Annotated in this window: 41 protein-coding genes, 2 tRNA genes and 2 pseudogenes; 10 read left to right on the plus strand and 35 right to left on the minus strand. The window is 71.4% G+C overall.

Annotated elements, in window-relative coordinates:
* From N869_RS00910 to leuC, 5 genes are all read right to left on the minus strand, one after another.
* The coding region (locus N869_RS00910; protein WP_332248742.1) for a HEAT repeat domain-containing protein at window positions 1–571 on the minus strand (571 nt) is incomplete at its 3' end.
* Entirely contained in the window at window positions 568–933 is a 366-nt protein-coding gene (locus N869_RS00915; RefSeq protein ID WP_232229539.1) for a response regulator transcription factor, read from the minus strand. The genes N869_RS00910 and N869_RS00915, both read right to left, overlap by 4 nt.
* A 79-nt stretch (window positions 934–1012) precedes the next feature.
* Window positions 1013–2329 carry a UDP-N-acetylglucosamine 1-carboxyvinyltransferase gene (gene murA / locus N869_RS00920; RefSeq protein WP_035056559.1) on the minus strand — a complete coding sequence of 439 codons (1317 nt, stop codon included), beginning with the start codon at window positions 2327–2329 and terminating at the stop codon, window positions 1013–1015.
* 165 nt (window positions 2330–2494) lie between these two features.
* Window positions 2495–3157 (minus strand): 3-isopropylmalate dehydratase small subunit, encoded by a 663-nt coding sequence (gene leuD, locus N869_RS00925; protein WP_035056562.1) that lies wholly within the window; start codon window positions 3155–3157, stop codon window positions 2495–2497.
* A gap of 24 nt (window positions 3158–3181) precedes the next feature.
* Window positions 3182–4645: a 3-isopropylmalate dehydratase large subunit gene (gene leuC, locus N869_RS00930; RefSeq protein ID WP_035056565.1), complete on the minus strand. Its 1464-nt coding sequence runs from the start codon at window positions 4643–4645 to the stop codon at window positions 3182–3184.
* Window positions 4646–4740: 95 nt separating this feature from the next.
* Between leuC and N869_RS00935 the strand changes: the two genes are divergently transcribed.
* Entirely contained in the window at window positions 4741–5460 is a 720-nt protein-coding gene (locus N869_RS00935; RefSeq protein ID WP_035056568.1) for an IclR family transcriptional regulator, read from the plus strand.
* Window positions 5461–5595: 135 nt separating this feature from the next.
* On the opposite strand, the gene N869_RS00940 is transcribed toward N869_RS00935, so the two are convergent.
* The 5 genes from N869_RS00940 to N869_RS00960 all read right to left on the minus strand — a co-directional run bounded on the left by N869_RS00940 (window position 5596) and on the right by N869_RS00960 (window position 9030).
* Window positions 5596–5668 (minus strand) — tRNA-Glu (locus N869_RS00940).
* Between the two features lie 104 nt (window positions 5669–5772).
* Window positions 5773–5844 (minus strand) — tRNA-Gln (locus N869_RS00945).
* Window positions 5845–5914: 70 nt separating this feature from the next.
* Window positions 5915–6676 carry an HAD family hydrolase gene (locus N869_RS00950; protein WP_035056572.1) on the minus strand — a complete coding sequence of 254 codons (762 nt, stop codon included), beginning with the start codon at window positions 6674–6676 and terminating at the stop codon, window positions 5915–5917.
* Complete coding sequence (gene gltX, locus N869_RS00955) at window positions 6673–8208, minus strand: glutamate--tRNA ligase (RefSeq protein ID WP_035056575.1); 1536 nt, start codon at window positions 8206–8208, stop codon at window positions 6673–6675. The genes N869_RS00950 and gltX overlap by 4 nt, the downstream gene beginning before the upstream one ends.
* A 39-nt stretch (window positions 8209–8247) precedes the next feature.
* Window positions 8248–9030: a fumarylacetoacetate hydrolase family protein gene (locus N869_RS00960; RefSeq protein WP_035056578.1), complete on the minus strand. Its 783-nt coding sequence runs from the start codon at window positions 9028–9030 to the stop codon at window positions 8248–8250.
* Window positions 9031–9102: 72 nt separating this feature from the next.
* Here N869_RS00960 and N869_RS18345 point away from each other — a divergent pair.
* Window positions 9103–9633: pseudogene (locus tag N869_RS18345) on the plus strand (heparan-alpha-glucosaminide N-acetyltransferase domain-containing protein); the annotation flags it as partial.
* A 516-nt stretch (window positions 9634–10149) separates the two neighbouring features.
* Here N869_RS18345 and N869_RS00970 read toward each other — a convergent pair.
* Both N869_RS00970 and rnhA read right to left on the minus strand, forming a co-directional pair.
* Window positions 10150–10950, minus strand: coding sequence for a class I SAM-dependent methyltransferase (locus N869_RS00970; protein ID WP_035056580.1), 801 nt, complete (start codon window positions 10948–10950; stop codon window positions 10150–10152).
* A gap of 73 nt (window positions 10951–11023) precedes the next feature.
* Complete coding sequence (gene rnhA, locus N869_RS00975) at window positions 11024–11452, minus strand: ribonuclease HI (protein ID WP_052104818.1); 429 nt, start codon at window positions 11450–11452, stop codon at window positions 11024–11026.
* Between the two features lie 123 nt (window positions 11453–11575).
* On the opposite strand from rnhA, the gene N869_RS00980 reads away from it, so the two are divergent.
* The 4 genes from N869_RS00980 to ybaK all read left to right on the plus strand — a co-directional run bounded on the left by N869_RS00980 (window position 11576) and on the right by ybaK (window position 16708).
* Window positions 11576–12499 (plus strand): hypothetical protein, encoded by a 924-nt coding sequence (locus N869_RS00980; protein ID WP_052104815.1) that lies wholly within the window; start codon window positions 11576–11578, stop codon window positions 12497–12499.
* Window positions 12496–13524, plus strand: coding sequence for a S66 family peptidase (locus tag N869_RS00985; RefSeq protein ID WP_035056586.1), 1029 nt, complete (start codon window positions 12496–12498; stop codon window positions 13522–13524). The genes N869_RS00980 and N869_RS00985 overlap by 4 nt, the downstream gene beginning before the upstream one ends.
* A gap of 72 nt (window positions 13525–13596) precedes the next feature.
* Window positions 13597–16212, plus strand: coding sequence for a DEAD/DEAH box helicase (locus tag N869_RS00990; RefSeq protein ID WP_035056589.1), 2616 nt, complete (start codon window positions 13597–13599; stop codon window positions 16210–16212).
* 1 nt (window position 16213) lies between these two features.
* Window positions 16214–16708, plus strand: a complete 495-nt coding sequence (gene ybaK / locus N869_RS00995) for a Cys-tRNA(Pro) deacylase (RefSeq protein ID WP_035056592.1) — start codon at window positions 16214–16216, stop codon at window positions 16706–16708.
* Window positions 16709–16714: 6 nt separating this feature from the next.
* Here ybaK and N869_RS01000 read toward each other — a convergent pair whose 3' ends face one another.
* Entirely contained in the window at window positions 16715–17113 is a 399-nt protein-coding gene (locus N869_RS01000; protein WP_035056595.1) for a YccF domain-containing protein, read from the minus strand.
* A 41-nt stretch (window positions 17114–17154) separates the two neighbouring features.
* On the opposite strand from N869_RS01000, the gene N869_RS01005 reads away from it, so the two are divergent.
* Window positions 17155–17871 (plus strand): YggS family pyridoxal phosphate-dependent enzyme, encoded by a 717-nt coding sequence (locus N869_RS01005; protein ID WP_035056598.1) that lies wholly within the window; start codon window positions 17155–17157, stop codon window positions 17869–17871.
* A gap of 212 nt (window positions 17872–18083) precedes the next feature.
* A complete protein-coding gene (locus N869_RS01010; protein WP_035056601.1) occupies window positions 18084–19154 on the plus strand; it encodes a glutathione S-transferase family protein in 1071 nt (356 codons plus the stop codon).
* A gap of 48 nt (window positions 19155–19202) precedes the next feature.
* On the opposite strand, the gene cimA is transcribed toward N869_RS01010, so the two are convergent.
* The 12 genes from cimA to N869_RS01070 all read right to left on the minus strand — a co-directional run bounded on the left by cimA (window position 19203) and on the right by N869_RS01070 (window position 35380).
* On the minus strand, window positions 19203–20801 hold the full coding sequence (gene cimA / locus N869_RS01015; RefSeq protein WP_408606333.1) for a citramalate synthase: 1599 nt from the start codon (window positions 20799–20801) through the stop codon (window positions 19203–19205).
* A gap of 321 nt (window positions 20802–21122) precedes the next feature.
* Entirely contained in the window at window positions 21123–22241 is a 1119-nt protein-coding gene (locus N869_RS01020) for a branched-chain amino acid aminotransferase (protein ID WP_035056606.1), read from the minus strand.
* Window positions 22242–22327: 86 nt separating this feature from the next.
* Entirely contained in the window at window positions 22328–23371 is a 1044-nt protein-coding gene (locus N869_RS01025; RefSeq protein WP_035056609.1) for a 3-isopropylmalate dehydrogenase, read from the minus strand.
* Between the two features lie 85 nt (window positions 23372–23456).
* Complete coding sequence (locus N869_RS01030; protein ID WP_035056612.1) at window positions 23457–23978, minus strand: ASCH domain-containing protein; 522 nt, start codon at window positions 23976–23978, stop codon at window positions 23457–23459.
* Window positions 23979–24121: 143 nt separating this feature from the next.
* Window positions 24122–25150, minus strand: coding sequence for a ketol-acid reductoisomerase (ilvC, locus tag N869_RS01035; protein ID WP_035056615.1), 1029 nt, complete (start codon window positions 25148–25150; stop codon window positions 24122–24124).
* 60 nt (window positions 25151–25210) lie between these two features.
* Window positions 25211–25735 carry an acetolactate synthase small subunit gene (ilvN, locus tag N869_RS01040; RefSeq protein WP_035056618.1) on the minus strand — a complete coding sequence of 175 codons (525 nt, stop codon included), beginning with the start codon at window positions 25733–25735 and terminating at the stop codon, window positions 25211–25213.
* Window positions 25736–25799: 64 nt separating this feature from the next.
* A complete protein-coding gene (locus tag N869_RS01045) occupies window positions 25800–27680 on the minus strand; it encodes an acetolactate synthase large subunit (RefSeq protein WP_035056621.1) in 1881 nt (626 codons plus the stop codon).
* A gap of 268 nt (window positions 27681–27948) precedes the next feature.
* Window positions 27949–29670, minus strand: a complete 1722-nt coding sequence (gene ilvD / locus N869_RS01050; protein ID WP_035056624.1) for a dihydroxy-acid dehydratase — start codon at window positions 29668–29670, stop codon at window positions 27949–27951.
* A 147-nt stretch (window positions 29671–29817) separates the two neighbouring features.
* Entirely contained in the window at window positions 29818–32073 is a 2256-nt protein-coding gene (locus N869_RS01055; RefSeq protein ID WP_035056627.1) for a beta-xylosidase/alpha-l-arabinosidase, read from the minus strand.
* Between the two features lie 108 nt (window positions 32074–32181).
* Window positions 32182–33030 carry a carbohydrate ABC transporter permease gene (locus tag N869_RS01060; RefSeq protein ID WP_035056630.1) on the minus strand — a complete coding sequence of 283 codons (849 nt, stop codon included), beginning with the start codon at window positions 33028–33030 and terminating at the stop codon, window positions 32182–32184.
* Between the two features lie 2 nt (window positions 33031–33032).
* On the minus strand, window positions 33033–33923 hold the full coding sequence (locus N869_RS01065; protein WP_232229544.1) for a carbohydrate ABC transporter permease: 891 nt from the start codon (window positions 33921–33923) through the stop codon (window positions 33033–33035).
* 143 nt (window positions 33924–34066) lie between these two features.
* Complete coding sequence (locus N869_RS01070; protein ID WP_084136310.1) at window positions 34067–35380, minus strand: ABC transporter substrate-binding protein; 1314 nt, start codon at window positions 35378–35380, stop codon at window positions 34067–34069.
* 112 nt (window positions 35381–35492) lie between these two features.
* Between N869_RS01070 and N869_RS01075 the strand changes: the two genes are divergently transcribed.
* Window positions 35493–36500, plus strand: a complete 1008-nt coding sequence (locus tag N869_RS01075; RefSeq protein ID WP_035056636.1) for a LacI family DNA-binding transcriptional regulator — start codon at window positions 35493–35495, stop codon at window positions 36498–36500.
* A 21-nt stretch (window positions 36501–36521) separates the two neighbouring features.
* Here N869_RS01075 and N869_RS01080 read toward each other — a convergent pair whose 3' ends face one another.
* The 5 genes from N869_RS01080 to N869_RS01100 are packed head-to-tail and all read right to left on the minus strand — an operon-like array spanning window position 36522 to window position 41533.
* Window positions 36522–37082, minus strand: a complete 561-nt coding sequence (locus tag N869_RS01080; RefSeq protein ID WP_035056639.1) for a GNAT family N-acetyltransferase — start codon at window positions 37080–37082, stop codon at window positions 36522–36524.
* 13 nt (window positions 37083–37095) lie between these two features.
* Window positions 37096–38607 carry an Asp-tRNA(Asn)/Glu-tRNA(Gln) amidotransferase subunit GatB gene (gene gatB, locus N869_RS01085; RefSeq protein WP_035056642.1) on the minus strand — a complete coding sequence of 504 codons (1512 nt, stop codon included), beginning with the start codon at window positions 38605–38607 and terminating at the stop codon, window positions 37096–37098.
* Window positions 38604–40133 (minus strand): Asp-tRNA(Asn)/Glu-tRNA(Gln) amidotransferase subunit GatA, encoded by a 1530-nt coding sequence (gatA, locus tag N869_RS01090; protein WP_035056645.1) that lies wholly within the window; start codon window positions 40131–40133, stop codon window positions 38604–38606. Before gatA ends, gatB begins: the two co-directional genes overlap by 4 nt.
* Window positions 40133–40429 carry an Asp-tRNA(Asn)/Glu-tRNA(Gln) amidotransferase subunit GatC gene (gene gatC / locus N869_RS01095; RefSeq protein ID WP_035056648.1) on the minus strand — a complete coding sequence of 99 codons (297 nt, stop codon included), beginning with the start codon at window positions 40427–40429 and terminating at the stop codon, window positions 40133–40135. The genes gatA and gatC overlap by 1 nt, the downstream gene beginning before the upstream one ends.
* A gap of 42 nt (window positions 40430–40471) precedes the next feature.
* Window positions 40472–41533: a LacI family DNA-binding transcriptional regulator gene (locus N869_RS01100; protein ID WP_198025918.1), complete on the minus strand. Its 1062-nt coding sequence runs from the start codon at window positions 41531–41533 to the stop codon at window positions 40472–40474.
* 145 nt (window positions 41534–41678) lie between these two features.
* Between N869_RS01100 and manD the strand changes: the two genes are divergently transcribed.
* A complete protein-coding gene (gene manD / locus N869_RS01105; RefSeq protein ID WP_269545853.1) occupies window positions 41679–42920 on the plus strand; it encodes a D-mannonate dehydratase ManD in 1242 nt (413 codons plus the stop codon).
* A 19-nt stretch (window positions 42921–42939) separates the two neighbouring features.
* Here the strand turns inward: manD and N869_RS01110 are convergent, their stop codons facing one another.
* The 5 genes and pseudogenes from N869_RS01110 to N869_RS17610 form a co-directional block, all read right to left on the minus strand.
* A complete protein-coding gene (locus N869_RS01110; RefSeq protein ID WP_084136311.1) occupies window positions 42940–44997 on the minus strand; it encodes an alpha-glucuronidase in 2058 nt (685 codons plus the stop codon).
* Window positions 44998–45102: 105 nt separating this feature from the next.
* Window positions 45103–45564 (minus strand): hypothetical protein, encoded by a 462-nt coding sequence (locus N869_RS01115; RefSeq protein WP_035056651.1) that lies wholly within the window; start codon window positions 45562–45564, stop codon window positions 45103–45105.
* A 45-nt stretch (window positions 45565–45609) separates the two neighbouring features.
* Complete coding sequence (locus N869_RS01120; RefSeq protein ID WP_052104817.1) at window positions 45610–46092, minus strand: GNAT family N-acetyltransferase; 483 nt, start codon at window positions 46090–46092, stop codon at window positions 45610–45612.
* A complete protein-coding gene (ligA, locus tag N869_RS01125; RefSeq protein ID WP_035056654.1) occupies window positions 46089–48386 on the minus strand; it encodes an NAD-dependent DNA ligase LigA in 2298 nt (765 codons plus the stop codon). The genes N869_RS01120 and ligA overlap by 4 nt, the downstream gene beginning before the upstream one ends.
* A 93-nt stretch (window positions 48387–48479) precedes the next feature.
* Window positions 48480–48747 (minus strand): annotated as a pseudogene (locus N869_RS17610) (hypothetical protein); the annotation flags it as partial.

Consider the following 48747-nt stretch of genomic DNA (forward strand, 5'->3'; position numbering starts at 1 on the left):
CCAGCAGGGCGCCGGTCGCGGTGCGGGTCAGCACGCCGCCGGCATCGTGGACCGCCGCCAGCACCGCGTCTGCGGCCGAGGCGTCACCGATCCTGCCCAGTGCACGAGCCGCGACCTGACGGACGTCATGGTCACGGTCGCGCAGGAGCGGGACCAGGGACGCGCCGTCCTCGCGGCGACGTGCGGCCCCGAGCAGGTCGGCACCCCGCGCACGGCGTACGGCGCTGCGCGACCCGCAGTCGCGGGCGGCACGCTTCAGCGTCCCCCGCCGCTGGAGCAGACCCACGAGGTTGCCGTGGGCCTCACCGGAGACCTTGCCCAGGAGCCCTGCGGCGACCGGCTCGACGGCAGACCAGTGGCGCGCGTCCAGGCCCGCGAGCCAGGCGAGATCGCGGTCGTCACCCTCACCCGCCACGACCCTCATGAGGACCGGTCGTGCGGGCGCCGCGAGCCGGCGCCGGCTGCGTTCACGGACGGCGCGCACCCCGCGACCGAGCCCGGCGACCAGCGCGAGCACGAGGATCACTGCGAGGAGGACCGCAAGGACAGCACCTGCCGCCCCCAGCGTCACGTCGAGGCCCTGGCCAGGACCGCCTGGACGCGGTTGACGAGCTCGCGGGGGCTGAACGGCTTGGTGACGTAGTCGTCGACCCCCGTGCGGAAGCCGGCGTCGACGTCGGACTCCTGGGACCGTGCGGTCAGCATGATCACGGGGACCTGCGCGGTGGCAGGGTGGCGCCGCAGCTCGCGGGTGACGTCCAGGCCCGACAGGCCCGGCATCATCACGTCCACCAGTGCGAGGTCCGGCGGCTCGGCCAGGGCGAGCGCGAGGGCCTCACTGCCGTCCCCCACGGCCACGACGGTGAACCCCGCCTGCTCGAGCTTGAAGACCACCAGGTCACGCACGTCCGGGTCGTCCTCTGCGACCAGCACTCGTCGACCACTCACCGCGCCCCCCGCTACGACTCCCCCGCCGCCGACGGCGCCGGGTCTGCACCTGCCCTGCCGGGACCTAGTCCCGGGAGAACTCCGCCCCGAGGGCCCCGAGCTTGTCCATGAAGTGCTCGTACCCACGGTCGATCAGCCTGATCCCCCGCACCTGGGAGGTCCCCTTCGCCGTGAGCGCGGCGATCAGGTGGCTGAACCCGCCGCGCAGGTCCGGTACCTCGATCTCTGCAGCGTAGAGGGGTGTGGGGCCGGACACGACAGCGGAGTGGTAGAAGTTGCGCTGCCCGAACCGGCAGGGGTGCCCGCCCAGGCACTCCCGGTACACCTGGATGGTGGCACCCATACCCCGCAGCGCCTCGGTGAAGCCGAACCGGTTCTCGTAGACGGTCTCGTGGACGATCGACAGGCCTGTGGCCTGGGTGAGCGCGACGACCAGGGGCTGCTGCCAGTCGGTCATGAAACCCGGGTGGACGTCGGTCTCGAGCACGATCGAGCGGAGGTCGGCGCCCGGGTGGTAGAAGCGGATGCCGTCGTCGAGGACCTCGAACGCCCCGCCGACCTTGCGGAACGTGTTCAGGAACGTGGTCATCTCGGGCTGGGTGGCGCCCTTGACGGTGATGTCCCCGCCGGTCGCGAGCGCGGCGGAGGCCCAGGAGGCGGCCTCGATGCGGTCCGAGAGGGCGGTGTGCCGGTACCCCTCCAGCCGCGGGACGCCCTCGATGCGGATGACGCGGTCGGTGTCGACCGAGATGATCGCGCCCATCTTCTGCAGCACGTTGATCAGGTCGAGGATCTCGGGCTCGATCGCGGCGTTGGACAGCTCGGTCAGGCCCTCGGCCCGCACGGCGGTCAGCAGCAGCTGCTCGGTGGCACCCACGCTCGGGTACGGGAGCGCGACCTTGGTGCCCCGCAGCCCTCGAGGGGCGCGGATGTGGATGCCCTGCTCACGCTTGTCGACCTCGGCGCCGAACTGGCGAAGGATGTCCAGGTGGTAGTTGATGGGTCGGTCACCGATGTGGCACCCGCCCAGGTCGGGGATGAACGCCTCGCCCAGGCGGTGCAGCAGGGGCCCGCAGAACAGGATCGGGATCCGGCTCGCCCCGGCGTGGGCGTCGATGTCGGCGACGTGGGCGACCTCGACGTTGCGGGGGTCCATGTGCAGGACCCCCGTGGCGGGGTCGGCGGTCACGATGACCCCGTGCAGCTCCAGCAGGCCGGTGACCACACCGACGTCGCGGATCACCGGGACGTTGCGCAGCTCGCTGGGTGTATCACCCAGCAGGGCCGCGACCATGGCCTTGGAGACGAAGTTCTTGGCACCGCGCACGGTGATCTCACCGTTGAGGGGGTTGCCACCGTTGACGTAGAGGACGTCGTGCATCCGCCTATGGTCGCTCACTGCGTCGCTCCAGTCATGTCCGTGCCCCAGACCCGTGGACAACGGGGGATGGGCCTGAGGCGCCCAGGATCTCACGTACGTCCGCGGACGCGGCACGGCCCCGGCGCGGCGTGAGCCGCGGCGGGGCCGTGCCGGACCGGGGTGGTCTCAGCCGAGGGCGTCGTCGCCGTGCAGCGCCACGGGCCGGGCCGGGCGGACCTCGACCGGCGGCAGGTGCTTGGCGGGCAGCGTCGTGGGACGCCAGCTGTCGCGGGTGGACTCGAACGCGGTGATGTCGGTCTCGTGCTGCAGGGTGAGCCCGATGTCGTCCAGGCCCTCCATGAGCCGCCACCGGGTGTAGTCGTCGACCTGGAACGAGGCCACGACGTCCCCGCAGGTCACCTGGCGGGCTTCGAGGTCGACGGTCACCTCGGTGCCCGGGTGCTCCTCGAGCACCTTGAGGATCATCTCGACGTCCTCCTGGGCGAGCTGGGCGGCGAGCAGACCCTGCTTACCGGAGTTGCCGCGGAAGATGTCGGCGAAGCGTGAGGACAGCACGGCCCGGAAGCCGTAGTCCTTGAGCGCCCACACCGCGTGCTCGCGGGAGGAGCCGGTGCCGAAGTCAGGGCCGGCGACCAGGACCGAGCCGGACCGGTAGGCGTCCTGGTTGAGGACGAACTCGGGGTCGCCCCGCCACGCGGCGAACAGCGCGTCCTCGAACCCCGTCCGCGTCACGCGCTTGAGGTAGACCGCCGGGATGATCTGGTCGGTGTCGACGTTGCTGCGGCGCAGCGGGACCCCGACACCGGTGTGCTGGGTGAACTTCTCCACGGTGTTGCTCCTTGGGTGACGAGGTCAGGCGGGCTGGGCGGCGGAGGTCACGTCGAGTGGGCTGCCGTCGGGAACCTCGACGTCGGGCCCGAGGTCCGCCACCGACGAGAGCGTGCCGCGGATCGCGGTGGCGGCCGCCACCAGCGGGGAGACCAGGTGGGTACGCCCGCCCTTGCCCTGGCGTCCCTCGAAGTTGCGGTTGGACGTCGAGGCGCTGCGCTCCCCCGGCTTGAGCTGGTCCGGGTTCATGCCCAGGCACATCGAGCAGCCGGCGTTACGCCACTCGGCGCCGAAGTCCAGGAAGATCTGGTCCAGGCCCTCGGCCTCGGCCTGCAGCCGCACCCGGGCGGAGGACGGCACGACCAGCACCCGCACGTCGTCGGCCTTGCTCCGGCCCTTGACGAGCTTGGCGACCGAACGGAGGTCCTCGATGCGCCCGTTGGTGCAGGACCCGATGAAGACGGTGTCGACCTTGATGTCGCGCAGCGGTGTTCCCGGGGTCAGGCCCATGTACTCGATGGCACGCTCAGCGGTGACCCGCTCGGTCTCGTCGGCGATCAGCTCCGGGACGGGCACGTCGGCCGACAGCGGCAGGCCCTGGCCGGGGTTGGTCCCCCAGGTCACGAACGGCTCGAGGTCGGCGGCCTCCAGGACGACCTCGGCGTCGAAGACGGCGTCGTCGTCGGTGCGCAGGGTCTTCCAGTACTCCACGGCGGCGTCCCAGTCGGCGCCCTCGGGGGCGTGCGGGCGGCCCTTGAGGTACTCGAACGTCGTCTCGTCCGGGGCGATCATCCCGGCGCGGGCGCCGGCCTCGATCGACATGTTGCACACGGTCATGCGGGCTTCCATGGACAGCGACCGGATCGCCTCGCCCCGGTACTCCAGGACGTAGCCCTGGCCGCCACCGGTGCCGATCTTGGCGATGATCGCCAGGATGATGTCCTTGGACGTGGTGCCCTTGGGCAGCTCCCCGTCGACCGTGATCGCCATGGTCTTGAACGGTGCGAGCGGCAGGGTCTGGGTCGCCAGGACGTGCTCGACCTCGCTGGTCCCGATGCCGAACGCCAGGGCACCGAACGCACCGTGGGTCGAGGTGTGGGAGTCCCCGCACACGACCGTCAGGCCGGGCATGGTCAGCCCGAGCTGGGGCCCGACCTGGTGCACGATGCCCTGGTCCGCGTCACCCAGGGAGTGCAGGCGCACACCGAACTCCGCGGCATTGTTGCGCAGGGTCTGGATCTGGGTGCGGGAGGTGAGGTCGGCGATCGGCCTGTCGATGTCGAGGGTGGGGGTGTTGTGGTCCTCGGTCGCGATCGTGAGGTCCGGGCGCCGCACGCCGCGGCCCGCCAGGCGCAGCCCCTCGAAGGCCTGCGGGCTGGTCACCTCGTGGATCAGGTGGAGGTCGATGTACAGGAGGTCCGGGGCGCCGTCGGTGCCGCGGCGCACGATGTGCGCGTCCCATACCTTCTCCGCCAGCGTCCTGGCCATGTGCTGCTCCCTCGATGCGTGTCAGACCCGGGTCTCGGGTACCAAATCCGGCCGAGGTACTTGCGTCTCAGCCCGCGAGACGCCAATATCGACCTATGGACAACTCTAGCGGAGTCGGCGTGCTGGACAAGGCCGCATCGGTCCTCAGTGCCCTCGAGGCAGGACCGGCGACCCTCGCGCAGCTCGTCGCAGCCACGCACCTCGCCCGTCCGACCGCGCACCGACTGGCGGTCGCACTCGAACATCATCGCCTGGTCGCACGGGACATGCAGGGGCGTTTCGTCCTGGGCCCGCGCCTGTCCGAGCTCAGCACCGCCGCCGGGGAGGACCGCCTCCTGGCAGCCGCCAACCCGGTGCTCACGGCTCTGCGTGACCACTGCGGTGAGAGCGCCCAGCTCTACCGCCGCCAGGGCGACCAGCGGATCTGCGTCGCCGCGGCCGAGCGGCCGATCGGCCTGCGCGACTCGATCCCCGTCGGTGCGACGCTCACCATGCAGGCCGGCTCGGCGGCCCAGATCCTGCTGGCCTGGGAGGAGCCCGACCGCCTCCACCGGGGCCTGCAGGGCGCGAAGTTCACGGCCACGATCCTGTCCGGCGTGCGACGCCGCGGCTGGGCCCAGTCGGTGTCCGAGCGCGAGGCGGGCGTGGCGTCGGTGTCGGCGCCGGTCCGGGGCCCCTCGGGACGCGTGGTGGCGGCGGTGTCCATCTCGGGCCCGGTCGAGCGGCTCAGCCGCCAGCCCGGCCGCCTGCACGCGGGTGCCGTGGTCGCGGCCGCGAACCGTCTCACCGAGGTCCTGCGCCGCACGAGCGACTGACTCGCACGTCCCTGGCGCCGGGGACCAGCACTCCCCCGGCGCCAGGGACCCAGGCTCTTCCACGTGCGCCGTGCGCATGGGCGGTGGCTGCACACGACGAAGGCCCGATCACCGTAGTGATCGGGCCTTCCGCTGTACCCCCAAGGGGATTCGAACCCCTGTTACCGCCGTGAGAGGGCGGCGTCCTAGGCCACTAGACGATGGGGGCCTGTCGTGCATTCATCCCTTTCGGGAGGAACGAGAGAACTCTACCTCATGCGGACCAGTGCTGGTAACCAGCCTCACCGACTGCTTACGTCGCGCTGACCTGCGCTGGGGTACCAGGACTCGAACCTAGACTAAGTGAACCAGAATCACTCGTGCTGCCAATTACACCATACCCCAAGGGGTATAACGCCCGTCCGACCGGAGCCTCAGCACCGTTCGAAACGACACGTCGTACCGCCGGAGGACTCTACCCGAGCCCGGCCGGTGCACCAAACCCGAGGACGAGGTCGGGGAGGCGGCCGAGGTCGGTCACCACCTCCACCCCCCTCTCCGTGGCGGCGCCGACCTCCCGCTGCTCGACACCGACCCGGCGCGGGCCAGGCCGGTCGAGCCACACCCCACGCAGGCCGGCGGCGACCGCCGCCACCGCGTCCACGTCGAGCTCGTCCCCCACGTAGACCGTCGCGGCAGGCTCCGTGCCCAGGCGGGCGCACGCCTCGGTGAAGACCCGCGGATGGGGCTTGCCCACCCCGAGCGTGTCCACGCCCACCAGCACGCCCAGCCAGCGGTCCAGCCCGGTGCGAGCCAGCTTGGCCTCCTGGTAGGCGGTTGCGGCGTTCGTGAGGGCTCCCAGCCGCAACCCTGCACGCGTCAGGGCCTCCAGGGCAGGAGCGGCGTCCGGGTGCGCCCGCCACGCGCCGCTGAACCGCTCCTCGAAGAGCTGGTCCCACTCCTGGTAGGCCTCCTCGTCCAGGGGCGGCCCCCCGAAGGTGGCGTGCAGCTCGTTGGCCCGCGCCATCCGCTGGGTGCGGTGGTCGACCTCCCCCCGGGTGTAGCTGCGGTAGTGCCCGGCCACGTCGGCCCGCCACGCCGCCAGGACCTCGGCCTCCCGACCGCGCGCTCCCGGCAGGTAGCGGTCCACGATGGCACCCAGGGCGGCCTCGAACGCGCCGCGGGTGTCGACCAGCGTGTCGTCGATGTCGAGCAGCACGCCCCGGACCGGGGTCACAGGGTGGCGCGCAGCGCGGCGAACCTGGCGAGGGTGGACTCCTTGCCGAGGATCTCCAGGGACTCGAACAGCGGTGGGGACACGCGCCGTCCGGAGACCGCGACCCGCAAGGGCGTGAACGCCAGCCTCGGCTTGATGCCCAGTCCCTCCACGAGCGCGTCGGTCAGGGCCACCTGGACGGCCTCGGCGGTGAACGCCGCCCCGTCCAGCGGTGCCAGTGCGGCTGTCGCGGCGTCCAGGACCTGCCCGGCCCCGTCCCGCAGCGCCTTGCGACCGTCCTCGGTGACCTCCAGGTCCGCGTCGTGGACCAGCAGGAAGCCGAGCATGCCCACGGCCTCGCCCAGGACGGTGATGCGCTCCTGGACCAGGGGGGCGCCGGCGTCCAGGACGGCGCGCTCGGCGGGGGCGAGGTCCTCGTAGCCCGCGGCCGACACGAGCCCAGCGGCGTGCAGGTACGGGACCACCCGTCCGCGGAAGTCCTCGGGGGCGAGCATCCGCACGTGCGTGGCGTTGATGGCCTCGGCCTTCTTGAGGTCGAACCGTGCCGGGTTCGGGTTCACGTCCGCGACGTCGAACGCCTCGACCATCTGCTCGACGGTGAAGACGTCGTTGTCGGGGGCGATGGACCACCCCAGCAGCGCGAGGTAGTTCAGCAGGCCCTCGGGGACGAACCCGCGGTCACGGTGCAGGAACAGGTTGGACTCCGGGTCGCGCTTGGAGAGCTTCCGGTTGCCCTCCCCCATGACGTACGGCATGTGCCCGTACACGGGCTCCACCGATGCCACGCCGAGCGCAGCCAGGGCCCGGAACAGCACGACCTGCCGGGGCGTGGAGGACAGCAGGTCCTCGCCGCGCAGGACGTGGGTGATGCCCATGAGCGCGTCGTCCACCGGGTTGGTGAGGGTGTACAGCGGCTGACCGTTGGCCCGGACGATGACGAAGTCCGGGACCGACCCGCCCTTGAACGACAGCTCACCGCGCACCAGGTCGGTGAAGACCACGTCGTCCTCGGGCATCCGGACCCGGAGCACGGGCTCGCGCCCCTCGGCACGGTAGGCCTGACGCTGGGCGTCGGTGAGGTCGCGGTCGTAGCCGTCGTACCCCAGCTTGGGGTCGCGCCCGGCGGCCCGGTGCCGGGCCTCGATCTCCTCGGGGGTGGAGAACGACTCGTAGGCGTACCCGGCCTCCACCAGGCGGCGCGCGACGTCGGCGTACACCTCCAGCCGCTGCGACTGCCGGTACGGGCCGTGCGGGCCCCCGACCTCCACGCCCTCGTCCCAGTCCAGGCCCAGCCACCGCATCGCGTCGAGCAGCTGGTCGTAGCTCTCCTGGCTGTCACGTGCGGCGTCGGTGTCCTCGATCCGGAACACGAACGTGCCGCCGGTGTGGCGCGCGTACGCCCAGTTGAACAGCGCGGTGCGGATCAGCCCCACGTGGGGGGTGCCGGTGGGCGAGGGGCAGAAGCGGACGCGGACCTGCCCCGGGGCGGGCGCGGCGGTCGGGGCGGTGGGCGTGGCGAGGTTCTCAGACATGGTGCGGTCAGCCTACTGTCGCACCGGCCGCGGACCAGGTCAGTCGCGGCGCAGCACCGGGTTGCGCAGCACCCCGATCTGCTCGACCTCGCACTCCACCACGTCCCGGTGGACCACCGGCCCGACGCCTGCGGGGGTCCCGGTGAGGATCACGTCACCGGGCAGCAGCGTGAAGGCCTCGGAGACGTAGGAGACCAGGTACGGGACGTCGAACACCAGGTCGCTGGTGCGCCCGTCCTGCCGGGTCCCGCCGTTGACGCGGGCACTGACCGCCAGGTCCTCCACGTCGAGCCCGGGCACGACCCACGGCCCCAGGGGGCACGCACCGTCGAACCCCTTGGCGCGCGACCACTGGTCCTCGGCACTCTGCACGTCCCGCGCCGTGACGTCGTTGGCGACGGTGAAGCCGAACACGTGGTCCAGGGCTCGCTCCGGTGAGACGTCCTTGGCGACCTTGCCGATCACCACGGCCAGCTCGGCCTCGTGGTGGACGTCCTGGGACCAGGACGGCAGCACGATGGGGTCGTCCGGGCCGATCACCGAGGTGTTGGGCTTGAGGAACAGCAACGGCGAGGTGGGCAGCTCGTTGCCCATCTCTGCCGCGTGGTCGGCGTAGTTGCGACCCACGCCGATGATCTTGGACCTGGGGATGACGGGCGCCAGGAGCCGCACGTCGTCGGTCAGGGGCACCTGCTCACCGGTGGGCTGGACCGGCATGTACAGCGGGTCGCCGCTCAGGACGACCAGCCGCTCGGCGCCGGGCTCGCCGTCGACGAGAGCGAAACGGGGGTCTCCACCGGTGCTGAACCTCGCGATGCGCATCTGCGCAGCGTAATCGGCCGCGCCGCCGCACCAGCACCCGGGGGTCGTAGGCTGCACGACGTGAAGCGCGTCGTGGGGGCGGACGTCGCCCGAGGCCTGGCGGTGCTGGGCATGTTCACCGCCCACCTGGGCGACGAGAGGTCCGTGACCTTCGCGTCGCTGAGGTGGATGGAGGTCGTGGACGGCCGGTCCGCGGCCCTGTTCGCGTTCCTGGCCGGGGTGTCGGCCGCGCTGCTCAGCGGCGGCCCACGCCCCGTCACGGGGGCGCGGCTGGGCCACGCGCGCGTGCGGGTGCTGGGGCGCGCGGTGCTCCTGTGGCCGTTGGGCGCCGTGCTGATCGCGCTCGCCACCCCGGTGATGGTGATCCTGCCCGGGTACGCGGTGATGTTCGGGTTGACGGCGCTGCTGCTGTCGGTGCGCACCCGCTGGGTGCTGGTGGGCGCGGCGGTGGTGGCGCTGGTGGGCCCGGTGGTCGTGAGCCTGGTCCGGGAGGCCACGCCGCTCACGCGGCTGCCCCAGCCGGTGGACGTGCTGGTGGGCGACCACTACCCGGCGGCCGTGTGGATGGCCTACCTGCTCGCGGGCCTCGCCGTCGGTCGCACCGACCTAGCCGGCACGCGGGCCCCGTGGCGGCTGCTCGCGTGGGCGGTGCCCCTCGCCACGGTGGGCTACGGGTCCGGGCTCCTGGCCCGTGAGGTGCTCCCCCCGGACGCGTGGCGCACCCGGGCGCTCATGGACGTGGCACCGCACGCGAACACCACCCCCGAGGTGGTGGGCAACGTGGGGGTCGCACTGGCCGTCCTGGGCGTGAGCCTGCTCGCCGCCCGCCACCTGCGGGGTCTGGTGGTCCCGCTCGCCGCGACCGGCGCCCTGGCGCTGACCGCCTACTCGGGGCACATCGTCGCGATCGCGGTCATGGGCAACGCCGTGGTCTGGCAGCCGTCCAACGCACGCCTGGGCGTCTTCATCCTGGTCACCGCAGTCGTGGCGACCCTGTGGCGGCGGTTCGTGGGCCGGGGGCCGCTCGAGGCCGGTCTGCACCTGGCGTCGACCGCCTTCGCCGACGCCCTCGTACCCGCCGGGCGTCGACGACCGGACCCGATCCCCGGGGTGATGGGCTCAGACGCGGACCAGCAGCCAGCCGTGGAGCACCGCGAACCACCCGTCGGGAGCCGCACCCCAGGTGCGCCACCCGTCGGCGACGACCTCGAGGGCGACGTCGTCGGCGAGGGCGTGGGTGAGGGCCTGGCGGGCGAACTCCGAGGACGTGACCCGCTCGGCCCACAGCCCTGACCACCAGGCTCGGTCCTCCGGGGTGGTGTAGCACCAGGTGTCCGCCCCGGCCTCGAGCCGTTCGGCGTCGAACCCGGCCTGCCGCGCCCAGGACAGAAGCCGTCGGCCCGCGTCGGCCTCGACCCCGTTGGCGGCCGTGACCTCGTGGTAGAGCTCGAGCCACTCCGTCATCCCCGGCGACGGCGGGTACCAGGTCATCGCGGCGTAGTCGGCGTCGCGGACGGCCACCAGGCCACCGGGGCGGGCGACCCTGCCCATCTCGCGCAGGGCCGCGACGGGGTCGGTCAGGTGCTGGAGCACCTGGTGGGCGTGGACCACGTCCATGGAGTCGTCCTCGAACGGCAGGGCCAGGGCGTCGCCCTGCTCGAAGCCCACGTTGGTGACCTCGGCGTCGGCGGCAGCCCCCCGTGCGACGTCCAGGACGGCCGCAGAGGCGTCGAGGCCGGTCACGTGCCGCACATGACGGGCCAGGTCCACGGTGACCGTCCCGGGCCCGCACCCCACGTCCAGCAGGGTGTGGTCGGGACGCAGGTGCGGCAGCAGGTAGCCGGCGGAGTTCGCAGCGGTCCGGCGCCGGTGGGCGCGCAGGACGCTCTCGTGGTGTCCGTGGACGTAGACGGTGGTCACGAGCCCAGTAAGGCGCACCTCGCCCCGCGTATCAAGACGCAAGACCGAACGTCTCACACTCCGACACCCGAGGTCAGGCGTCCTGACGCGCGACCTCCACACCCCTGTTGGCGAGCTGGTCGGCGCGCTCGTTGCCGACATCACCGGAGTGCCCCTTCACCCACACCCAGGTGACGGTGTGCCGCGCGACCTCGGCGTCCAACGCCTGCCACAGCTCCTTGTTCTTGACCGGCTTCTTGTCACCCGTACGCCACCCGTTGCGCTTCCAGCCCACGATCCACCGGCTCATGCCGTTCATCACGTACGTGGAGTCCACGTGCAACGTGACCGCGCACGGGCGGGTCAAGGCCCGCAGGCCCTCGATCACCGCCGTCAGCTCCATGCGGTTGTTCGTGGTGGCCGCCTCCCCGCCGAACAACTCGCGCTCGTGGCCGGCGGTGCGCATCCACACACCCCACCCGCCCGGCCCCGGGTTCCCCTTGCAGGCACCGTCGGTCCACATCTCCACGACGGTCAGGTCAGGTGCAAGGGGGTCGGTCACGGCCCACACCCTAGGGCCCCAGGCACCCCGAGGGTGCACGCGCCTGCGCACGACCCCGCGGCGCCCGACACCTAGCCTGGTCGGGTGCAGCCCCACACCGCCCCCACCCGCGACGCCGGCTCCGTCCTGCCCGTGGCCGTGTGGCGTGCACGCCAGGAGCAGCACGCCGCCCGCGCCGACGACCTCACGGCCGGGCACCGGGCACGCCGCGCCTCCGGCCGACGGCACCCGGTCGAGGACTTCCTGTACGACTACTACGGCACCACCCCGGCGACGGTCCGCCGCTGGCACCCCGGGGTCGGGGTGGGCCTGGAAGCGCCCACCGACGACACCACCGAGCACCTGGGGCGGCGGTGGTACACCCGCACCTCCCAGGTGGTCCACCTGGACACGCAGGCGTTCCTCGCCGACCGCGGCGACACGGTGCGCTACGTCCACCACCTGCTCACGGCGACCGCGTCCCGACCCGCCGCGACCGGGTGCTTCGGCCTGCACGAGTGGGCGATGGTCTACCGGCAACCGGCATCGGAACGGCGGCACGCACTCCCCCTGCGCCTGGGACCGGACGGCACCGACGCGGTGGTGGAGGAGCACCAGGTCCGGTGCACCCACTACGACGCGTTCCGGTTCTTCACCCCGCAGGCCACCGGCCGCAACCGGTGGCAACCCACCCGCCGCACGCAACCGGACCTGGAGCAGCCCGGGTGCCTGCACGCGAACATGGACCTGTGGAAGTGGGCGTCCAAGCTCGGCCCCGCGGTCCCGGGCGAGCTCGCGCTGGACTGCTTCGCGCTCGCGGCCGAGGTGCGCCGCCTGGACATGCAGGCCTCCCCGTACGACGTGTCCTCGCTCGGGGAGCCCGCGGTCGCGATCGAGACCCCGGAGGGCAAGGCCGAGTACGTGGCGCGGCAACGGGAGCTGGCCGAGCGCGCCTCGGTGCTCCGCGCAGGGCTGATCGAGGTGTGCGAGGCACTGCTGGACGGTTCCGTGCCACCATCGGCCCGGTGACCATCCGCTACCCGCGCCCCTTGAGCCCGGGCGACCTGATCGGTGTGACCGCGCCATCGGCAGGCGTCCCCGATGCCTTGCGCCCGCGCCTGGAGGTGGCGATCGGGCACCTGCGGTCCCACGGGTTCGACGTCCGGCTGGGCCGCTGCCTGGGGACGCCCGGCCCGACCAGCGCGCCGGCTGCCGAGCGCGCCGCCGAGCTCACCGACATGCTCACCGACCCCGAGGTCCGGGCCGTGGTGCCGCCGTGGGGCGGGGTGCTGGCCATGGACCTGCTGCGGCACCTGGACTGGGACCGGATCGCCGCGGCCGAGCCGACCTGGATGGTCGGCTACTCCGACGTCGCCATGCTCCTGACCGCCCTGACGGTCCGCACCGGGACCGCGACGTTGCACGGGCAGAACCTCATGGACACCCCCTACCGGGTGCCCGCGCCCCTGCTGCCCTGGCTCGACGTGGTCACGGCCCCGGCGGGCGCGGTCCTGACCCAGGGGCCCTCACGGATGCACCGTGGGGAAGGGTTCGACGACTGGGTCGCCGACCCGACGACCACGTCGTACACGCTGACCGGTTCCGGGACGTGGGGCCGCTTGGACGGCGAGGGCGACGTCCAGGCCACCGGGCGGCTGCTCGGTGGCTGCATCGAGGTGGTCGCGAACCTGGCCGGCACCCCGGAGGGCGACCTGGCCGGGTTCGTCGACCGCCACGCACCCGAAGGTCTCCTGGTGCACCTGGAGGCGGCCGAGGCGTCGGCGCTGGAGATCGGCCGCCGGTTGCACGGCCTGCGGCGCGCCGGGTGGTTCGACCACGCGAACGCGGTGCTCGTGGCACGCACCCACGCCCCGGACTCCCCCGGGTACTCCCAGCGCGACGCCGTCGCGGACGCCCTGGGCGACCTGGGGGTGCCGGTGCTGGTGGACGTCGACTGCGGGCACGTGCCCCCGCACCTGGCGCTGGTCAACGGCGCGCTGGCCACGGTGCGCTGGACCCCCGGGCAGAAGGCCCTGACCCAGACCCTCGTCTGAGGTGCGCGGGCAGGAGGTACGCGGCCGGGAGACGCTCGCCCGGCACGGCCCGCACCTGGGAGGATGACCGGGATGACGAGCACCGGTACGACCCTGACGTTGGCCGAACGCGTCCCGGCGGACCCGACGGACCCCGACGCCCTGTACGAGGCGTTCGTGGGATGGGCCGCGGACCAGGGCCTGGCCCTCTACCCCGCCCAGGACGAGGCGCTGCTGGAGCTGGTGACCGGGTCGCACGTGATCCTCTCCACACCCACGGGGTCAGGCAAGTCCCTGGTGGCCATGGCCGCCCACTTCGTCGCCCTGGCCCAGGGGCGACGCACCTACTACACCGCCCCCCTCAAGGCGCTGGTCAGCGAGAAGTTCTTCGACCTGGTGCGCGCGTTCGGCTCCCAGAACGTCGGGATGATGACGGGCGACTCGGCGGTCAACCCCACCGCACCGATCCTCTGCTGCACCGCCGAGATCCTCGCCAACGTCGCACTGCGCACCGGCGGCGGCGCGACCCACGAACCGGGCCGCCGTGACGACCCGGCCGTGCCCGGCGCGGACGCGGTGGGCCAGGTCGTCATGGACGAGTTCCACTTCTACGCCGACCCCCAGCGCGGGTGGGCGTGGCAGGTGCCGCTGCTCGAGCTGCCCCGCACCCAGTTCCTGCTGATGTCGGCCACGCTCGGCGAGGTCGACTTCTTCACCGAGGACCTGCGACGTCGCACCGGTCGTGAGGTCGCGGCCGTGACCAGCGCCGAACGACCTGTTCCGTTGACGTTCTCCTACGTGGTGGAGCCGCTGCACGAGGTGGTCGAGGAGCTCGTCCAGACCCGCAGGGCACCGGTCTACCTGGTGCACTTCACCCAGCGCGACGCCGTGGAACGCGCCCAGGCGCTGCTGTCCACGACCGTCGCGTCCCGGCAGCAGCGCGACGAGATCGCTGCCGAGCTGGGCTCCTTCGGCTTCGGCACCGGGTTCGGCAAGACCCTGTCCAAGCTCCTGCGCCACGGGGTGGGGGTGCACCACGCGGGGATGCTGCCCCGGTACCGCCGGCTGGTGGAACGCCTGACCCAGAAGGGCCTGCTGACCGTGGTGTGCGGGACGGACACCCTGGGTGTGGGCATCAACGTGCCGATCCGGACGGTGGTGATGACGTCCCTGGTCAAGTACGACGGGGTGCGCATGCGGCACCTGACGGCCCGGGAGTTCCACCAGATCGCCGGCCGCGCCGGACGCGCCGGGTACGACACCCTGGGCGAGGTGCTCGTGATGGCCCCGGACCACGTGATCGAGAACCGCAAGCTGCTCGCACGGGCGGGTGACGACCCCAAGAAGCTCAAGAAGATCGTCCGGAAGAAGGCCCCCTCGGGTGCCGTCAACTGGACCGACAAGACCTTCGAACGGTTGCGCGACGCCGCCCCCGAGCCGCTGACGTCGAGCTTCGCCGTCACGCACGCCATGGTGCTCAACGTCCTGGCCCGCCAGGACACGGACCCGGTCGCGGCCATGACCCGGTTGCTGACAGACAACCACGAGCCCGACGCCGCGCGCAGCCTGCACCTGAGGCAGGCGGTCCGCATCTACCGGTCGTTGCGCACCGCCGGGGTCGTGGAGCGGGTGCGCAGGCCGGACGGCGCGGGGTGGACGGTCCGCACCACCGTGGACGTCCCGCAGGACTTCGCGCTCAACCAGCCGCTCTCGCCGTTCGCGTACGCGGCCCTGGAGGTGCTGGACCGCGAGGCACCGTCCTACGCCCTGGACGTCGTCTCGGTGGTCGAGTCCACGCTCGACGACCCCCGCCAGGTGCTCGTGGCCCAGGAGAAGCGGGCACGCGGCGAGGCGATCGGGGCGATGAAGGCCGAGGGCTACGACTACGACGAACGCATGGCCGCGATCGAGGACATCACCTACCCGCGGCCGCTGGCCGAGCTGCTGGACGCCACGTTCACGATCTACCGCCGCGCGAACCCGTGGGTCGCCGACCACGTGCTCTCCCCCAAGTCCGTCGTACGGGACATGGTCGAGCACGCGATGACCTTCACCGAGTACGTGTCCACCTACGGCCTCGAGCGCACCGAGGGCTTGCTGCTGCGGTACCTGGCCGACGCCTACCGGTCGTTGCGCCAGACGGTCACGCCCGAGTGGCGCAACGAGGAGCTGGAGGACCTCCTGGAGTGGTTGGGCGAGCTGGTGCGCGGCACCGACTCCAGCCTGCTCGACGAGTGGGAACGCCTCTCGGACCCTGATGCGGTGGCCACCGCGAGCACCGGGGACGGGGACCTGGGCGAACGCCCTCCTGTCGCGATCACCGCCAACCGGCGCGCGTTCAAGGTCCTGGTCCGCAACGCGCTGTTCCGGCGGGTCGAGCTCGCCGCCCGGGAACGCTGGGGCGCGCTGGGCGCCCTGAAGGACGTGGACGCGGACGGCGCGGCGTGGGACACCGACCGGTGGCACGCCGCCCTGGACCCGTACTTCGACGAGCACGAGGAGATGGGCCTGGGGCCCGACGCACGCGGACCCGGCCTGCACCAGGTGACCGAACGGACCGGCCCCGCCGGGGAGGTCTGGGAGGTCCGGCAGGTCCTGGACGACCCCGCCGGGGACCGCGACTGGCGGATCGACGCGGTCGTGGACCTGACCGCGAGCGCCGAGCGCGGCGAGGTGGTGCTCCGGGTGACCGCAGCAGGGAGGTTGTGAGGTGGCCAGACGGTCGCGGACCGTCGGGACCCCGGCGCTGGTGGCCCTCGAGCGCGCCGGTGTCCCGCACACGGTGCACACCTACGCCCACGACGCCCGCAACGACGTGGGCTACGGCCTCGAGGCCGCGCAGGCGCTCGGCCTGCCGGCCGACCACGTCCTCAAGACGCTGATGGCCGTGGTCGACGGCGCCCTCGTGGTGGCCGTGGTGCCGGTGACGGCGACGGTCGACCTCAAGGCGCTCGCGGCGGCCGTGGGCGGTAAACGGGCGGCGATGGCCGACAAGGCCGTCGCGGAGCGGGCGACGGGGTACGTCGTGGGTGGGATCTCGCCCCTCGGGCAGAGGAACCCGCACCCCACGGTCATCGACGAGGGCGTGCGTGACGTGGACCCGGTGTACGTGTCCGGTGGACGACGGGGGCTGGACGTCGGGTTGTCCGCGGGAGACCTGGCTGCCTTGACGGGAGCGAGGTTCGGGCCCCTCGCCCGGAGGTGACTGGCGTCAGCGCCCGTACCCGGCGAAGGGCCGGTCGGTGCTGACGATCTGCTTGCCCAGGGGCAGCAGGGACACGGGGATCAGCTTGATGTTCGCGATCCCCATGGGGATCCCGATGATCGACACGAACAGCGGGATGGCGGTCACCACGTGGCCGATCGCGAGCCAGATGCCGGCGACGACCACCCAGATGATGTTCCCGATCGTGGACAGGGCGCCGGCGGTGGGGCGGTCCACGACGGTGCGCCCGAACGGCCACAGGACGTAGGCGGCGATCCTGAAGGACGCGATCCCGAACGGGATGGTGACGATCAGCACGAAGCACAGCAGCCCGGCGAGGGCGTAGCCGACGGCGAGCCAGAAGCCGGCGAACACGAGCCAGATGAGGTTCAGGAGGGTCTTCACGGCACCACTGTGCACCCTGCGGGCCCCCATAGGGTTGCCCTGTGCACGAGGAGCCCGGTAACCGCGCCCTGACCCGCCTGGCGGAGGTCCGTGCCCGTGTCGACGCCGCGGCGAGGGGCGCCGGACGCGACCCCGCTGAGGTGCGGGTGATGCTCGCGACGAAGACGCAGTCCGTTGCGGACGTGCAGCCGTTGGTGGCGGCGGGCGCGAGGTTGCTGGGTGAGAACCGGGTGCAGGAGCTGGTGGCCAAGGGCCCCGAGCTGACGGGCATGGGGGCTGAGGTGCACGTGATCGGGCACCTGCAGTCCAACAAGGTGAACGCCGCGCTGCGGTGGGCCGCGTGCGTGCAGAGCATCGACGCCCTGGACCTGGCGGAGCGGCTCTCGCGGCGCTGCGAGGCCGTGGGACGGGACCTGGACGTGATGGTCCAGGTGAACGTCTCCGGTGAGGCGAGCAAGTTCGGGGTGCCTCCTGCGGAGGCGGGCGGGCTGGCCGTCCGGGTGGCGGCCCTGCCGAGGCTCCGCCTGACGGGCTTCATGACGATCGGCGCGAGGTCCTCGGACCGTGCCGAGGTCCGCGCCGGGTTCGCCCGCCTGCGGGCCGTACGTGACGAGGTGCTCGGTGCCGGCGCTCCCGGGACCGCGGAGGCCCGAGAACTGTCGATGGGCATGAGCGGAGACCTCGAGGACGCCGTGGCGGAGGGGGCGACCATCGTGCGCGTCGGGACCGCGGTGTTCGGGGCGCGACCGGCTCCCTGAGCACAGCCCTGCGACACCATGCGGCGAGCGCGCTTGGCACGCCTGTCGGATGGCTGTCCCTTCCGCTGACCTTCGCCATCGCCCACGCCGTGCCGGCCATACGAGCGACGCACCGGGGTGCGGCCTGCTCGCGCTGGTGGCAGGTTCGAAGGTGCCCGGCCGACCCCACCGCGGTAGGATTGTTGAATGTTGAACCATCCCAGGAGGAACGCGTGAGCGAGCAGACCACAGACACCGGGCAGACCGACTCCGAGCACCCCGAGCACAGCGAGGGCGGGCGCTACACGAGCAAGGGCAAGGAGTTCACCCGGGACACCCGCTACATCAGCACCCGGATCACGCGGGACGGCCGTGACGGATTCGCCGTCGAGGCGGGCCGGTACCGTCTGGTCGCCGCCCGGGCGTGCCCGTGGGCCAACCGGACCCTGATCGTCCGCCGCCTGCTGGGCCTGGAGGACGCCCTGTCCGTCGGGATGCCCGGGCCCACGCACGACGCCCGCTCGTGGACGTTCGACCTGGACCCCGACGGCAAGGACCCCGTCCTGGGCATCGAGCGCCTCCAGGACGCCTACCTGGCCCGGGACCCGGAGTACCCGCGCGGGATCACCGTCCCGGCAATCGTGGACACCACGACCGGTGCGGTCGTCACCAACGACTACGCCCAGATCACCCTGGACATGTCGAGCGAGTGGGTGGACCACCACCGCGAGGGCGCACCCGACCTGTACCCCGAGCACCTGCGCGCCGAGATCGACGAGGTCAACGACCGCGTCTTCCGCGACGTCAACAACGGGGTCTACAAGTGCGGTTTCGCCGGGTCCCAGCGCGCCTACGACGCCTCGTACGCGCGCCTGTGGAACGCCCTGGACTGGCTCGAGGACCGCCTCGCCGGGCAGCGGTACCTGGTGGGCGACTCGATCACCGAGGCCGACGTCCGGCTCTTCACGACCCTCGCCCGGTTCGACGCCGTCTACCACGGCCACTTCAAGTGCAACCGCAACAAGCTCAGCGAGATGCCCGCGCTGTGGGGCTACGCCCGGGACCTGTTCCAGACCCCCGGGTTCGGCGACACGATCGACTTCGCGCAGATCAAGGAGCACTACTACGTGGTGCACACGGACATCAACCCCACGCAGATCATCCCCCAGGGGCCCGACCTGAGCGGGTGGCTGACGGCGCACGGTCGCGACCAGCTCGGGGGCCGCCCCTTCGGCGCCGGCACCGCGCCAGGCCCTGTCCGGGACGACGAGAAGGTCTCCGTCGGCCACTCTCCCCTCACCTGACCACCGGGTCGTGGTGCGGACCCCGGACTGCCCGGGTCCGCACCACGCTCACGACCGGTTCTCGACCCCCGCGTGCAGCAGGCCGTACACGATCGCGTCGACCAGCGCCTCCCACGAGGCCTCGACCACGTTCGGGCCCACGCCCACGGTGCTCCAGGTCGTCTCCGCCCCGGTGTCCATCGTCTCGACCAGAACCCGCGTGACCGCGTCCGTGCCGTGCTGGGTGTCGAGCAGCCGGACCTTGAAGTCGATCAGCTCGAACCGCTCGACCTCGGGGTACGTGGGCAGCAGCGCCTCACGCAGCGCGTGGTCCAGCGCGTTGACCGGGCCGTTGCCCTCACCGGTCGACAGCACCCGGCGACCGCCCACGTGGAGCTTGACGGTGCCCTCGGCACGCGCGTCCGTGGGGTCACCGGCGGCTGTCTCGACGATGACCCGCCAGCTCTCGGCGCGGAAGAACGCCAGACGCTCACCGTCGAGCTCCTCACGCAGCAGCAGCTCGAACGAGGCGTCGGCGGCGTCGTAGGTGTAGCCCTGCGCCTCGGCGTCCTTGACCCGGTTGGTCACCCTGGTCAGGAGCTCGCCCCGACCGGCGAGGTCGAACCCCAGCTCACGCCCCTTGAGCTCGATCGACGCCCGCCCGGCCATGTCCGAGACCAGCATCCGCATGTCGTTGCCCACGGCCCTGGGGTCGGTGTGCTGGTACAGGTCCGGGTCGACCTTGATGGCGCTGGCGTGCAGGCCTGCCTTGTGGGCGAAGGCGCTGGCACCGACGTACGGCTGGCGTGCGAACGGGGCGATGTTCGTGACCTCGCTGATCGCGTGGGCGATGCGGGTCACCTCCCGCAGACCGCTGTCGGCGAGCAGGCGCCGGCCTTCCTTGAGCTCGAGGTTCGCCACCACCGTGAGCAGGTCGGCGTTGCCGGTGCGCTCGCCGTAGCCGTTGACCGTGCCCTGGACGTGCACCGCACCCGCAGACACCGCCGCCAGGGTGTTGGCCACCGCGCACCCGGTGTCGTTGTGGGCGTGCATGCCCAGCCGGCCGTCGACACGGTCACCGACGGCGGTGACGATCTGGTGCACCCACTCGGGCAGCATGCCCCCGTTGGTGTCGCACAGGCACACGCACTCGGCCCCGGCCTCGAAGCCGGCGACCACGGCCCGCACCGCGTAGTCGGGGTCGTACCGGTACCCGTCGAAGAAGTGCTCGGCGTCCACGATGACGCGCCGACCCTCGCCCACGAGGAATGCGACGCTCTCGGCGATCATGGCGAGGTTCTCCTCACCGGTGGTGCGGAGCGCGCGCTCGACGTGCCGGATGTCGTGCTTGGCGACCAGGGTCACCACGGGAGCCTCGGAGTCGAGCAGGGCCCGCACCTGCACGTCGTCGTGGACCCGGCTGCCGGCCTTGCGGGTCGCCCCGAACGCGGCGAGCTGGGCGTGCTTGAGGTCGAGCTCCTTGCCGGCGCGCTTGAAGAACTCGGTGTCCTTGGGGATGGCGCCGGGCCAACCGCCCTCGATGAACCCGACACCCAGCTCGTCGAGCAGGGGCGCGATCGCGAGCTTGTCGGCGACCGACAGGTTCATGCCCTCCTGCTGGGCGCCGTCGCGCAGCGTCGTGTCGTAGACGTCGAATGTCGTGCTCACCACAGCGGGCTCTCTCCGTTCGCGCCGACGTGGGGTCGGCGGGCGCCGGCGCAGGCCGGCAGGGCAGTTCGCGTGACCAGAGTCCGGCGGGTGCGGGTGGCACCGCCCGTGCGTGCCGGTGGGGGCAGGGTCGCTGCTCCGACCAACAAAAAGACCCCCCGGGTTCGGGAGGTCTGCGCGTCCGGTCTGGCGTCCGGACGCGCTACACGATGATGAGGGTGAGTTCGGTCACACGGGTAGTGTGCCACACGGCCCGGGGCGTGAGAAGCGACCCGGGCCGTGCGGCCCCTGCGATGCGTGCGGTTCACCCGACGTCGTGGCTCACCTGGGCGGGAGCAGCCGGTGCATCCACCCGTGGTGGTCCTGGGCGCGCCCGTACTGGATGTCGGTCAGCTGGGCCCGCACCGCCGCGGTGACGGGCCCGGTGCCGCCGTCGCCGACAGGCAGGTCGAAGTCGTCGCTGGCGAGCCTGCCGATCGGGGTGACCACGGCCGCCGTCCCGCACGCGAACACCTCGGCCACCGCGCCCGAGACAAGTCCGTCACGGACCTCCGCGAGCGTGATGCCGCGCTCGGTGACCTCACGACCCGCCTCGCGCAGCAGCGTCAGGACGGAGTCGCGGGTGACGCCCTCCAGGATCGACCCGGTCAGGGCCGGGGTGCTGACCGAGCCGTCGGCTGCGACGACGAACACGTTCATGCCACCCAGCTCCTCGAGCTCGGTGCCGGTCGCCGCGTCCAGGAAGCACACCTGGTCGCAGCCGTGGGCCTGGGCCTGCTGCTGGGGCAGGAGGCTGGCGGCGTAGTTGCCCCCGCACTTGGCGTACCCGGTGCCACCCGGCCCGGCACGGTGGAAGTCACGCACCACCCAGATCGACACGGGCTTGACCCCGCCGGGGAAGTACGGGCCCACCGGTGACGCGATCAGCACGTACTCGGCCTCCCGGGTGGGTCGCACCCCCAGGAACGTCTCGGAGGCGAACATGAAGGGCCGCAGGTACAGGCTCGTCTCGTCACCGCCGGGCACCCACGCGGAGTCGACGGCCACAAGCGTCTCGATCGAGGTGAGGAAGTCCTCGACCGGGAGCTGGGGCAGGGCCAGGCGGTGCGCGCTGGCGGCGAACCGCGTGGCGTTGGCCTCCGGCCGGAAGGTCCAGACCGACCCGTCGGCGTGCCGGTAGGCCTTGAGCCCCTCGAAGACCTCCTGCCCGTAGTGCAGGACGGCCGCCGCGGGGTCCAGGCTCAGCGGCCCGTACGGGACGACCCTGTGGTCGGCCCACCCCGCGCCGGCGGTCCAGGTGACCCGGGCCATGTGGTCGGTGAACACGGTCCCGAACGCGGGCGCGGCGACGAGGCGCTCACGTTCCTCGTCCGAGCGTGCGTCCGGGTTGGGGTGGTGGTGGAACGTGGTCGCGGTACTGGGTGGTGCGGTGGTGCTCATGTCCGTGGGTCCTTTCACCAGGCGGCGACCGACGTTGACGTCGGTCTGACGGTACCGGTGGTGACGGCCGACGGGATACGGGCGGCTCAGCCGGCGATGCGCGCGGCGAGGTCCGAACCCACCTCGGCCGTCGACCGTACTCGGTCCCCCCGCTCGGCGAGGTCCGCCGCGACAGCGGCCTCGACCTTGGCCGCGGCCTCGGTCAGCCCGAGGTGCTCCAGGAGCATGCTGACGCTCAGGACGGTGGCCGTGGGGTCGGCCTTGCCCTGCCCGGCGATGTCCGGCGCCGAGCCGTGCACAGGCTCGAACATCGACGGGCTGGTGCGGTCGGGGTTGATGTTCCCCGAGGCCGCGAGGCCGATGCCGCCGGTGATGGCGGCGGCCTGGTCGGTCAGGATGTCGCCGAACAGGTTGTCGGTGACGATGACGTCGAACCGCGACGGGTTGGTGGTCATGAAGATGGTGGCGGCGTCCACGTGCAGGTAGTCGGTGGTGACGTCGGGGAACTCGGCGTTGACGGCCTCGACGGTGCGTCGCCACAGGTGACCGGCGTGAACCAGCACGTTGTGCTTGTGCACGAGGGTCAGGTGCTTGCGCGGGCGGGCGGCGGCACGGGCGAACGCGTCACGGACCACGCGCTCGACACCGAAGGCCGTGTTCACGCTGACCTCGTTCGCGACCTCGTGGGGGGTGCCCACACGGATGGCACCGCCGTTGCCGACGTACGGGCCTTCGGTGCCTTCACGCACGACGACGAAGTCCACCTCGCCCGGGTCGGCGAGCGGGGACCGCACCCCGGGGAACAGGCGGGCCGGGCGCAGGTTGACGTAGTGGTCCAGCTCGAAGCGCAGACGCAGCAGCAGGCCCCGCTCGAGCACTCCCGAGGGAACGCCCGGGTCGCCGATGGCACCCAGCAGGATCGCGTCGTGCTCCCGCACGGTCGCGAGGTCCTGGTCGGTCAGGGTCTCGCCCGTGGCGTGCCAGCGGCGGGCACCGAGGTCCAGCTCGGTGGTGGTGATCTCCACCCCGGAGCCGGCGACGGCGGTCTCCAGGGCCCGCAGACCCTGCTCGACGACCTCGGTCCCGATGCCGTCTCCGGCGACGACGGCCAGCTTCACGTTGCGCGACATGCTCAGGATGGTACTGCGCGTCCCAGCAGGCGGGACCGCCATCTTGACCTCTGGACACCCGGGAGATCCGTGGCCGTCAGCGCTCTCAGGGGTACAGCACCTCGAAGCGTTCGAGCACCATGACGGGGTCGGCGTCCGGCGACTCGCCGGGCGCCCCGGCGGCGCGCAGCTGGTCCTGCTGGGCCTCGCGCCAGGCGTCGACGGAGCTCTCGCCCTCACGCCGTGCGTGCTCCTCGTCCACCTGGGAGAAGTGGACCGAACGGACCTCCGTGGTCCGGATCAACGCCCGGGGGTTCCCCTTCCCGTCGAGCACGATCGAGAGGTCGTCCACCTCAGGGGCGCGCTCGTCGACGCCCTCGAGCGCAGCGAGGGGTGTCGAGACCGCGGTCCGCTCCCCCGCCAGGACGGCGTCGACCGCGGCGTCGGCGGCTTCGGGCTCGTCACCGAACGCCCATGCCGCCGGCGGGACGACGGCCAGGGCGTCCGTGCCCAGGTAGACCGACAGCACCCCCACGCCGGAGTTCTTGCGGGCCAGCTCCCAGAACCTCAGGATCTCCTGCTCGTCAGCAGCGTGCTCCTCGGCCCCTGTCACACTCGCGTCGCTCATCCGCTCATCCTCGCAGGTCTGCACCCTGGCACGAAGGTCGACTCCCCCGGGAGATCTCGTGTCGGCACGCGCCACGAGGGCCCGTGCACCTCGTGCACGGGCCCTCCTGGTCGTCGCTCACGGGTGTGAGCGGTTGCTGCCGGTCAGCGCGCGGCGCTGCCCTCGACGTAGTCGGAGTCCGACGGCTTGATCCACGAGAACATCTTGCGCAGCTCGCGGCCCGTCGCCTCGATCGGGTGCTGCTCGCCCTTGGCGCGCAGCTCGGCGAACTCGGTGCCACCGGCGTCCTGGTCGTCGATGAACCGCTTGGCGAACGCGCCGTTCTGGATGTCCCCGAGAACCGCCTTCATGTTCTCCTTCACCTCAGGGGAGATGACGCGCGGGCCCGACACGTAGTCGCCGTACTCGGCGGTGTCGGAGACGCTCCACCGCTGCTTCGCGATGCCGCCCTCGACCATGAGGTCCACGATGAGCTTCAGCTCGTGCAGCACCTCGAAGTACGCGACCTCCGGCTGGTAGCCGGCCTCGGTCAGGACCTCGAAGCCGTACTGGACCAGCTGGGACGCGCCACCGCACAGGACGGCCTGCTCGCCGAACAGGTCCGTCTCGGTCTCCTCGGTGAAGGTCGTCTTGATGCCACCGGCACGCAGGCCACCGATCGCCCGGGCGTACGACTTGGCCAGGTCCCACGCCTTGCCCGACGCGTCCTGCTCGACAGCCACGATCACGGGCACGCCACGGCCGGCCTCGTACTCGCGGCGCACCAGGTGCCCGGGGCCCTTGGGGGCGACCATGACGACGTCCACGCCCTGCTCGGGCTTGATGTAGCCGAAGCGGATGTTGAAGCCGTGGCCGAACACCAACGTCGCGCCCTCACGCAGGTTCGGGGCGATCTCGTCCCGGTACACGTGCCGCTGCACCTGGTCCGGGGCGAGGATGACGACCACGTCGGCCTCGCGGACCGCGTCGGCGACGGTCGCGACGGCCAGGCCCTGCTCCTCGGCCTTGGCGCGCGAGGCGCTGCCTTCACGCAGGCCCACGCGCACGTCGACGCCCGAGTCGCGCAGGTTGAGCGCGTGCGCGTGCCCCTGGCTGCCGTAGCCGATGACGGCGACCTTGCGGCCGGCGATGATGGACAGGTCGGCGTCGTCGTCGTAGAACAGCTCAGCCACTTGGGTGTCTCCTTGGTTCGTCGGTGATGAAGAGGACTTGGTCGGGCTCACGCCCGGGGGTCAGGCGGAGCGGCTCACACGCTCGAGCGCGCGGTCGGTGATGGACCGCCCGCCACGGCCGATCGCGACCGTGCCGGACTGGACGATCTCACGGATGCCGAACGGCTCGAGCGCGGCGAGCAGCGCGTCCAGCTTGCCCGGACCGCCCGTCGCCTCGATCGTCACGGCCTCGGGCACGACGTCGACGACCCGCGCCCGGAACAGCTCGACGACCTCCAGCACGTGGGACCGGATCGACAGGTCCGCACGGACCTTGACCAGCAGCAGCTCGCGCTGCACGGACGCATCCGGCTCGAGCTCGACGATCTTGATGACGTTGATGAGCTTGTTCAGCTGCTTGGTCACCTGCTCCAGCGGCAGCTCGTCCACGTCCACGACCACGGTGATCCGGGAGATCTCCGGGTGCTCGGTGGGGCCGACCGCCAACGAGTGGATGTTGAACGAGCGCCGGGCGAAGAGGCCCGCGACCCGTGTCAGGACGCCCGGCTTGTTCTCGACGAGGACCGACAGCGTGTGCCTGCTCATGCTGCTCCTTCTTCCGTGGTCGACGCCGCGCGCCCGTCGGCGGCGATGGGGCCCGTCTCGGTCGTCACTGCTGCTCCTCACGGTCCCAGGCAGGGCTGATGCCGCGGGCGTACTGGATCTCGTCGTTGCTGACCCCGGCAGCGACCATCGGCCACACCATCGCGTCGCGGGAGACCGTGAAGTCCACCACGACCGGCTGGTCGTCGATCTCCATGGCCCGCTTGATCGTGGCGTCCACGTCGGCCGTCGTCTCGCAGCGCAGGCCCACGCACCCATAGGCGTCCGCGAGCTTCACGAAGTCCGGGATGCGACGCGTGCCGTGCCCGGTGTGCAGGTCGGTGTTGGAGTACCGGGACTCGTAGAACAGGGTCTGCCACTGCCGGACCATGCCCAGGGACGAGTTGTTGATCACCGCCACCTTGATCGGGATGTCGTTGATCGCACAGGTCGCGAGCTCCTGGTTGGTCATCTGGAAGCAGCCGTCGCCGTCGATCGCCCACACCGTGCGCGACGGGTCGCCCACCTTCGCGCCCATCGCAGCGGGCACCGAGTACCCCATGGTGCCGAGTCCCCCGGAGTTCAGCCAGGCGTTCGGGCGCTCGTACCGGATGAACTGCGCGGCCCACATCTGGTGCTGGCCCACACCCGAGGCGTACACGGCCTCCGGACCCGCGAGCTCCCCGAGACGCTGGATGACGTGCTGGGGCGCCAGGTGGCCGTCGTCGGGCTCGGTGAAGCCCAGCGGGAACGTCTCGCGCCAGTCGTCGATCTGACGCCACCAGCCCTCGAGGTCGGGCTTGCCGTGCTGGGCGTGCTCGCGCTCCAGCTCGGGGAGCAGGTCGCCGATGACCTCCTTGAGGTCACCCACGATCGGCACGTCGACGCGGCGGTTCTTGCCGATCTCGGCCGGGTCGATGTCGGCGTGGACCACGGTCGCGTGCGGCGCGAACGACGACAGCTTGCCGGTCACCCGGTCGTCGAACCGGGCCCCGAGCGCCACGATCAGGTCGGCCTTCTGCAGGGCGGCGACGGCCGGGACCGTACCGTGCATGCCCGGCATGCCCAGGTGCTGCGGGTGGGAGTCGGGCAGCGCGCCCCTCGCCATCAGCGTGGTCACCGCCGGCGCACCGGAGGCGTCCACGAGGCGGCGCAGCTCGGCCGACGCCCCCGAGCGGATCGCCCCACCGCCCACGTACAGGACGGGCCGTCGGGCGGTGGCGAGCAGACGCGCCGCCTCACGGATCTGCTTCGCGTGCGGCTTGACCACCGGGTGGTAGCCGGGCAGGTCCATCTCCGTGGGCCAGCGGAACGTCGTGGCGGCCTGCATCGCGGTCTTGGCGATGTCCACCAGCACGGGACCGGGGCGACCCGTCCGGGCGATGTGGAACGCCTGCGCGATGGCCCGCGGGATCTCCGCGGGGTCCGTCACCAGGAAGTTGTGCTTGGTGATCGGAAGCGTGATGCCGACGATGTCGGCCTCCTGGAACGCGTCCGTGCCGATCATCGGTGCACCCACCTGGCCGGTGATCGCCACCATCGGCACCGAGTCCATGTTGGCGTCGGCGATGGGCGTCACCAGGTTGGTGGCGCCCGGCCCCGACGTCGCCATGCACACCCCGACCTTGCCGCTGGTGTACGCGTACCCCGACGCCGCGTGCCCCGCCCCCTGCTCGTGCCGCACGAGGATGTGCCGGAGCTTCGTGGAGTCCATCAGCGGGTCGTACGTCGGCAGGATCGCACCGCCGGGGATGCCGAAGACGTGCTCGACACCGGCCGACTCCAGGGACCGGACGATCGACTGGGCACCCGTCATCTGCTCACCCTGGCCCGAGACGACCGGCCGGACGACGTCCGCCGGAGTCACGGCCGTGGGCCTGGGTGCGGTGCGGTCGTTCGACGCGCGACCGGTCGTCGCCGGTGGCGTCGGGTGGGGCCCCTGGACCATCGTTGCTCTCCTGTGGCTCGGCGGGGGTGGTGCTGGCACAAAAAAACCCCTCGGCCCGAAGGCTGTGCGAGGGGTGGCGCGCGGACGAGACCTGGGCTGGTACCGAACGGCGCCTAGGTAACTACTACGAGGATCGTCTGCACGTACGCGAGCCTACGCCCCCGTGGGCACCTTGTCACGCACCAGACGATGCGTCTCACCTGGTGGATTACGGGTCCACCAGGTGAGAGGCCGGCGCGGCGCGGTGCGCTCGCGCCGGCCTCTCCTGTCAGGTCAGGACAGCGCCGGTGCTGGCCGACTGCACGAGCTTGGCGTACTTGGCGAGGACGCCCCGGGTGTAGCGCGGGGCGAGGGGCTCCCAACCGACCCGCCGCGAAGCGAGCTCGGACTCGTCGACGAGCAGGTCGAGGGTGCCGTTGGCGACGTCGAGCCGGATCCGGTCCCCGTCCCGGACGAACGCGATGGGACCGGCATCCACGGCCTCGGGGGCGACGTGCCCCACGCACAAGCCCGTGGTCCCGCCGGAGAAGCGCCCGTCGGTGAGGAGCAGGACGTCCTTGCCGAGCCCGGCGCCCTTGATGGCACCGGTGATGGCCAGCATCTCACGCATGCCCGGCCCGCCCTTGGGGCCTTCGTACCGGATGACGACGACGTCCCCCGCACGGATGGTGCCGTCCTCCAGGGCGTCGAGGGCGGCACGCTCACGCTCGAACACGCGCGCGGTGCCCTCGAAGACGTCGGCGTCGAAGCCGGCGCTCTTGACGACCGCACCCTCGGGTGCCAGCGAACCGCTGAGGATGGTGATGCCACCGGTGCGGTGGATGGGGTTGTCCAGTGCCCGCAGGATCTTCCCGTCCGGGTCGGGGGGCGCGACGTCCGCGAGGTTCTCGGCGACGGTCCTGCCGGTCACGGTCAGGCAGTCGCCGTGCAGGAGCCCGGCGTCGAGGAGAGCCTTCATGACCACGGGCACTCCCCCGATGCGGTCGACGTCGTTCATGACGTAGCGACCGAACGGCTTGAGGTCGCCCAGGTGCGGCACCTTCGCGGCGACGCGCGAGAAGTCGTCGAGGGTGAGCTCGACCTCGGCCTCGTGGGCGATGGCAAGCAGGTGCAGAACCGCGTTGGTCGACCCGCCGAAGGCCATGACGACGGCGATCGCGTTCTCGAACGCCTCGCGGGTCATGATCTGCCGTGCGGTGATCCCACGACGCAGCATCTCGACCACGGCCTCACCGGAGCGGACGGCGAACGAGTCCCGCCGCCGGTCGGCCGAGGGCGGGGCCGCGGAACCCGGCAGGGACATGCCCATCGCCTCGGCGACGGACGCCATGGTGTTGGCCGTGTACATGCCTCCGCACGCCCCCTCGCCGGGGCAGATGGCCCGTTCGATGCGGTCGACGTCCTCGCGGCTCATGAGGCCGCGTGAGCAGGCGCCGACGGCCTCGAACGCGTCGATGATGGTGACCTCCTTCTCGGTCCCGTCGGAGAGCGTGACGAAACCGGGGGCGATGGACCCCGCGTAGAGGAACACCGAGGCCAGGTCCAGACGCGCAGCGGCCATGAGCATGCCGGGCAGCGACTTGTCGCACCCTGCGAGCAGGACCGAGCCGTCGAGCCGCTCGGCCTGCATGACGGTCTCGACGCTGTCGGCGATGATGTCGCGGGAGACGAGCGAGAAGTGCATCCCCTCGTGGCCCATGGAGATCCCGTCGGAGACGGAGATCGTCCCGAACTCCAACGGGTACCCCCCGCCGGCGTGCACCCCGTTCTTGACTGCCTTGGCGAGGCGGTCGAGGGACAGGTTGCACGGGGTGATCTCGTTCCAGGAGCTCGCCACACCGATCTGGGGCTTGGCGAAGTCCTCGTCGCCGAGGCCGACGGCGCGGAGCATGCCTCGGGCGGCGGTGCTCTCGAGCCCGTCGGTGACCTGGCGGCTGCGGGGCTTGATGTCGACGGTGCCGTCGGGACGCGACGGGCTCGCGGTGCTCATGGCCTGAGTCTAGGTCTCGGCGCAGGCACGGGCGGCGCCGGGTCGTAGTGCGGACGTTACTGACGTCCGCACCACGCACAGGCCCAGGCACGGGGACGACGAAGGGCGCCACCCGGGGGTGGCGCCCTTCGTGTCCGGCTGACGACGTCAGTCGCGCTCGACCGTGGTGGTGACCCACCGGTTGTCGTCGAGGGAGACACGGTGGACGTCACCGGTGAGGGTGAGGGCCGCCTCGGTCTCCTTGGTCGCGACCGAGGGACCGACCCACAGCTCGACCGCACCCGGCTCGACGATCTTGACCATGTCACGGTCGGAGAACGCCAGACGCGTGGTGGGCACCGTGAAGGTCACGGTGGCCGTCTCGCCCGCGGCGAGGCGGACGCGCTGGTAACCCAGGAGCTGGGCGACGGGCCGGGTGACGGAACCGACGACGTCACGTGCGTACAACTGGACGACGTCCTCGCCGTCACGGTCGCCGGTGTTGCTGACGGTGACCGTCGCGGTGAAGGTGTCGCCCGCGGCGACCTCGTCAGCAACCGTGAGGCCCGTGTGGGTGAAGGTCGTGTACGACAACCCGTGCCCGAACGCGAGGACGGGCTCGGTGGGAAGGCTGCTGACCTGGCTGGAACCACCGAGCTGGGGGTGCAGGTAGGAGTAGGGCTGGGCACCCGCCGAGCGGGGCAAGGTGATGGGCAGGCGACCGGAGGGGTTGACCCGACCGGACAGGATGCCCGCGACCGCGGCGCCACCTTCTTCGCCGGGGAAGAAGCCCTGGACGACGGCGCCCTTCTCGAAGGCCCAGTCGACCGCGTACGGCCGACCGGTCAGCAGGACCAGGACGACAGGCGTCCCGGTGGCCTGGACGGCCTCGACCAGCTGACGCTGGACGCCGGGCAGCTCGAGGCTGTCCGCGTCGTTGCCCTCGCCGGAGGTGCCGCGGCCGAACAGGCCCGCCTGGTCCCCTGCGACGACGATGGCCACGTCCGCGGCGGACGCCGCGGCGACGGCCGCGTCGAACCCGGAGGTGTCCTCACCCTCGACCTCACAGCCTTGCGTGAAGGTGATGTCGGCACCTGAGAGCTCCTCGCGCAGCGCGCTGAGGACGCTGGGCGCCTCGAAGCCCATCTCGACGTCCGCGTGGTGCGCGAGCACGTGGTTCGCGAACGAGTAGCAGCCGAAGAGCGCCTCGGAGCGGTCGGCGTTGGGCCCGATGACCGCGACCTTGGCCGGGGAGGTGAGGGGCAGGACCCCGTCGTTGGCGAGCAGCACGACCGACTCCTCGGCGAGCTGGAGCGCGATGCGGCGGTGCTCGGGCGAGTCGAGGTCGACGCTCGTGGGCGGCTCGCTCTCGAAGGTCTCGTCGAGCAGTCCGAGCTCTTCCTTCTGCTGCAGCGCCCGGGTGCAGGCGAGGTCCACGAGGGCCTCGTCGACCAGACCGGCACGGATCTTCTCCGCCAGGGGCTCAAGGTAGGCGTTGCCCGTCGGGAGCTCGATGTCGACACCGGCCTCGAGCGCCTTGCCTGCAGCCTCACCGAGGTCACCCGCCACGCCGTGCAGCGCCTGGAGGAACGCGACACCGAAGTAGTCGGCGACGACGGTCCCGTCGAAGCCCCACGTCCCACGCAGCAGGTCGGTGAGCAGGCGACGGTCGGCCGCGACCGGGATCCCGTCGATCTCGGAGTAGGAGTGCATGACCGAACGGACCTTGCCGTCCAGCACCGCCATCTCGAACGGCGGGAGAAGCACGTCGGCCACCTCGCGGGGACCTGCGTGCACCGGCGCGAGGTTACGGCCGGCACGGGAGTTGGAGTAGCCGACGAAGTGCTTGAGCGTGGCGTGGACGCCGGTGCTCTGCAGCCCGCGGACGTACGCCGTGGCGATGGTGCCCACCACGTACGGGTCCTCGGCGATGCACTCCTCGACCCGCCCCCACCTGGCGTCACGGATGACGTCCAGGACAGGGGCGAGACCCTGGTGGATGCCGAGTGTGCGCATCGACTCACCGATGGCCACGCCCATCTCTTCCACGAGCTCGGGGTGGAAGGCCGCCCCCCACGCCAGGGGCGTGGGGAACGTGGCGGCCTTCCACGCGGCGAGCCCGGTGAGGCACTCCTCGTGAACAAGGGCCGGGATGCCCGGGCCTGGCTGGTTCACCAGCGTGCGCTGGGCCTCCCAGAGCCACTGGGCTCGTTCGATCGGGTCGACCGGACGTGTGCCGTAGACCCGGGTGAAGTGACCCAGGCCGTGGCGGGTGGCGTCCTCGAGCTTGGCGGAGGACGCCATCTCCCCCTGCATGGGGGCCACGACGTCACCCCCCTCGTCGACCCAGAAGCCGACGATCTGGGCGAGCTTCTCCTCCAGCGACATGCGCTCGAGGAGGCCCTGGACACGCTCGGACACCACGTCCGAACCGTCCTTCCCTGCGGTGGCGGCCGCAGGCACGGGCGGCTGTAGATCCGACACTGAACGAACTCCCTTGGTCCTTGGTCCGGCTGACGTGGAGGTGAGGGCTCAGCCCTTCACCGCACCCGTCAGCCCGTTCACGATGTAGCGCTGCATCAGCAGGAAGAACACCAACGCCGGGATCATGGAGAGCGACGTGAAGGCCAGCACGGCCGCGGTGTCCTGCGTGTACTGCGTGGAGAACGTCGCCACACCCAGGGGGAGCGTGAAGTTCTCGGGACGACTGAGCAGCAGCAACGGCAGCAGATAGGCGTTCCACGACCCGATGAAGGCCAGCACTCCGACCGTCACCAGGCCGGGACCCGACAGCGGCAGGGCGATCCGGAAGAAGAAGCCCAGACGGGTGGTCCCGTCGATGAGCGCCGCGTCCTCCAGCTCGGTGGGCAGGGCCCGCAGGAACGGGCGCAGGATGACGATCGTCATCGGGAGCCCGAACGCTGCCTGCGGAAGCGCCACACCGAGTGGGCTCTCGGTGAGCCCGAGGTCCCTGGTCAGGATGAACAGCGGAAGGATCGCGACCGTGACGGGGAACAGCAGGCCGAGGACGAAGAAGGTGAAAAGACCTTCCCGGCCCTTGAACTGGTACCGCGCCAGGGCGAATGCCGCCATCACACCGAAGATCACGACGATCGCCGTCGTGATCAGTGCGATCACGGTCGAGTTGAACACCTGCTGCCAGAACGAGCTCGAGGTGAGCACGTTCGCGTAGTTGGTGAAGATCCACGGGTCGGGAAGACCCGCAGGGTTGGCGGCCAGCGCACCGGTGGAACGGAAGCCACCAAGGACGATGTAGATGACCGGGCCCAGCGTGATGCCGATGAGCGCGAGCGCCACGAAGTACACGAAGGGCTGGCTGAAGTTGAACCGGCGCCGACCGGCGAGCTCGAGGTTACTCATGATCAGCCCTTCCTTCCGGACACCGGGTCCTGCACGTCACGGGCCAGCACGAACCGCTGGTAGAAGAGCGCGAGGATGAGCGAGAACGAGAACATGATCACCGCGACCGCGCTGCCGTAACCGAAGCGGAATCGCTCGAAGCCCTGGCCGATGAGGTAGGTCGCCATCGTCTGGGTCGAGTTCGCGGGGCCACCGCCGGTCATGATCCACACCAGGTCGAACAGCTGGATCGATCCGATCATCGACAGGAACGCCCAGATGCGGATCGTCGGGCCGATCATCGGGATGACGATGCGGCGCTGGATCTGCCACCAGGACGCGCCGTCGAGGGCAGCCGCCTCGTGCAGCTCCTCAGGGACGCCCTGCAGGCCGGCGAGGAACAGGATGATCGCGAAGCCGACGTACTTCCACGTCAGGACGCCGAAGAGGGTCCAGAGCGCGATGTCGGGATCAGCCAGCCAGAGCTGCTGCAGGTTCTCCAGGCCGAGGTTCTGCAACGTGGCGTTCGCCGCACCCCTCGGGGTCAGGATGAGCGTCCACATCACACCGGCCACGACCTCGGCCAGCACGTAGGGGATGAAGATGATCGTGCGCAGGGCTCCACGGCCCTTGAGCTTCCGGTTCAGCAGGAGCGCGATGCCCAGACCGATCGGGAGCTGGACGACCAACGAAGCGATGATGATCGTCAGGTTGTTCATCAGGGCGCCCTGGAACACCGAGTTGGTGATCGCTTCGCGGTAGTTCTGGAACCCGATGAAGTCGGTGAGGTCCTGCAGGCCGTTCCACCGGTAGAACGAGTACTGGCCTGCGCGGGTGATGGGGTAGATGACGAAGACGACGTAGAGCAGGATCGCGGGGGTGAGGAAGAAGGCGATCTCCCCGCGCCGGCCCAAGCCCGAGCCTGACCGGCGGCGGGGCCGCCGGTCAGCGGTGGTCGCCGACCGCGCGTGTGCGCGGCCGGCGACCACCGTGTCGCCCGAGCTCTTCGTCGACGTCCGTGCGCTACGCCCGGACTGGTCGCCTAGAGCTCGGTTACTCACTGCTCTGCTGCTGCCCGGACCTCGGCGACCAGACCCTCAGGGTCGATCGAGCCCGCGAAGAGCAGGGCGACTGCGTCGTTCAGAGCCCCACCGACGTTCGGGCCAAGGTAGACGTCGAGGTACAGCTGGACGAACTCCGAGTTGTCACGCGCCTCGATGATCGTCTGCATGATCGGGTCCTCGACGGCCTCCTCGGCACCGGCGGTCACGGGGACCTCACCGATCTCCGCGTAGGCGGTCTGCTGCTCGAGGCTCGCGAGGTAGCCGAGGAACTCGGCGCACTCACGCGGAGCCTGGCTCGAGCAGGAGAATGCGTCGCCACCACCGACGGAGGCGTCGGCGCTACCGGCACCACCCGCGACGGCCGGGAACGGGAACCAACCGAGGTCGTCACCCAGACCCTGCTCGTCCTCGGTGAGGCCGCGCATCACGCCGGCGTTCCACTGGCCCATGAGCTCCATGGTCGCGTTGCCGTTGGCGACGAGACCGGCGGAGCTGGCCGCACCCTGCTGGGCCGCGGTGCCGAGGAAGCCCTCGTTGAACGGCTCAGCGTCGATGAACGCCTGCAGCTGCTCGGCAGCCTCGAGCCAGCACCCGTCCGAGAAGTCGTAGGTCGGAGGGGCGGCAGCGTCGATGATGCTGCTGTCGCAGTTACGCACGACGAAGTAGTTGTAGTAGAACGCCGACGGCCAGCCGTCGCCGACACCCACCGCGATCGGGTCGATGCCCTCAGCCTTGAGCTGCTCGCTGATCTCGAGCAGGTCGTCGACCGTCTCGGGGATGTCAGCACCGATCTGCTCGAAGTGCGCCTGGTTGTACCAGAAGCCCACGACACCGACGGTGTAGGGGATGCCGTAGACGCGGCCCTCGGGCGTGGTCCACCCGGCGACGTTGCCCTCGCCGACACCCTGGATCGCGTCCGGGATCTCGTCGGTGAGGTCCATGAGCAGGCCGGCCTCGACCTGCTCCTGCATCTCGCCGCCGCCCCACTGCTGGAACAGGTCGGGCGGGTCGTTGGACTGGAGCGCCACCGTCAGACGGGTGCGCAGGTCCTCGTTCTGGAGGGCGCTGACGTCGATCGTCACGTGCGGGTTGTCCGCCATGAACTGGTCGGCAGCGTCCTGGAAGAGGCCCAGGCCGGGGTCGTTGTTGTTGTTGTGCCACCACGTGATGGTGACCTGGTCGGGCGAGTCGCCGTTACCGTCGCCCGCAGGAGTCGTCTCCTCCGGGTCGCCGTTGCCACCACAGGCGGCGAGCAGCGCCACGCTCAGACCCAGCGCAATCGCTGAGCCTGCACGAGTTCTCTTCATGATGGGGGGTCCCCTCAGTCGTCGTTGACACTCGGACGTCCGTACCTTCGCAGCCGACCGAGAAGCGTGTCAATCGTTATCGATAACGATATCGACACGGTACTGTTGCGGTGTGCACCCGCTCGGAAGAGTGACCATCGGCGACGTCGCCAGGACGGCAGGCGTGTCCGTGGCGACCGTCTCCAAGGTCATCAACGGCCGGTACGGCGTCGCCGCGGCGACCTCGTCGCGGGTGCGTGCGGTCATCGAGCAGCTCGGGTACGAGTCGAGCCTCGTCGCCCGCAGCCTGCGGTCACACCGCACCCATGTCATCGGCATCCTCGTGGCGGAGTTTGAGCCCTACAGCACCGAACTCCTCAAAGGTACCTCCACAGGCGTGACCGGAACAGGCTATGAGCTGCTCGCCTACTCCGGAGGCGGCCGAGCCGGGGAGGACGTCGGGTGGGAACGTCGGTACCTGTCACGACTGAGCGGCACGCTGATCGACGGAGCGATCCTGGTGACACCCACGGTCGTGGATGTGCAGTTCGGGATACCCGTGGTGGCGGTCGACCCGCACACGGGGCCCTCCGGCCTCCCGACGGTCGACTCCGACAACCTCGCCGGCGCCGTGACCGCCACCGAGCACCTCATCAACCTCGGCCACAAGCGCATCGCGCTTCTCGGAGGCCGACCTGATCTGGAGTCGGCGCGGTTGCGCGAGGAGGGCTACCGCCAAGCCATGGGTGCGGCCGGGATCCCTGTGGACGACGACCTCGTCCGGGTCGGCGGGTACCGGCCCGGGACGTCCGACCGTCCGGCCCGCGAGCTCCTCACCCTGGCGCAGCCGCCCACCGCGGTGTTCGCTGCCAACGACCTCTCCGCGATCCGGGTCATGGAGATCGCCCAGACGCTCGGCTTCCGCATCCCGCAGGACCTCTCGGTCATCGGCTTCGACAACGTGCCGGAGTCGACGATGAGCAGGCCACCGCTGACCACCATCCGACAGCCACTGCAGCAGATGGGCGCCGAGGCCATGCGGATGCTGATCGACCTCATCGACGGCAAGGAGCGTGAGCCGCACCTGTGCCTGCCCACCGAGCTCGTCGAACGGGACTCCTGCGGCCCACCGCGCTGCTGACCGCGTCAGGCCCGCAGAGGCTCACCCCGTCGCGACGTGCGTCGCCCGGTAGTCGTCCTCCAGGATCCCCATCAGCAGTGAGTCGCACCAGAACTCCCCGTCCCGGTGGCTCTCACGCTGACGCCCCTCGACCAGGAACCCCAGGCTCTCGTACAGCATCCGTGCCCGCGGGTTGACGCTCAGGACCTCCAGGGCCACCCGGTGCAGTCCCAGGCCCGCCGGCAGCGGGGCGAAACCGTACGCGAGGACCAGCTCGATGGCCTCCCCGCCGAAGCCCCGACCCCGTTGGCCCGGCCGCAGTGCCAACCGCATCCGCGCGCGCCGGTGTTCCCGGTCGATGTCCTCCAGGACTATCTCGCCCAGGTACTCGTCGGAGCCGTGCGTGATCGCAAGGTCGACGCGGTCGGTGCGGCCGGCGACCTCGGCGCACCACCGCTCCACGTCCTCGCGCGAACGCTCCCGCAGGTCACCGGTCTGACGGCGCCCTTCGGGGTCGCTGAGCATCTCCCACATCGCCTCGACGTCCCCGGGGGCCACCGGCCGGAGCGTGACCAGCTCCCCCTGCAACGGCTCCAGCCACATGCGCGTTCCTCCCTCAGGCGTCCTGCACACGCTCCAGGACGAGCTCACGGACACGGCCGGCGTCCGCCTGGCCGCGGGTCGCCTTCATCACCGCACCGATGATCGCGCCCACCGGCCCCAGGTTCCCGCCACGGATCTTCGCCACGACATCGGGCTGCGCCGCGAGCGCCTCGTCCACCGCCGCCAGGAGGGCGCCGTCGTCCGAGACGACCTCCAGGCCCCGTGCGGTCACGACCTCCTCGGGTGTCCCCTCACCGGCCAGCACCCCGGCGAGCACCTGACGTGCCAGCTTGTCGTTCACCCTGCCGGAGTCCACCAGAGCCTGGAGCCCGGCGATCTGCGACGGGGTCACGGGCAGCTCGGCGAGCTCGACCGCGCGGTCCTTCGCCGCGCGCGCGAGCTCGCCCATCCACCACTTGCGGGCCGCGGCGGGCGCCGCCCCCGCGGCGATGGTGGCCTCGATGAGCTCCACAGCGCCGGCGTTGACCACGTCCCGCATCTCGGCGTCGGCGTACCCCCACTCCCCCTGCAGACGGCGCCGCCGCGCAGCGGGCATCTCGGGCAGGGTGGCGCGGATCTCCTCCACCCACTCCCGGCTCGGGGCCACCGGCACCAGGTCGGGCTCAGGGAAGTACCGGTAGTCCTCGGCGTCGGACTTGACCCGACCCGCGGTGGTCACGCCCGTGTCCTCGTGCCAGTGACGCGTCTCCTGGACCACGGACCGGCCGTCGTCCAGGACCGCGGCCTGACGGGAGACCTCGTACCGCACCGCCCGCTCGACCGAGCGGAAGCTGTTGACGTTCTTGGTCTCGGTCCGGGTGCCCAGGGGCGCGTCGGGGGTGGCCCGCAACGACACGTTGACGTCGGCGCGCACGTTCCCGCGCTCCATCCGTGCCTCCGAGACGTCCAGCGCCCGGAACAGGTCGCGCAGGGTCTGGACGTACGCACGGGCGACCTCGGGGGCCCGTGCGCCCACGCCCGTGATGGGCCTGGTGACGATCTCGACCAGCGGGATGCCCGCACGGTTGTAGTCCACCAGCGAGTACTCGGCGCCGTGGATCCGGCCCGTCGACCCGCCGACGTGGGTGTTCTTGCCCGCGTCCTCCTCCATGTGGGCGCGTTCGATCTCGACGCGGACGACCTCGCCGTCCTCGAGCTCCACGTCGACCCAGCCGTCGAAGGCGATCGGCTCGTCGTACTGCGACGTCTGGAAGTTCTTGGGGACGTCGGGGTAGAAGTAGTTCTTGCGGGCGAACCGGCACAGCGGCGCGATCTCGCAGTTCAGCGCCAGGCCGATGCGGATCGCGTACTCGACCGCACGGCCGTTCAGCGCCGGCAGCGCGCCCGGCAGGCCCAACGACACCGGGGTCACCTGGGTGTTGGGGTCGGCGCCGAAACCGGTCGGGGCCGCGTCGAACATCTTGGTGGCGGTCCCGAGCTCGACGTGGACCTCGATGCCGATCACCGGGTCGAACCGGGCGACGGCCTCGTCGTAGTCCACCAGCGGGGTGGTCATGGTGCTCATCGGTCGCTCCCCTCGGTCACGAGCTCAGGTGCGCGGGCGAGCAGGGGCGAGCCCCACGTCCCCTCCAGCAGCGCCTCCAGCGCCGCACCGACCCGGTACAGGCGTGCGTCCGCGCGCGCCGGTGCCAGGACCTGGAACCCGACCGGCAGGCCATCGTCCGACAGCCCGTTCGGCACGGAGATACCCGGGATCCCGGCCAGGTTCGCGGGGATCGTCGCCACGTCGTTCAGGTACATCGCGAGCGGGTCGTCCAACTTCTCACCCAGCCGGAACGCCGTGGTCGGCGCCGTCGGCGAGACCAGGACGTCGACCTGGTCGAAGGCCGCCGTGAAGTCCCTCTGGATGAGGGTGCGGACCTTCTGCGCGCTACCGTAGTAGGCGTCGTAGTAGCCGGCCGACAGCGCGTACGTCCCGAGGATGATGCGGCGCTTGACCTCGGCACCGAACCCGGCGCCCCGGGTCGCCGCCATCACACGCTCGGCAGTGACCGGGCCCTCGTCCGGCTCGACGCGCAGGCCGAAGCGCATGCCGTCGAACTTCGCCAGGTTGCTCGACGCCTCGCTCGGCAGGATCAGGTAGTACGCGGCCAGGGCGTACACCACGTGCGGGCAGGAGACGCGCACGACCTCGGCACCCGCGCCGCGGAGCAGCTCCAGCGACTCCTCGAACCGGGCACGCACCCCCGGCTGGTACCCCTCACCGTCGAGCTCGTCGACCACGCCGACACGCACACCCGACAGGTCACCCGTCATTCCCTCCCTCGCCGCGGCGACCAGGCCGGTGGCAGGGTCGGACAACGACGTCGCGTCGCGCGGGTCGTGACCGCCGATGACCTCGTGCAGGAGCGCCGAGTCCAGCACGGTGCGCGTGACCGGGCCGGCCTGGTCCAGGCTCGAGGCCAGAGCGATGAGGCCGTACCGGGAGACCCCACCGTAGGTCGGCTTGACCCCCACCGTCCCGGTGACCGCGCCAGGCTGACGGATCGATCCGCCGGTGTCGGTGCCGATCGCCAACGGCGCCTCGTACGCGGCGACCGCGGCGGCGCTCCCGCCCCCGGAGCCACCGGGGATGCGGTCCAGGTCCCACGGGTTGCGCGTCGGCCCGTACCCGGAGTGCTCCGTCGAGGAGCCCATCGCGAACTCGTCCATGTTCGTCTTGCCGAGGATCGGCATCCCCGCCGCGTGCAGCCGCTCCACGAGCGTCGCGTCGTACGGAGGTACCCACCCCTCCAGGATCCGTGACCCCGCGGTGGTGGGCAGGCCCTTCGTCACGACGACGTCCTTGACCGCGATCGGGACGCCCGCGAGCTCGTGCACCGCCTCACCGGCGGCCCGACGGGCGTCGACCTCGCGCGCGGTCCTGAGTGCCTCCTCCGCACTGACGTGGAGGAACGCGTGCACCGCGTCGTCGACCGCCCCGATCCGGTCCAGGTGCGCCTGCGTCACCTCGACGCTGCTCACCTCTCCGCTGCGCAGAGCGGACGCGAGCTCATCGGCCGTGCGCCTGGTCAGGTCCGTGCCGCTCATCAGTCCTCCTCGAGGATCTGGGGTACCGCGAAGCGCCCGTCCTCGGCGGCCGGAGCCCCCGCCAGCGCATCCGCCACCGGAAGGACCTCACCGGTGACGTCCTCGCGGAACACGTTCGTCAGCGGCAACGGGTGGCTGGTCGCGGGAACGTCTGCGGTCGCGATCTCGCTGACCTTGGCGACGGAGTCGACGATCACGTCGAGCTCCCCGGCAAGACGATCCAGCTCGGTCTCGGTGAGGTCGATGCGCGCCAGTCCGGCCAGGCGCGCGACCTCCTCGCGGGAGATGGTGGACATGGTCGCCGAGTCTAGTGGTGCCCCGGCCCGCCAGGGACCCTGCTAGGCGTCGGACGGCGGCCGGGCGGTGCTCTCGCGCACCACCAGCGTGTTCGCCAGGTCCATGCGCGTGCTCGACGGGCGCTCGCCCCGGCTCAGCGCGAGGACCAGCCGGGTGGCCTGCTGCGCCATCTCCATCAGGGGCTGCTCGACCGTCGTCAGGGTGGGCCCCACCCAGACCGCGGCGTCGATGTTGTCGTACCCCACCACGGACACGTCCTGCGGCACGTGCAGGCTCAGGTCCCTGGCCGCCTTGTAGACCCCCAGGGCCTGCAGGTCGCTGCCGGCGAAGATGGCGGTCGGCCGGTCGGCCAGCTGCAGCAGGTCCAGCCCGTGCCGGTGGCCGCCGTCCACCGAGAAGTTCCCGTGCCGGATGAACCGCGGGTCGACGGGCACCCCGTGCGCCTCGAGCGCCGCGCGGTACCCGGCGATCCGCGCCGTGCTGCACGGGACGTCCTGGGCGCTGCCGATCACCGCGATCCGGCGGTGCCCCAGACCGAGGAGGTGCCTGGTGGCGACCATGCCGCCGTTGAAGTTCGCCGAGCCGATCGACGGGACGTCGTCGACCTCCTCACCCACGGGGTCGACCACGACGAAGGGGATGTTCCGGGCCTCCAGCTGTCGCCGCTGCGAGGCCTCCAGGTCCGAGAACACCATGATCGCGCCCAGCGGGCGGCGCTTGAGCACGCTCTCGAGCCACTCCGTCCGGGGTATCCGACCCTCGCCCGCCTCGGAGAGGACGACCTCGACACCCGCCTCGCGGGCCACGTCCTCCACCCCCCGGATGAGCTCCATCGCCCACGGGCTCCCCAGCCGGTGGAACACCAGGTCCACCATCGGGGCGTTCGTCGCAGGCGCCACCCGCCGCCGCCGGTAGCCGTGGTGCTGGATCAGCTCCTCGATGCGGACCCTGGTCGCCTCGGCGACGTCCGCACGCCCGTTGAGTACCTTGGAGACGGTCGGGACCGAGACGCCCGCCTCCTCGGCGATCGTCGCGATGGTCGCTCGTTCGTTGCTGATCGGTCCACGTCCTTCGTCCTCGGCCCGCAGGGCCCCCCGTCTCACCGGACCACGTCCGGCGAAGCGTACCGCCGCGATCCACGGCCATCCCGGGAGCGACACCTCGCCGACCTTGACCCTCCCGTGCGCCCATCCTAGTGTCTGGGCACCGGTGTATCGGAGCATCGGCCGACATTTTCGAGGAGTCTCGGTGCCCACACCCCTGTCAACGGCCAGCAGCAGGGACCGGATCGCGCAGGCGCGGGTGGTGGTGACCTCACCCACGCGCAACTTCGTGACGCTCGTGGTCACCACCGAGGACGGGACCGTCGGGATCGGTGACGCGACCCTCAACGGCCGCGAGCTCGCCGTCGCGGCCTACCTGGACGAGCACCTGGTCCCGCTCCTGGTCGGACGGGACGCCGGACGGATCGAGGACACCTGGCAGTACCTCTACCGCGGCGCCTACTGGCGCGGGGGCCCCGTCGGCATGAGCGCGTTGGCAGCGGTGGACACCGCCCTGTGGGACATCAAGGCCAAGCGGGCCGACCTCCCGCTCCACCAGCTGCTCGGCGGACGCAGCCGGGACAAGGTGCGCGTGTACGGGCACGCGACCGGCGAGACCATCGAGGAGACCGTCGCCGACGTGGGCCGGCTCATCGACCTGGGCTACACGGCCGTCCGCGCCCAGACCGCCGTGCCCGGCGGGACCGGGACCTACGGCGTGAGCCGGCCCGGGGAGATCTACGACCCCGCCCACGGCTCCCTGCCCGAGGAGACCGTGTGGGACACCCGCTCCTACCTGACCCACGTGCCCCGCCTCTTCGAGGCGCTGCGCGACACCTACGGCTTCGAGATCGCGCTCCTGCACGACGTGCACCACCGGCTCACCCCGATCGAGGCCGCCCGCCTGGGGGCCTCGCTCGAGCCCTACGACCTGTTCTGGATCGAGGACCCGACGCCGGCCGAGGACCAGACCGCCTTCCGTCTCATCCGTCAGCACACCCGCACCCCGATCGCGACCGGTGAGGTCCTGAGCTCGGTCCACAGCGTGCAGACGCTCATCACCGAGCGCCTCGTGGACTACGTGCGGACGACGGTGACCCACGCGGGCGGCCTGACCCACCTGCGGCGGATCTTCGACCTGGCCCACCTGTACGGCGTCAGGTCCGGGTCGCACGGTGCGACGGACCTGTCACCGGTGTGCCTGGGCGCAGCGGTCCACCTGGACACCGCGATCCCCAACTTCGGGATCCAGGAGTACATGGCGCACTCCGCGCTCACCGACAGCGTGTTCCCGCACTCCTACCGCTTCGCCGACGGGTACCTCCACGTCGGTGAGGACCCCGGCCACGGCGTGCACCTGGACGAGGAGAAGGCCGCCGAGCACCCGTACTCGCCGGCCTACCTCCCCGTCGCTCGGCTGGCCGACGGGTCCGTCCACGACTGGTGACCCCGACCCGCACCCGATCTCAGTAGATGGTGCGCCCCCGCGCGTCGTCCACACCCGAGGCCCGCCGGAAGTAGGTGTTCACCTGGTCGCGCCACTCCCTGGCCGAGCGGAGCTGCTCGGCCAGGCGCCCCGACACACGTTCAGCGAGCGCACCGTCGACCTGGTCCGCCACCTGCTCCCACCGGGCGACCATGGCCTGGACCTCCTCGACGCCCTGGAAGTGGGTGTCGTAGATGTGCTGGATGACGGTCCTGCCGGAGGCGAGCTCGTGCCCGTACGGCACGTGGTGGAAGAACAGCAGCAGCTCGTCCGGGCAGCGGTCCACCGACTCGTAGACGGAGGCCCACGGCTCCCTGTACTGACCCGTGTAGCCCGTGCCGGTGGCGACGGTGCGGTCCACGCCCACGCCGTCGCGGTCGGCGAAGTGGTACGTGCCCCAGGCCGAGTACTCGTAGCCCTCGATGCTCGGCCCGTAGTGGTGCCCCGGCTCGACCATCCACCCCACCCCGAGCGGTGAGGTGTAGCGCTCGTAGGTGAGCCAGGACCCGGCCAGGATGTCGACCACGGCACGCTGCACGTCGGGCAGGTCCGGGTACGTCAGCCGCGACCACCGGTGCAGCAGGTCGTCGGGGTCCGACGCGGGGTCCCACGCGAGGCGGCCGTAGGCGTACAGGTTGGCCTGCGCCCAGGGGTGGCCCGTCCAGTACACGTCGTCGCCGATGTTGGAGACGGCGGCGACCCCGGCCACGGGGCGCGCGAAGGTCCGTCCCGCCACGACGTCGCGCACGGCCGCGCCGGACGGCGCCCGGGGGTCTGCGCTGCGGGTGTCGAAGTCCAGGACCTGCTTCCACTGCGGCGCCAGGTAGCAGGCGTGCTTCTGCTGCCCGGTGTACTCCTGCGCGATCTGCAGCTCCATGACCACGTTGGTGCGTTCCAGGCCCCCGAGGAGCGGCGACACCGGCTCACGGACCTGGAAGTCCATGGGCCCGTTCTTGACCTGCAGGACGACGTTGTCGGCGAACTCCCCGTCCAGCGGCATGAAGTGGTCGTACGCGGCTCGCGCGCGGTCGGTCCGCCGGTCCCGCCAGTCCTGTCGGCAGTCGTAGACGAAGCAGCGCCAGAAGACGGTCCCTCCGTGCGGCCGCAGTGCTTCAGCCAGCATGTTGGCGCCGTCGGCGTGGGTGCGACCGTAGGTGAACGGACCCGGCCGGTTCTCGGAGTCGGCCTTGACCAGGTAACCACCCAGGTCGGGCACCTGGGCGAACAGCGCCTCGGACGCCTGCACCCACCACTGCCGCACCTGGGGGTCGAGCGGGTCGGCCGTCCCCAGGCCGCCGATCTCGATAGGTGCGGCGTAGTTGATGCTGAGGTAGGTCGCGATCCCGTGGTCGGCGAACGTGCGCGCGAGGTCCGCGACGTCCTGGACGTGGTCGGTCATGAGGCGGGTCTCGGGGCCGTGGACGTTGACGTTGTTCAGGGACAGGGCGTTGATCCCCACCGACGCCAGCAGCCGGGCGTAGTCCTTCACGCGCCGCCGGTCCTGCACGACCGCGCCGTCGGCGTAGAAGATCGAGTCCCCGGAGTACCCGCGCTCCACGCTTCCCATGGGGGCGTCGGCACTCAGGTTGTCCCACTGGTTGACCATCCGGACCGGGCAGGTGGGCTCCTCGCGCCGGGTGGAGCCGTCGAACACCGCGAGCCCGTCGCGCAGCAGCGCGTAGAAGCCGTGCAGCAGGCCACGGGCGTCAGCGGCGGTGAGCAGGTCGGTGCCGGCGTGGGTGGTCGTGACATAGCCTTCCGGACCCAGCCCCACGAGCGCGGGCTCGACGGCCGCAGCCATCCCCGGGTGGGTGAGCGCGAGGTCCTCGTGGGTGGCGAGCAGCAGGGCGTGCTCACCCGGCTTCGTGGTGCCGGGGCCGGGCGCCACCTCCGCCGCCGCCGCGGCGAGCTCCTCCCGGATCGTCGTCTGCAGCCGCCCGTCGCCGAGGACCTGGGGGCCGTGACCGAGCAGTGGCAGGACGTGCTGCGGCCGGAGCCAGCAGGAGTCGGACGTCGAGAACCAGGGCGTCGTCGCCATGTCTTGCCTCTCCTGGGCCGGGGGTCGGCCTCTGAAACTATCGGTGTCAGGTCCGAGAGTTCAGCCTAGCGCCCGGTTCTCCCCCGTCAACACCGACCGAGGACCTCATTCGTGCGCGCTCGCCACGAGCGCCAGCAGTGCGAGTGCGTACGCGTCAGCGGGCTCCTGCGCCCGGTGCACCGACACGGGACGGTCCCCGACACGGGTGGTGACCTCGTACACCGGCACGCCGGTCTCGGCCTCGGCGCCCGCGGCCTCGTCCTCGCCCTCCCCGGTCGCGGCCCGCACCAGGGACTCGAACGCGCCACCGAGGAGGTCGCGCAACTGGTCCTCGCGCGGCATCCACAGCGCTTCCTCCAACGCCACCGAGTCCAGAGCCCACTCGGTGGTGCCGTTGAACCCCAGGATCGTTCCCGTCGGGTACCGGCGGGCCTCGATGGTCATCTCGCTGAGGGTGAAGAGCTCCTCGTCCAACCCCGGCTGCGGGATCACGAACCGGTCGCCGGCCACAGGATCCCACCGGACCCCCTCGTCACGGAGGGCGGCGGCGAGCTCGGCGGAGATCATGGCGCCAGTGTGCGCCACGGGCCCGCCTCCGTGCACGCCGGGCGGTCAGTCCGTCGTGTACACCAGCATGACCTGCCCTCCCGCCGGCCAGTCCCGGTCCGGGCACCGGACCAGCCCGAGCCGGTCGTACATGCGCCGCGCCGCGTGCATCGAGGGCATGGTCGACAGCACCACCGCAGCGGCGCCCGCGGTCCTCGCGCGGTCGATCCCCGCGCGCAGCAGCACCTCACCCACACCCTGGCCACGGGTGCCCGGGTCGACCGCCAGCATCCGCAGCTCCCACTCCCCCTCGGCCGCGACCTCCGCGTACGGCGACCCCGGGGACGCGACGGTGATCGTCCCGACGACCCGGTCGTCCACGAGCGCGACCAGGACGGTCGCCTGCTCGGCTCGTCGCACCGCGTCACGCAGCTCACCCAGGTAGCCGTGGTCCGGAGCCACGAGCTCGTCCGCGAGGTAGGCGCCCGCGGTGAGCTCCCCCACCCGGGCCACCTCCACGTCCCGGACGGGACGGACCTCGACCGTCACGATGACTCGCCCCCGCCCGGGGCGACCAGGCCCACCGCCCCGGGCCCCCCTTCCAGCAGGCGCCGGAAGCCGGCCTCGTCGAGGATCGGGACACCCAGCTCCAGGGCCTTGGCCTCCTTGGACCCGGCGTTCTCACCCACGACCACGACGTGGGTGCGCTTGGACACGCTGCCCGCGGCCCGGCCGCCGCGCACCAGCACGGCCTCCTTGGCACTGTCCCTCGAGAAGCCCTCCAGGGACCCCGTCACCACGACCGTCATCCCCTCGAGGGTCCGCGGCACGGACTCGTCCCGCTCGTCGCGCATCTGCACGCCCGCCGCGGCCCACGACTCGACGATCTCCACGTGCCAGTCGACCTCGAACCAGTCCCGCACCGCAGCCGCGATGGTCGGGCCCACCCCCTCGACGGCGGCCAGCCGCTCCTCGTCGGCGGCCCGGATCACCTCCAGGGACCCGAACGCCGTGGCCAGGGCGCGGGCCGCGGTGGGGCCCACGTGCCGGATCGACAGCGCCACGAGCACCCGCCACAGCGGCTGTGCCCGGGCCTTGTCCAGCTCGGCGAACAGCCTGTCGGTGTTCGCGTGCGGCTTGGACGGGGTGCGGGCGGTCGGCTTGGTCCAGAAGTGCAGCCGGTCCTCCCACATCCCGGTGCCTGCGCCGGCCTTCTTGATCTCCCGCCACACGCGCACGCCGGCCAGGTCCTGCGCGGTGAGGTCGAACAGGCCGGCCTCGCTGGACAGGACCGGCTGCTGGGGTGGAGGGAGCTCCTCGGGTACCGGCCCGTCGAGCCCGTGCGGCCGGTAGACGGAGGCGTCGACGGGGCGGCCGTGCTCGGGCGCGGTCAGCGCGATCGCCGCCTCCCAGCCCATCGCCTCGATGTCCAGCGCGTTGCGCGAGGCGATGTGCGCCACACGTTCGCTCAGCTGGGCCGGGCACGAGCGCGTGTTCGGGCACCGGATGTCGACGTCGCCCTCCTTCGCTGGCGCCAGGAGCGTCCCGCACGACGGGCAGTGCGTCGGCATCACGAACGCGCGTTCGGACCCGTCCCGCAGGTCCACGACCGGCCCGACGATCTCGGGGATCACGTCCCCCGCCTTGCGCAGCACCACGGTGTCGCCGATCAGCACGCCCTTGCGTCGTACCTCCGAGGCGTTGTGGAGCGTGGCCATCTCGACCGTGGACCCCGCCACCTTCGCCGGCTCCATCACGCCGTAGGGCGTGACGCGGCCGGTACGACCGACGTTGACGCGGATGTCCAGCAGACGGGTGTTGACCTCCTCGGGCGGGTACTTGAACGCCACCGCCCACCGCGGGGCGCGGCTGGTGGCGCCCAGGCGGCGCTGCAGCGCCGTCTCGTCGACCTTGACCACGACCCCGTCGATCTCGTGCTCGACGTCGTGCCGGTGCGCGGCGTAGTGGTCGATCATCTCCTGGATCCCGGAGCGGTCTGCCACCACCCGTGTGTGGGGTGAGACCGGCAGGCCCCAGGAGGCGAGCAGCTCGTAGGTCTGCGACTGGCGCGCGGTCGCCTGCTCGCGGCCCGCCCACCGCATGGCCCCGATCCCGTGGCAGTACATCCGCAACGGACGCGAGGCGGTGACCCTCGGGTCCTTCTGGCGCAGCGACCCGGCGGCGGAGTTCCTGGGGTTGGCGAAGGGCGGCTTGCCGGCCGCGACCTGGGCCTCGTTCAGCGCCACGAAGCCCTCGACCGGCAGGAACACCTCTGCCCGGACCTCGATGAGTCCGGGGTGGTCCTCTCCCTGCAGGACGTGGGGCACCCCCTGGATCGTGCGGACGTTGAGGGTCACGTCCTCACCGGTACGACCATCACCCCTGGTCGCTGCCCGGACCAGGCGGCCGTCCTCGTACAGCAGCGCCACGGCCAACCCGTCGATCTTGAGCTCGCACAGGTAGTGCAGGTCCTCACCGGCCTGCTCCAGCTCCCGCCGGACGCGCCCCTCCCACGCCGCCAGGTCCTCGGCCGAGAACGCGTTGTCCAGGCTGAGCATCCGCTCGACGTGGTCCACGGGTGTGAACTCCGTCGAGAACGTCCCCCCGACCTGCTGGGTCGGGGAGTCCGGCGTGCGCAGCCCGTACTGGGGGTAGGCGTCCTCGAGCGCCACGAGCCTGCGCAGGAGCGCGTCGTAGGCCGCGTCGCTCACCACCGGCGCGTCACGCAGGTAGTACGCGAACTGGTGCTCACGCACCTGCGCGGCCAGCTCGGCCCACAGGTGTCGTGCCTGGGTCTGGTCCAGACCGGTGTCGGGCGAAGGGGGATCCACCGTGGCGCTCACCGCGACATCATCGCGCCAACCCACGACACCGCGCTCCTCGGACCACCGCCCGACCCCAGCACACGGCTCCCACGACCGTCCCCGACCCCGGCCTCAGCCCTGCGCGGTGCGCCCCAGGAGCTCGGCGACGCCCGCTGCGACCTGGACCGCCGAGCGGACCTCGCGGGTCTCGGAGAGCACCAGGTCGCCACCGGACAGGCTCGCCGACGTCTCCACGTGCACCACGACGTCCGCCAGGCCGGCCGGGTCCAGCCCGACGGCGGCCCAGGGCCGGGCGATCATCGGCGCGAGCTGGTCGGCCTCGGCCGGACGCCACCGGCGCTGCTGCGGCAGACCGAACCACATCCGCTGCCCGCCCTCG

The organism is Cellulomonas bogoriensis 69B4 = DSM 16987, from assembly GCF_000767165.1.
GTDB lineage: Bacteria > Actinomycetota > Actinomycetes > Actinomycetales > Cellulomonadaceae > Actinotalea > Actinotalea bogoriensis.

Coding starts and splice junctions, on each gene's coding strand:
- murA (WP_035056559.1), bottom strand. CDS start 2,329: ATGCACGACGTCCTCTACGTCAACGGTGGCAACCCCCTCAACGGTGAG.
- leuC (WP_035056565.1), bottom strand. CDS start 4,645: ATGGCCAGGACGCTGGCGGAGAAGGTATGGGACGCGCACATCGTGCGC.
- N869_RS00935 (WP_035056568.1), top strand. CDS start 4,741: ATGGACAACTCTAGCGGAGTCGGCGTGCTGGACAAGGCCGCATCGGTC.
- gltX (WP_035056575.1), bottom strand. CDS start 8,208: ATGTCTGAGAACCTCGCCACGCCCACCGCCCCGACCGCCGCGCCCGCC.
- N869_RS00960 (WP_035056578.1), bottom strand. CDS start 9,030: ATGCGCATCGCGAGGTTCAGCACCGGTGGAGACCCCCGTTTCGCTCTC.
- rnhA (WP_052104818.1), bottom strand. CDS start 11,452: ATGTGGACCGACGGTGCCTGCAAGGGGAACCCGGGGCCGGGCGGGTGG.
- N869_RS00990 (WP_035056589.1), top strand. CDS start 13,597: ATGACGAGCACCGGTACGACCCTGACGTTGGCCGAACGCGTCCCGGCG.
- N869_RS01020 (WP_035056606.1), bottom strand. CDS start 22,241: ATGAGCACCACCGCACCACCCAGTACCGCGACCACGTTCCACCACCAC.
- N869_RS01025 (WP_035056609.1), bottom strand. CDS start 23,371: ATGTCGCGCAACGTGAAGCTGGCCGTCGTCGCCGGAGACGGCATCGGG.
- N869_RS01030 (WP_035056612.1), bottom strand. CDS start 23,978: ATGAGCGACGCGAGTGTGACAGGGGCCGAGGAGCACGCTGCTGACGAG.
- ilvN (WP_035056618.1), bottom strand. CDS start 25,735: ATGAGCAGGCACACGCTGTCGGTCCTCGTCGAGAACAAGCCGGGCGTC.
- N869_RS01045 (WP_035056621.1), bottom strand. CDS start 27,680: ATGGTCCAGGGGCCCCACCCGACGCCACCGGCGACGACCGGTCGCGCG.
- ilvD (WP_035056624.1), bottom strand. CDS start 29,670: ATGAGCACCGCGAGCCCGTCGCGTCCCGACGGCACCGTCGACATCAAG.
- N869_RS01060 (WP_035056630.1), bottom strand. CDS start 33,030: ATGAGTAACCTCGAGCTCGCCGGTCGGCGCCGGTTCAACTTCAGCCAG.
- N869_RS01070 (WP_084136310.1), bottom strand. CDS start 35,380: ATGAAGAGAACTCGTGCAGGCTCAGCGATTGCGCTGGGTCTGAGCGTG.
- N869_RS01080 (WP_035056639.1), bottom strand. CDS start 37,082: ATGTGGCTGGAGCCGTTGCAGGGGGAGCTGGTCACGCTCCGGCCGGTG.
- gatB (WP_035056642.1), bottom strand. CDS start 38,607: ATGAGCACCATGACCACCCCGCTGGTGGACTACGACGAGGCCGTCGCC.
- gatA (WP_035056645.1), bottom strand. CDS start 40,133: ATGAGCGGCACGGACCTGACCAGGCGCACGGCCGATGAGCTCGCGTCC.
- gatC (WP_035056648.1), bottom strand. CDS start 40,429: ATGTCCACCATCTCCCGCGAGGAGGTCGCGCGCCTGGCCGGACTGGCG.
- N869_RS01110 (WP_084136311.1), bottom strand. CDS start 44,997: ATGGCGACGACGCCCTGGTTCTCGACGTCCGACTCCTGCTGGCTCCGG.
- N869_RS01115 (WP_035056651.1), bottom strand. CDS start 45,564: ATGATCTCCGCCGAGCTCGCCGCCGCCCTCCGTGACGAGGGGGTCCGG.